General features: G+C 67.9%; 53 protein-coding genes, 1 tRNA gene and 2 pseudogenes (2 of these 56 cut by a window edge). 21 read left to right on the plus strand and 35 right to left on the minus strand.

Annotated elements, in window-relative coordinates; translation table 11 throughout:
- The 3 genes from ASD42_RS19105 to ASD42_RS19115 all read right to left on the minus strand — a co-directional run.
- Window positions 1-1,580 carry the beginning of an amino acid adenylation domain-containing protein gene (locus tag ASD42_RS19105; RefSeq protein WP_442938659.1) on the minus strand. Its footprint begins 4,216 nt before the window's first position, so only the first 1,580 of its 5,796 coding nucleotides appear in the window; the start codon lies at window positions 1,578-1,580; its stop codon lies beyond the left edge, outside the window.
- Window positions 1,581-1,712: 132 nt separating this feature from the next.
- On the minus strand, window positions 1,713-9,062 hold the full coding sequence (locus ASD42_RS19110; RefSeq protein ID WP_056818512.1) for a non-ribosomal peptide synthetase: 7,350 nt from the start codon (window positions 9,060-9,062) through the stop codon (window positions 1,713-1,715).
- Window positions 9,063-9,295: 233 nt separating this feature from the next.
- Complete coding sequence (locus tag ASD42_RS19115; RefSeq protein ID WP_063893672.1) at window positions 9,296-10,042, minus strand: M23 family metallopeptidase; 747 nt, start codon at window positions 10,040-10,042, stop codon at window positions 9,296-9,298.
- Window positions 10,043-10,425: 383 nt separating this feature from the next.
- On the opposite strand from ASD42_RS19115, the gene ASD42_RS19120 reads away from it, so the two are divergent.
- On the plus strand, window positions 10,426-11,472 hold the full coding sequence (locus ASD42_RS19120; protein ID WP_084787200.1) for an NAD(P)H-dependent flavin oxidoreductase: 1,047 nt from the start codon (window positions 10,426-10,428) through the stop codon (window positions 11,470-11,472).
- A gap of 72 nt (window positions 11,473-11,544) precedes the next feature.
- The gene (locus tag ASD42_RS19125) at window positions 11,545-11,937 is read left to right on the plus strand and encodes an SCO5389 family protein (protein ID WP_056818514.1); all 393 of its coding nucleotides are present in this window, start codon (window positions 11,545-11,547) and stop codon (window positions 11,935-11,937) included.
- 120 nt (window positions 11,938-12,057) lie between these two features.
- Here the strand turns inward: ASD42_RS19125 and ASD42_RS19130 are convergent, their stop codons facing one another.
- The 3 genes from ASD42_RS19130 to ASD42_RS19140 all read right to left on the minus strand — a co-directional run bounded on the left by ASD42_RS19130 (window position 12,058) and on the right by ASD42_RS19140 (window position 15,658).
- The gene (locus ASD42_RS19130; RefSeq protein WP_056818516.1) at window positions 12,058-13,692 is read right to left on the minus strand and encodes a long-chain fatty acid--CoA ligase; all 1,635 of its coding nucleotides are present in this window, start codon (window positions 13,690-13,692) and stop codon (window positions 12,058-12,060) included.
- A gap of 111 nt (window positions 13,693-13,803) precedes the next feature.
- Complete coding sequence (locus ASD42_RS19135) at window positions 13,804-14,184, minus strand: ArsR/SmtB family transcription factor (protein ID WP_056818518.1); 381 nt, start codon at window positions 14,182-14,184, stop codon at window positions 13,804-13,806.
- 55 nt (window positions 14,185-14,239) lie between these two features.
- Window positions 14,240-15,658: a lipase family protein gene (locus ASD42_RS19140; RefSeq protein ID WP_056818520.1), complete on the minus strand. Its 1,419-nt coding sequence runs from the start codon at window positions 15,656-15,658 to the stop codon at window positions 14,240-14,242.
- Between the two features lie 159 nt (window positions 15,659-15,817).
- Between ASD42_RS19140 and ASD42_RS19145 the strand changes: the two genes are divergently transcribed.
- Window positions 15,818-16,447: a TetR/AcrR family transcriptional regulator gene (locus ASD42_RS19145; protein ID WP_056818522.1), complete on the plus strand. Its 630-nt coding sequence runs from the start codon at window positions 15,818-15,820 to the stop codon at window positions 16,445-16,447.
- 36 nt (window positions 16,448-16,483) lie between these two features.
- Here the strand turns inward: ASD42_RS19145 and ASD42_RS19150 are convergent, their stop codons facing one another.
- Window positions 16,484-17,083 carry a TetR/AcrR family transcriptional regulator gene (locus tag ASD42_RS19150; RefSeq protein ID WP_056818525.1) on the minus strand — a complete coding sequence of 200 codons (600 nt, stop codon included), beginning with the start codon at window positions 17,081-17,083 and terminating at the stop codon, window positions 16,484-16,486.
- Window positions 17,084-17,155: 72 nt separating this feature from the next.
- Here ASD42_RS19150 and ASD42_RS19155 point away from each other — a divergent pair, with 72 nt between their 5' ends.
- From ASD42_RS19155 to ASD42_RS19165, 3 genes are all read left to right on the plus strand, one after another.
- A complete protein-coding gene (locus tag ASD42_RS19155) occupies window positions 17,156-18,295 on the plus strand; it encodes an acyl-CoA dehydrogenase family protein (RefSeq protein WP_056819274.1) in 1,140 nt (379 codons plus the stop codon).
- A 98-nt stretch (window positions 18,296-18,393) separates the two neighbouring features.
- A complete protein-coding gene (locus ASD42_RS19160; RefSeq protein ID WP_056819276.1) occupies window positions 18,394-19,149 on the plus strand; it encodes a hypothetical protein in 756 nt (251 codons plus the stop codon).
- 73 nt (window positions 19,150-19,222) lie between these two features.
- Window positions 19,223-19,298 (plus strand) — tRNA-Arg (locus ASD42_RS19165).
- Window positions 19,299-19,562: 264 nt separating this feature from the next.
- On the opposite strand, the gene ASD42_RS34450 is transcribed toward ASD42_RS19165, so the two are convergent.
- The 5 genes and pseudogenes from ASD42_RS34450 to ASD42_RS19185 form a co-directional block, all read right to left on the minus strand.
- Window positions 19,563-19,754, minus strand: coding sequence for a hypothetical protein (locus ASD42_RS34450; RefSeq protein WP_156677506.1), 192 nt, complete (start codon window positions 19,752-19,754; stop codon window positions 19,563-19,565).
- Window positions 19,755-19,989: 235 nt separating this feature from the next.
- Window positions 19,990-20,738, minus strand: a pseudogene (locus ASD42_RS19170) (nucleotidyl transferase AbiEii/AbiGii toxin family protein).
- Window positions 20,719-21,375 (minus strand): type IV toxin-antitoxin system AbiEi family antitoxin domain-containing protein, encoded by a 657-nt coding sequence (locus tag ASD42_RS19175; protein ID WP_056819278.1) that lies wholly within the window; start codon window positions 21,373-21,375, stop codon window positions 20,719-20,721. The pseudogene ASD42_RS19170 and the gene ASD42_RS19175 overlap by 20 nt, the downstream one beginning before the upstream one ends.
- Before the next feature lie 95 nt (window positions 21,376-21,470).
- Window positions 21,471-21,899, minus strand: coding sequence for a hypothetical protein (locus tag ASD42_RS19180; RefSeq protein WP_056818527.1), 429 nt, complete (start codon window positions 21,897-21,899; stop codon window positions 21,471-21,473).
- Between the two features lie 36 nt (window positions 21,900-21,935).
- A complete protein-coding gene (locus tag ASD42_RS19185) occupies window positions 21,936-23,102 on the minus strand; it encodes a serine hydrolase domain-containing protein (protein WP_056818529.1) in 1,167 nt (388 codons plus the stop codon).
- A 150-nt stretch (window positions 23,103-23,252) separates the two neighbouring features.
- Here ASD42_RS19185 and ASD42_RS19190 point away from each other — a divergent pair, with 150 nt between their 5' ends.
- The gene (locus ASD42_RS19190; protein WP_056819280.1) at window positions 23,253-23,963 is read left to right on the plus strand and encodes a helix-turn-helix domain-containing protein; all 711 of its coding nucleotides are present in this window, start codon (window positions 23,253-23,255) and stop codon (window positions 23,961-23,963) included.
- On the opposite strand, the gene ASD42_RS19195 is transcribed toward ASD42_RS19190, so the two are convergent.
- From ASD42_RS19195 to ASD42_RS19215, 6 genes are all read right to left on the minus strand, one after another.
- Window positions 23,945-24,520 carry a dihydrofolate reductase family protein gene (locus tag ASD42_RS19195; protein ID WP_056818531.1) on the minus strand — a complete coding sequence of 192 codons (576 nt, stop codon included), beginning with the start codon at window positions 24,518-24,520 and terminating at the stop codon, window positions 23,945-23,947. The genes ASD42_RS19190 and ASD42_RS19195 overlap by 19 nt on opposite strands.
- A 187-nt stretch (window positions 24,521-24,707) precedes the next feature.
- A complete protein-coding gene (locus ASD42_RS19200) occupies window positions 24,708-24,968 on the minus strand; it encodes a hypothetical protein (protein ID WP_056818533.1) in 261 nt (86 codons plus the stop codon).
- A 158-nt stretch (window positions 24,969-25,126) separates the two neighbouring features.
- Window positions 25,127-25,294: a DUF4236 domain-containing protein gene (locus ASD42_RS33905; RefSeq protein ID WP_082843603.1), complete on the minus strand. Its 168-nt coding sequence runs from the start codon at window positions 25,292-25,294 to the stop codon at window positions 25,127-25,129.
- Between the two features lie 39 nt (window positions 25,295-25,333).
- A complete protein-coding gene (locus ASD42_RS19205) occupies window positions 25,334-25,615 on the minus strand; it encodes a hypothetical protein (protein WP_162256216.1) in 282 nt (93 codons plus the stop codon).
- A 129-nt stretch (window positions 25,616-25,744) separates the two neighbouring features.
- The gene (locus ASD42_RS19210; protein WP_056818537.1) at window positions 25,745-26,182 is read right to left on the minus strand and encodes a DUF6194 family protein; all 438 of its coding nucleotides are present in this window, start codon (window positions 26,180-26,182) and stop codon (window positions 25,745-25,747) included.
- A gap of 43 nt (window positions 26,183-26,225) precedes the next feature.
- Complete coding sequence (locus ASD42_RS19215) at window positions 26,226-27,047, minus strand: helix-turn-helix transcriptional regulator (RefSeq protein ID WP_056818539.1); 822 nt, start codon at window positions 27,045-27,047, stop codon at window positions 26,226-26,228.
- 131 nt (window positions 27,048-27,178) lie between these two features.
- Between ASD42_RS19215 and ASD42_RS19220 the strand changes: the two genes are divergently transcribed.
- A complete protein-coding gene (locus ASD42_RS19220) occupies window positions 27,179-27,643 on the plus strand; it encodes a hypothetical protein (RefSeq protein ID WP_056818541.1) in 465 nt (154 codons plus the stop codon).
- On the opposite strand, the gene ASD42_RS35725 is transcribed toward ASD42_RS19220, so the two are convergent.
- A complete protein-coding gene (locus ASD42_RS35725; protein WP_327153155.1) occupies window positions 27,625-28,065 on the minus strand; it encodes an imine reductase family protein in 441 nt (146 codons plus the stop codon). The genes ASD42_RS19220 and ASD42_RS35725 overlap by 19 nt on opposite strands.
- A pseudogene (locus ASD42_RS35730) lies at window positions 28,054-28,521 on the minus strand (NAD(P)-binding domain-containing protein); the annotation flags it as partial. The pseudogene ASD42_RS35730 and the gene ASD42_RS35725, both read right to left, overlap by 12 nt.
- Window positions 28,522-28,759: 238 nt before the next feature.
- Here ASD42_RS35730 and ASD42_RS19230 point away from each other — a divergent pair.
- Window positions 28,760-29,746 carry an adenylate/guanylate cyclase domain-containing protein gene (locus tag ASD42_RS19230; RefSeq protein WP_056818545.1) on the plus strand — a complete coding sequence of 329 codons (987 nt, stop codon included), beginning with the start codon at window positions 28,760-28,762 and terminating at the stop codon, window positions 29,744-29,746.
- A 79-nt stretch (window positions 29,747-29,825) separates the two neighbouring features.
- Window positions 29,826-30,593 carry an RluA family pseudouridine synthase gene (locus tag ASD42_RS19235; RefSeq protein WP_056818547.1) on the plus strand — a complete coding sequence of 256 codons (768 nt, stop codon included), beginning with the start codon at window positions 29,826-29,828 and terminating at the stop codon, window positions 30,591-30,593.
- Window positions 30,594-30,616: 23 nt separating this feature from the next.
- On the opposite strand, the gene ASD42_RS19240 is transcribed toward ASD42_RS19235, so the two are convergent.
- A complete protein-coding gene (locus ASD42_RS19240) occupies window positions 30,617-31,165 on the minus strand; it encodes a DUF4333 domain-containing protein (protein ID WP_235569696.1) in 549 nt (182 codons plus the stop codon).
- A 264-nt stretch (window positions 31,166-31,429) separates the two neighbouring features.
- On the opposite strand from ASD42_RS19240, the gene ASD42_RS19245 reads away from it, so the two are divergent.
- The gene (locus ASD42_RS19245; RefSeq protein ID WP_056818549.1) at window positions 31,430-32,212 is read left to right on the plus strand and encodes a phosphodiesterase; all 783 of its coding nucleotides are present in this window, start codon (window positions 31,430-31,432) and stop codon (window positions 32,210-32,212) included.
- Window positions 32,213-32,299: 87 nt separating this feature from the next.
- On the opposite strand, the gene ASD42_RS19250 is transcribed toward ASD42_RS19245, so the two are convergent.
- Window positions 32,300-33,031 (minus strand): PIG-L deacetylase family protein, encoded by a 732-nt coding sequence (locus tag ASD42_RS19250; protein ID WP_056818551.1) that lies wholly within the window; start codon window positions 33,029-33,031, stop codon window positions 32,300-32,302.
- A 105-nt stretch (window positions 33,032-33,136) separates the two neighbouring features.
- Here ASD42_RS19250 and ASD42_RS19255 point away from each other — a divergent pair, with 105 nt between their 5' ends.
- On the plus strand, window positions 33,137-34,315 hold the full coding sequence (locus ASD42_RS19255) for an acyl-CoA dehydrogenase family protein (protein WP_056818553.1): 1,179 nt from the start codon (window positions 33,137-33,139) through the stop codon (window positions 34,313-34,315).
- Window positions 34,316-34,337: 22 nt separating this feature from the next.
- Here the strand turns inward: ASD42_RS19255 and ASD42_RS19260 are convergent, their stop codons facing one another.
- Both ASD42_RS19260 and ASD42_RS19265 read right to left on the minus strand, forming a co-directional pair.
- Window positions 34,338-37,139 carry an ATP-binding protein gene (locus ASD42_RS19260; protein WP_056818554.1) on the minus strand — a complete coding sequence of 934 codons (2,802 nt, stop codon included), beginning with the start codon at window positions 37,137-37,139 and terminating at the stop codon, window positions 34,338-34,340.
- Between the two features lie 20 nt (window positions 37,140-37,159).
- A complete protein-coding gene (locus ASD42_RS19265) occupies window positions 37,160-38,110 on the minus strand; it encodes a LysR family transcriptional regulator (RefSeq protein ID WP_063893673.1) in 951 nt (316 codons plus the stop codon).
- Window positions 38,111-38,193: 83 nt separating this feature from the next.
- Between ASD42_RS19265 and ASD42_RS19270 the strand changes: the two genes are divergently transcribed.
- The 5 genes from ASD42_RS19270 (at window position 38,194) to ASD42_RS19290 (ending at window position 43,576) form a co-directional block, all read left to right on the plus strand.
- Window positions 38,194-39,114, plus strand: a complete 921-nt coding sequence (locus tag ASD42_RS19270; protein ID WP_056818556.1) for a DMT family transporter — start codon at window positions 38,194-38,196, stop codon at window positions 39,112-39,114.
- Window positions 39,115-39,267: 153 nt separating this feature from the next.
- A complete protein-coding gene (locus ASD42_RS19275) occupies window positions 39,268-41,328 on the plus strand; it encodes an ABC transporter ATP-binding protein (protein WP_084787201.1) in 2,061 nt (686 codons plus the stop codon).
- Window positions 41,325-42,065 carry an energy-coupling factor transporter transmembrane component T family protein gene (locus ASD42_RS19280; protein WP_056818560.1) on the plus strand — a complete coding sequence of 247 codons (741 nt, stop codon included), beginning with the start codon at window positions 41,325-41,327 and terminating at the stop codon, window positions 42,063-42,065. The genes ASD42_RS19275 and ASD42_RS19280 overlap by 4 nt, the downstream gene beginning before the upstream one ends.
- Window positions 42,066-42,226: 161 nt before the next feature.
- On the plus strand, window positions 42,227-42,883 hold the full coding sequence (locus ASD42_RS19285; protein WP_235569698.1) for an ammonium transporter: 657 nt from the start codon (window positions 42,227-42,229) through the stop codon (window positions 42,881-42,883).
- 51 nt (window positions 42,884-42,934) lie between these two features.
- Window positions 42,935-43,576: a cysteine hydrolase family protein gene (locus tag ASD42_RS19290; protein ID WP_063893674.1), complete on the plus strand. Its 642-nt coding sequence runs from the start codon at window positions 42,935-42,937 to the stop codon at window positions 43,574-43,576.
- 63 nt (window positions 43,577-43,639) lie between these two features.
- Here ASD42_RS19290 and ASD42_RS19295 read toward each other — a convergent pair whose 3' ends face one another.
- The 3 genes from ASD42_RS19295 to ASD42_RS19305 all read right to left on the minus strand — a co-directional run bounded on the left by ASD42_RS19295 (window position 43,640) and on the right by ASD42_RS19305 (window position 46,448).
- Complete coding sequence (locus ASD42_RS19295) at window positions 43,640-43,819, minus strand: antitoxin (protein ID WP_056818562.1); 180 nt, start codon at window positions 43,817-43,819, stop codon at window positions 43,640-43,642.
- A gap of 75 nt (window positions 43,820-43,894) precedes the next feature.
- Window positions 43,895-46,153, minus strand: coding sequence for an ATP-dependent DNA ligase (locus tag ASD42_RS19300; protein ID WP_056819289.1), 2,259 nt, complete (start codon window positions 46,151-46,153; stop codon window positions 43,895-43,897).
- Window positions 46,154-46,202: 49 nt separating this feature from the next.
- Window positions 46,203-46,448 (minus strand): antitoxin, encoded by a 246-nt coding sequence (locus ASD42_RS19305; RefSeq protein WP_056818564.1) that lies wholly within the window; start codon window positions 46,446-46,448, stop codon window positions 46,203-46,205.
- A 226-nt stretch (window positions 46,449-46,674) separates the two neighbouring features.
- Here ASD42_RS19305 and ASD42_RS33910 point away from each other — a divergent pair, with 226 nt between their 5' ends.
- Window positions 46,675-46,791 (plus strand): helix-turn-helix domain-containing protein, encoded by a 117-nt coding sequence (locus ASD42_RS33910; RefSeq protein ID WP_235569748.1) that lies wholly within the window; start codon window positions 46,675-46,677, stop codon window positions 46,789-46,791.
- A 177-nt stretch (window positions 46,792-46,968) separates the two neighbouring features.
- On the opposite strand, the gene ASD42_RS19310 is transcribed toward ASD42_RS33910, so the two are convergent.
- Window positions 46,969-48,102 (minus strand): MBL fold metallo-hydrolase, encoded by a 1,134-nt coding sequence (locus ASD42_RS19310; protein ID WP_056818565.1) that lies wholly within the window; start codon window positions 48,100-48,102, stop codon window positions 46,969-46,971.
- On the minus strand, window positions 48,102-48,830 hold the full coding sequence (locus tag ASD42_RS19315; protein ID WP_056818567.1) for an enoyl-CoA hydratase: 729 nt from the start codon (window positions 48,828-48,830) through the stop codon (window positions 48,102-48,104). Before ASD42_RS19315 ends, ASD42_RS19310 begins: the two co-directional genes overlap by 1 nt.
- 91 nt (window positions 48,831-48,921) lie before the next feature.
- On the opposite strand from ASD42_RS19315, the gene ASD42_RS19320 reads away from it, so the two are divergent.
- Complete coding sequence (locus ASD42_RS19320; RefSeq protein ID WP_056818568.1) at window positions 48,922-50,049, plus strand: NAD(P)-binding domain-containing protein; 1,128 nt, start codon at window positions 48,922-48,924, stop codon at window positions 50,047-50,049.
- Here ASD42_RS19320 and ASD42_RS19325 read toward each other — a convergent pair.
- Complete coding sequence (locus ASD42_RS19325; protein WP_056818570.1) at window positions 50,030-50,884, minus strand: aldo/keto reductase; 855 nt, start codon at window positions 50,882-50,884, stop codon at window positions 50,030-50,032. The genes ASD42_RS19320 and ASD42_RS19325 overlap by 20 nt on opposite strands.
- A 101-nt stretch (window positions 50,885-50,985) precedes the next feature.
- Entirely contained in the window at window positions 50,986-52,497 is a 1,512-nt protein-coding gene (locus ASD42_RS19330) for a carboxyl transferase domain-containing protein (RefSeq protein WP_084465534.1), read from the minus strand.
- 106 nt (window positions 52,498-52,603) lie between these two features.
- Here ASD42_RS19330 and ASD42_RS19335 point away from each other — a divergent pair, with 106 nt between their 5' ends.
- Window positions 52,604-52,882, plus strand: a complete 279-nt coding sequence (locus ASD42_RS19335) for a helix-turn-helix transcriptional regulator (RefSeq protein WP_056818574.1) — start codon at window positions 52,604-52,606, stop codon at window positions 52,880-52,882.
- A complete protein-coding gene (locus ASD42_RS19340; protein ID WP_056818576.1) occupies window positions 52,879-53,412 on the plus strand; it encodes a hypothetical protein in 534 nt (177 codons plus the stop codon). The genes ASD42_RS19335 and ASD42_RS19340 overlap by 4 nt, the downstream gene beginning before the upstream one ends.
- A 60-nt stretch (window positions 53,413-53,472) precedes the next feature.
- Here the strand turns inward: ASD42_RS19340 and ASD42_RS19345 are convergent, their stop codons facing one another.
- The 4 genes in view from ASD42_RS19345 to ASD42_RS19360 are tightly spaced (at most 7 nt apart) and all read right to left on the minus strand, a layout consistent with a single transcriptional unit that may run on beyond the window.
- Window positions 53,473-54,075 carry a GTP-binding protein gene (locus tag ASD42_RS19345; protein ID WP_174551063.1) on the minus strand — a complete coding sequence of 201 codons (603 nt, stop codon included), beginning with the start codon at window positions 54,073-54,075 and terminating at the stop codon, window positions 53,473-53,475.
- Entirely contained in the window at window positions 54,056-54,430 is a 375-nt protein-coding gene (locus ASD42_RS19350) for a DUF742 domain-containing protein (protein WP_056818578.1), read from the minus strand. The genes ASD42_RS19345 and ASD42_RS19350 overlap by 20 nt, the downstream gene beginning before the upstream one ends.
- A gap of 7 nt (window positions 54,431-54,437) precedes the next feature.
- Window positions 54,438-54,851 (minus strand): roadblock/LC7 domain-containing protein, encoded by a 414-nt coding sequence (locus tag ASD42_RS19355; RefSeq protein ID WP_011207200.1) that lies wholly within the window; start codon window positions 54,849-54,851, stop codon window positions 54,438-54,440.
- On the minus strand, window positions 54,848-56,942 hold the 3' portion of the coding sequence (locus ASD42_RS19360; protein WP_084787204.1) for a sensor histidine kinase. The gene runs 1,697 nt beyond the window's last position; only the last 2,095 of its 3,792 coding nucleotides appear in the window; its start codon lies beyond the right edge, outside the window; it ends in the stop codon at window positions 54,848-54,850. Before ASD42_RS19360 ends, ASD42_RS19355 begins: the two co-directional genes overlap by 4 nt.

Consider the following 56,942-nt stretch of genomic DNA (forward strand, 5'->3'; position numbering starts at 1 on the left):
ATCTGCTCCACCGGCGTAGTGGGAGCGCGGAATTCGGCGTGCTCGAGAATCGGTGCGGGGAGCGCCTTTCGGTCGAGTTTGCCGACCGGGGTGAGCGGGATGGCGTCGAGTTCCATCAGCACGGTCGGCACCATGTGCGCGGGCAGACTGCGCTCGGCGAAGGCGGTGAGGGCGGCGGTATCGACGGCAGCCCCCGGTGTGGCGTGCACGTAGGACACCAGAATGGTTGCGCCGCTGTCGAGTTCGTGGCCGATCGTGGCGGCGAAGTCGAGGCTCTCGTGCGCCGAGAGCACCGCGTCGATCTCGCCGAGTTCGATCCGGAAGCCGCGGATCTTCACCTGGAAGTCGTTGCGGCCCACATAGTCCAACGCACCGTCGGCCGTCCAGCGGACCAGGTCGCCGGTGCGGTAGAGGCGAGAACCGGCCGGGTCGAACGGATTCGCGACATAGCGCGAGGAGGTGAGTCCGGGGCGGGCGTGGTAGCCACGGGTCAGCTGGGCGCCGGTGATGTAGAGCTCGCCGGTGACGCCGGGCGGAACGGGACCGAGCCGGTCGTCGAGGACATATTCGGCCACGCCGTTGATCGGGCCGCCGATGGTCATCGGATCGCCCGGTTTCAGCGGCACACTGATATTGGTGACGATGGTCGTCTCGGTGGGCCCGTACACATTGTGGAACTCGCGCAGGGTGCCGTCGGCGAGCGGTATCGCCCAGCGCCGCAGCAGATCCGGCGGCACGGACTCACCACCGACCGCCACCACCCGGAAATCGTCGAGTCCGTCCGGATCGATCGAGGCCAGCGCGGCCGGGGTGATGAAAACGTGGCTCACCCGCTCGCGCCGCAGCAGGGCGGCCAGATCGTCGCCGCCGTAGACACTCGGGTCGACGATCACCATCGTGGCGCCTGCCCCGATCGCCAGCAGCAGTTCGAGCAGCGAGGCATCGAACGACGGTGAGGCGAAGTGCAAAGTGCGCGAGCCGGATTCGACACCGTAGTGGCGCGTCTGTTCCGCGCTGAATCCGGCGAGTCCGGCCTGGGTCACCGCGACGCCCTTGGGTAGGCCGGTGGAGCCGGAGGTGTAGATGAGGTAGGCGAGGTCCTCGGCCCGCACCGGACGCAGCCGGTCGGCGGTGGTGATCGCCGCACCGGAGATATCGTCGAAGAAGGGCTCGTCGCCGTCAGCTAGCCGACCCGGCTGGTGACCGTCGAGTGGCAGCCACCGCACCTCGGCGGGGAGGCGGTCGGCGACCGCGGCGACGGTCAAGCCGAAGACGGCGCCCGAGTCGGTGATCATGTGGGCCACGCGGTCCGGCGGGTAGTTCGGGTCGACCGGGACGAAGCCCGCGCCGGTTTTGGTGACGGCCCAGACGGCGAGCACGGACTCGACCGAGCGCGGGATTCCGATTGCCACCAGGTCGCCCGCGCCGATGCCGCGGTCGATCAGCAGGCGGGCGATGCGATTGGAGCGCTCGTCGAGTTCGGCGTAGGTGAGGCTGCCGATGGTGCGGGTGGCGTCGGCGAGGACGACCGCGAGACCGTCGGGATTGGTCTCGACCGCGGTGGCCAGCAGCTGCGCCAACGCGGTGACGCGCGGGCGACGCGTACGTACCGGTCGGGTTCTTGCCGGTCGTGTCATAGCTGTTCCACCTCACCCATCACCGAAACTTGTTGTCTCGCACCAGCTCCCACATGTCGGCGCGAAGTGCCGAGGTCATGCCACCTGAGCGCGCGAGTCCCCGAGTACCAGCACCACATCGGCCGAGCCCGGATTGCCCGGTGCGGCGTCGTCGGCGATCAGCGCCTGCAGATCGCCGAGTTCGGCGGTGTGGAGTGCCTCGATCCCGGCCCGATCACCGAACACGTGGGTTACCCACTCCTCGGCCAGCGCCGCCGACAAACCGTCCACCGCAGCCGGCACCAGCACCATCGATGCACCGGCCACACCCGCGGCGACCGGCTCCACCAGGGCGGTGAAGCTGTCCACAGCGCCGTACCCGAAGGTTCGCGCTTCGAAGGTCAGGTCGGTGTCGGCGCGCACCCGCGCACCCGCCGTGGCGAGTTCGTCGTAGCTGCGGGTGCCGTCGGCGCCCACGAACACCGGGTCGCCGCCGCGCAGGGCGCGGGTGCGGTCGGCGTAGGTGACCGGGCGGGCGGAATAGGTGGACAGCTCGGTCTTGATCGCCGGGTCGTCGAGTGAGATCCAGTCGACGCCACGGGATTCGCCGACCGTGATGCTCAGCTTCGCGATGGGTTCGGTGTGCGGCTGGGCGCCGGTCACCGGGACCACGGCCGCGCCTGCCTTGAGGATCGCCCAGACCGCGACGGCCCAGTCGACACCGCGCGCGAGATCGACGGCCACCCCGTCGCCGGGGCCGAAGCCCCTGGCGATCAACAGCCGGGCCAGGCGTGCGGAGCGGGCGTCGAGCTGCTCGTAGGTCAACGCGTCGTCGCCCCAGACGAGGGCGGGTCCGTCGGGATCATCCTCGGCGGCGGCGGTGAAGGCCTGCGCGAGCGTGGTGCCGCCCGACGGGGTGCTCGGCGCGGGCGCCTGTGCCGCGCCTGCGAGCAGCCGGGCCCGTTCGGACTCGTCGAGGATGTCGATATCGCCGATGCGGATCTGCGGGTCGGCGGCCACCGCGGTCAGGATGCGGGCGAAGCGGGCGCCGATGCCGCGCACGGTGGCCTCGTCGAACAGGTCGGTGGCGTAGTTGAACAGGGTGACCAGCTCGTCGGGATCACCGGCGGCGGTGAAGCGCGGTTCGACGTCCACCTGCAGGTCGAACTTGGCCGCGATCGCGGTGTCCAGGGCGTTCACGGTGAGGCCGGGCAGTTCGAGCGCGGCCGCCTCGTTGTTGCTGAAGGTGAGCGCCACCTGGAACAGCGGGCTCTGCGCACTGCCCCGACCCGGCGCGACGACCTCGGCGACCCGCTCGAACGGCAGGTCGGCATTGGCGAACGCGCCGAGATCGGTCTCACGGGCCACGTCGACGGCCTCGTCGAAGGAACCGGCCGGATCGAGGGTGGTGCGCAGCGTCAATGTGTTCACGAACATGCCGACCAGCTCATCGAGCGCCCGCTCACCGCGCCCGGCGACAGCGGTACCGATGGCGATGTCGGAGGTGCCCGACAACCGGCCGAGCAGCACGGCCAGCGCCGCGTGCACAACCATGAACAGCGACGACTTGTGCTCGCGCGCGAGGTGATTCAGCGCGGTGTGCACCTCGGCGGGCAGACGCAGCTCGGTGGTGGCCCCGCGCAGCGTCGGCACCGAGGGACGCGGGCGGTCCTGCGGCAACTCCAGCAGCGCAGGCACGTCGGCCAACTGCTCGCGCCAGTAGTCGAGCTGTGCGGCGGCCAGGGATTGCGGCTGTTCGTCGTCACCGACGACCGCCCGCTGCCACAGCGCGTAGTCCGCGTACTGGACTTCCAGCGGTGTCCACGCCGGGGCCTGGTGCGCGGCACGAGCCACATAAGCGGTCATCAGATCGCGAGCAAGCGGCGCCAACGACGCACCGTCGGCCGAAATATGGTGCACCACAACAACAAGCAGCCGGTCCGCGGAAGTTCCATCCGTGAGCAACCGCGCGCGCAGCGGAACCTCACGCGTCACATCGAAGCCCGTTCCGGCCAATTCGGCCGCACGAGTGAGGATGTCGGTGGTCGTCTCGACTTGGAGCCCGCCGGGCAGCGCTTCGGCCACGGAGAGAATTTCCTGGACGGGCATACCGTCGGCCACCACAGCGGCGTCACCACTGGTCTGTGCGCGACCGGAGCCGCCGGAGGCCTGGGTACCCGCGTCGCCGACCACTGGGAAGTAGGTGCGCAGCGACTCGTGCCTGCCGAGTACATCGGTGACCGCCGCGTCGAGGGCGGCGATGTCGAGTTCGCCGGTGAGGCGGATCGCGAAGGGGATGTTGTAGGAGCCGGAAGCGGGGTCGACCTGGTTGACCACCCACATGCGCTGCTGGGCCAGCGACAACGGAATGCGCTGCGGGCGTTCGGTGGCGACCAACGGCGGGCGCGCAGCTGCACCGCTCCCACCGCCGATCCGCGCGGCCAGGGCCGACACGGTGGGCGTCTCGAACAGGTCGCGGATGGCCAGCTGCGCGTCGAGCGCCTCGTTGATGCGGGCGATCGCGCGGGTGGCCAGCAGCGAGTTGCCGCCGAGGGCGAAGTAGTCGTCGTCGGCGCCGACGCGGGCCATGCCGAGCAGTTCCGCGAAGACCCCGGCGACGATCTCCTCGGCGGGGGTGGCGGGCGCGCGGAACTCGCCCGCGGTGAAGGCCGGGGCGGGAAGAGCCTTGCGGTCGAGCTTGCCGCTCGGGTTCAGCGGGAAGCTGTCGAGCACCGTGACAACGGTCGGAACCATGTAGGCGGGCAGCGATTCCGCCACCGCCGTCCGCAGCGCCGCGGCATCCGGCTGTTCGCCGGGGCGCGCCACCACGTACGCGACCAGATGCTGGCCCGATGCGGTGTCGAGCACCAGCGCCACGGACTGGCTGATCGCCTCCTGCGCGAGCAGAGCCGTCTCGATCTCGCCGAGCTCGATGCGCTGACCGCGGAACTTCACCTGGAAGTCGGTGCGGCCCAGGTATTCCAGCGCAGGCTCGGCCGACGCCCCACCCCAGCGCACGAGGTCACCGGAGCGATACATCCGCGCGCCGGGCTCGAAGGGGTTGGCGACGAACCGATCCGCGGTCAGACCGGGACGGGCGACATAACCGCGCGCCAGCTGGTCACCGGCCAGATACAACTCGCCGACCACACCGGCGGGCACGGCACGCAGCCGCGAATCCAGAACGTAGACACAGGTATTCCACTCCGGCACACCCATCGGCACCGAACCACGATCGGAATCGCTTGCGGGCCAACGCGTCACCGTGACGGCAGCTTCGGTAGGTCCGTACAGGTTGTGCACTCGCGCCGTGGAGACGCGGGCGACGTCGGCGACGGTCTCGGTGGGCAGCGCCTCACCGGCGGCGAACACCGCGCGCAGACTCGGGATCGAACCGGCGGTGGTGTGCGCGGCGAAGACCGAGAGCATCGACGGCACGAAGTCGGTGAGCGTGACACTCTGCGCCGCAATGGTTTCGGCGAGGTACACCGGGTCTCGGTGCCCGTCGTGGGTCGACACGACCAGCTTCGCGCCGGTCCGCAGCGGAAGGAAGTAACCCCACAGCGACACGTCGAACGTGGCGGGCGTCTTCTGCAGGTACACATCCGACGGACCGACCCCGTACTCGGCGCCCATGTACATCATCTGGTTGACGATCGCCGCGTGCGACACCGCCACACCCTTGGGCCGCCCGGTGGAACCGGAGGTGAAGATGACGTAGGCCGGATTCTCGGGCCGAACCGGCTCGGTCAACTCGACAGGCGCGGCCGAGAACTCGTCGAGCGGTACGGAATCCACCAGGATCACCGGCACACCCGCAGGCACCTCGATCGCATCCGCGGTGGTGCTCAGGACAGCGGCGGGCGCGGCGGTATCGAGAATGTGCGCGATGCGATCGGCCGGATGATCCGGGTCGATCGGCACATACGCGCCACCGGCGGTCACGATCGCGTACATCCCGACCACCAGGTCGAGCGAACGCCGCACCGCCAGTCCGACCAGGGATTCGGGACCGACACCCTGTGTGATCAGCAGCCGGGCGAGCCGGTTGACCCGCTCGTCGAACTCCCGATAGGTCAGCTCGGCACCCTCGTAGGCGACGGCGACGGCATCGGGATATTCGGCCACGGCACGCCGATAACCGTCGAGCAACAGCTCCGGCGCGAGGTCGCGGCGAGTGTCGTTCCACTGCACCAGGATGCGGTCCAGCTCGGCGGGTTCCAAGAGCTCGATCGCACCGAGCGGCTCGGCGGGTGCGGCGACGATGGCGGCCAGCAACCGCTGGAACCGGTCGGCGAACCCGGCGACGGTGTCGGCGTCGAACAGGTCGGTGGCATAGGTGAGCCCGACCCCGATGCCGTGCGGCGCACCGTGGCGATCGGTGTCCTCCACCATCTCGAACTGCAGGTCGAACTTGGCGAACGGAATGGTCAGCTCGACGCCCGCGACGGTCAGTCCGGGCAGCTCCAGGGCGGTGCGCGCCATGTTCTGGAAGGCGAGCATCACCTGGAACAGCGGATGGCGCGCGGTCGAACGGGCCGGGTCGAGCAGTTCGACCAGGCGCTCGAACGGCACATCGGCGTGACCGAAGGCCGCGACATCGACCGCACGGGTCCGGGTGAGCAGCTCTTCGAAGCTAGCCGCCGGATCGACCTCGGCGCGCAGCACCAGAGTGTTGACGAACATGCCGATCAGGTCGTCGAGCGCGGCGTCACCGCGACCGGCGACGGGCGTGCCGATGGCGATGTCGGTGCTGCCCGACAACCGGGCAAGCAGTGCCGACAGCGCGGCGTGCACCACCATGAACAGCGTCGAATTATGGGCGCGCGCAAGCTGATCGAGCCCGGCGTGTACCTCGGCCGGAATCCGGAAGTCCAGGCTCGCCCCACGGTAGGAGGCGGTCGCGGGCCGTGGCCGGTCGGTGGGCAGCTCGAGCTGATCGGGCACACCGGCGAGCTGGGTGCGCCAGAAGTCGATCTGCTGGGTCAGGATCGACTCCGGGTCGTCCTCGGTGCCGAGCACCGCGCGCTGCCAGAGCGTGAAATCGGCGTACTGGACGGCCAATTCGGGCCAGCCCGGCGCGTTGCCCGCACTGCGCTGGACATATGCCGTCATCAGGTCGCGCGTGAGCGGGCCCATCGACACACCGTCACCGGCGATGTGGTGCATCACGCAGACCAACACGTGTTCGGTCGCGCTCAGCCGCAGCAGCCGCAGCCGCAGCGGCGGGGCGACGGTGACATCGAAGCCCGCGCCGACGGTCTCGGCGACCAGGGCGGCGATCGCGTCCTCGGTGGCGTCGTCGGCCGCGAGGGTGGGCACGGCGCGCGGGTCCGACAGCGGCAGTACCAGCTGCGTGCCGACCCCGTCGACCGGCGGATACATCGTGCGCAGCACCTCGTGGCGCGCCACCAGATCGATGACCGCGACGCGCAACGCGTCGACATCGAGAGCACCCGACAGGCGCACCGCGATCGGCATGTTGTTCACGGCACTGGCCGGATCGAACTGGTTGAGGAACCACATCCGCTGCTGGGCGAACGACAGCGGGATCGCATCGGGGCGCTGCTGGGCGACCAGCTCCTGGCCCGAACCGGTGCCGATGTGGCGTTCGACGCGTTCGGCCAGCCCCGAGACCGTACTGACCTCGAACAGCACCTGCACCGGAATCCGGGTGTCGAGCGCGGCGCCGATGCGCGTGGCGGCCTGCGCGGCCAGCAGCGAGTTGCCGCCGAGCTCGAAGAAGTCGTCGTCGGCGCCGACCCGGATCTCTTCCGGCGCACCGGCAGTCAGCAGCTCGGCGAAGATACCGGCTACCACCTGCTGCACCGGAGTTGCGGGCGCGCGGAACTCGCGCACGGCGAAAACAGGTTCCGGCAACGCCTTTCGATCCAGCTTGCCGACCGGCGTCAGCGGGATCTGGTCCAGGACCATGATCGCGGCCGGAATCATGTAGCCGGGCAACGATTTCGCGAGGAACGCATCGAGCGCGGCCACGTCGACGGTGGCGCCGGACGACGGCATCACGTACGAAACCAGCGCTGTCACACCGGAAGGCAAGGTCTTGCCGAGGGTGGCCGCGAAGTCGATATCGGGATGGGAGGTGAGCGCGTTGTCGATCTCACCGAGCTCGATGCGGAAGCCACGGATCTTCACCTGGAAGTCCGAGCGCCCCATGTATTCGATGACGCCGTCACCGGATTCGGCGCGGCGCACCAGGTCTCCGGTGCGGTACAGCCGCGCGTTCGCGTCGCCGGATTCGGCGCCGAAGGGGCTGGCGACAAAACGTTCCGCGGTCAGCGCGGGCCGGTTCAGATAACCCTGTGCCAGCGCGGGACCCGACAGATACAGCTCGCCGATCACGCCCGCGGGCACCGGCCGCAGCCGGGAATCCAGCACGAACGCACCGACACCGGCGATCGCGGCGCCGATCGTCACCGGCGCGGCCGGGTCCATCGGCGGGGTGCTGGTGGCCAGGATGGTGGCCTCGGTGGGGCCGTAGCCGTTGTAGAACTCTCGCTCGCCGACGGCCCAGCGACCGACCAGTTCCGGGCCGAACTTGTCGCCCGCGACGACCACGACCCGCAGGTCGTCCAAGTCCGCCGGGTCGACCGATTCCAGCGCGCCCGGGGTGATGAGCATGTGCGAAACCTGTTCGCGGCGCAGCAGATCCGCGAGCTCGAAGCCACCGAACACTGCGGGCGGGGCGATCACCAGGGTGGCGCCCGCGGCGAAGGTGAGCAGCAATTCGAGCACCGACACGTCGAAGTTCGGCGAACACACGTGCAGCACACGCGAGTCGGTGGTGACGCGATAGTGCGCGCGCTCGGCGGCGACCAGACCGGCCAGACCGGTGTGGGTCACCACCACGCCCTTCGGCTTGCCCGTGGAGCCCGAGGTGTAGATGACGTAGGCCGGATGCCGCTCGTCGAGACCGCGGATCCGGTCGGTGTAGGAGATGGGGTGCGCGGGCTGGGCCGCGATGTGGGTGGCCGTCTCGGCGTCGTCGAGTTCGAGCCAGGTCAGCGCCGTGCCGAGCACCTCGCGGTACGCGCCGGTGGTGAGCCCGAGCACCGCGCCGGAGTCGGAGACGATGTGGGCGATGCGGTCGGCCGGGTAGTTCGGGTCGACCGGGACGTAGGCGGCGCCGGTCTTGGCGATCGCCCACACGGCCAGTACCGACTCGATGCCGCGGGCGATGCCGATGGCGACCACGTCGCCGGGCCCGATGCCGCGGCCGATGAGCGCGCGCGCCAGCTGCGAGGACTGCTGGTCGAACTCGGAATAGGTGAGCTGACGCTGGTCCGCGGGGTCGCCGGAGGGGTTGAACCGAACCGCGACCCGATCGGCGGCCGATTCGACGGCTCCCGTCAGCAACTGCCCGAAGGTCGGACTGCTCGATCGGCGACGGCGGTTACCGCGGGCAGAACGACGGGCAGTTTCCATTCGGGTTCATTCACCTCTCATCGAGCCTGAACGCGCGGCGATCCCGCACCGTGCAGATCGAGCCATCATATAGACCGGCAACCCAGCGGCCGAGTCAGCGTGCCCCCGGTACTCGGGGCCCAGAGGACTATCGGATCGGCCCGCGCACGTGTTGCCGCTTCAACAGCAAAGTGACGGGGCTCATAAGAACCACCGTCACTCGCTCTGCGGAGAAAGCTCCGCGCTCACACCGCTCAGTGCGCGGAAGGGCCCCACTCCAGCGGGACACCCTTGGCGGCGAGGTACGGCATCGGGTCCATCTTGCTGCCGCCCTGATCCCAGATCTCGAGGTGCAGGTGCGGGCCGGTGGACTGACCGCGGTTGCCGACGGTCGCGATGACATCGCCCGCGTTGACCCGCTGGCCCTCGCTGACGAGCATGTCGTTGACATGTCCGTAGACGCCGGTGGTGCCGTCGTCGTGCAGCACCCGCACCCACAGGCCGAAGCCCGACGCCGGGCCCGCCTCGATCACGGTGCCGCTGGACACGGACTTGATCGGGGCGCCGATCGAGTCGGCGAAGTCGAGGCCGTAGTGCATGGCGCCCCAGCGGGCGCCGAAGCCGGAGCTGATCGGGCCGGCGACCGGGCGTGCGGCCTGCGGCGGCGCGACCTGGTGCTGGATGCCCTGCAGGATGTCCTCGACCTGCGACAGCGGGCCGGAGATCTCGGGGGGCAGGTTGCCGATGCCGAAGGGCGCGGCCACGGGGGCGGCGATCGGCGCGGCGATCGCACTCACCGGGGCGGTCTCGACATGCGCGGCGACTTCCTGCGCGGCGACCAGGTCGACATCCTGGCGCGCCGACTCGGGGGCGACCGATTCCGCGACGCTGTCGTCGTGGGTCGGCAGCAGCGGCGCGGCGAAGGCCAGGGCCGGGGCGATCTGAGCGGTGACGCCGACCAGCGCGCCGGCGGCGACCGCGGCACTCGCGGCGACGCGCACACGATCCGAACGCGATGCCTCGGCGCGGTGCCTGCTCCTGCTCGGGCTCCGGCCATCCGCGTGTGCAAGCAGGGCCTGCACGGAGATGGATTCGGGACCCACACGGTGCTGCGACAAGATCTCGTCCTAGCGTCCGACAACAAGGAAACGAAGCCGGTCTGCGACCGGCCCGGAGACCACCTGGGCGTTCTCCACTGTCGAACTATGTGTAACGGTTCGGCATACGTTGTGACGGGAACTCTACCCGGCCGTGACCATTCCGCAACCTTCTGTCACGAAAACGCAGGTAGATGACGTGCCGCACAGTAACAATCACGGTGTCCGACCCATCACACGGGCTGTCACCGGGCCTGAACACGGCCCCGACGGACCAGACTCGACCCATGGTGATCGAGACCTTGACTGCCCCCATCGTTGCCGCGCCCATGGCCGGCGGCCCGTCCACACCCGAGTTGGTGGTCGCCGTGGCGGCCGCGGGCGGGTTCGGACAGTTAGCCGCCGGATACCTCGGCACCGAGGCGGTGGCCGCGCAGATCGAGGCGACGAGAGCTGCCACCGCGGCGCCGTTCGGCGTGAATCTGTTCGCGCCAGGGGCGGTGGCAGATCCGGCTGTCTATGCCACCTACCTCGCCGAACTCGGCGCCGAGTTCCCGCTCGGCACCCCCGAGCACGACACCGACGGATGGGCCGACAAGCTCGATCTGCTGGTGGCCGATCCGGTAGCGGTGGTCTCGACGACCTTCGGCTGCCCCACCGCGGTGGAGGTGGACCGGCTGCACGCGGTCGGCTCGGAGGTGTGGGTGACGGTCACCTCGCCCGCCGAGGCACTGATCGCCGTCGACGCGGGCGCCGATGTGTTGATCGCCCAGGGCGCCGAGGCGGGCGGCCATCGCGCGACCTTCCTCGACGACCCCGCCGACGACCCCATCGACCCGCCCGGTCTGCTGACCCTGATCCAGTTGCTCACCGCCGTCACCTCACGTCCGCTTGTCGCGGCGGGCGGGATCGCCACGGGCGCCGGGGTGGCCGGGGTGCTGGCGGCCGGTGCGTCGGCGGCGCAGATCGGCACCGCGCTGCTGCGCTGCCCCGAAGCGGGCACCAACGCCGTGCACCGCGGTGCGATCGGCACGCCGGAACCGACGATGCTGACGCGCGCGTTCACCGGACGTCGCGCCCGCGGCATCCGCAACCGTTTCCTCGTCGAACACACCGCCGACGCACCGGCGGCCTACCCCGAAATTCATTACGCCACTGCCCCGTTGCGGGCCGCCGCGCGAGCGGGCGGCAACACCGACGAAGTGAATCTGTGGGCGGGGCAAGCTCATTCGCTGAGCACCGGGCAACCGGCAAGCGAACTGGTCACCGACCTGGCCGCCGACGCGAAAAGCGCACTCCGAAAAGCACTTTCGGAACGAATTCAGGGTTATTGACAACGAATTTCGTTTAGACTCGGACCTGGCATCGCATCCCGCCGACCACCCCCCAAGCAGGAGGAGAGCGCCATGTCCCTCGATGTTCCCGCCGCACTACTCGAACGCGCCGAAAAGGGCGATATCGACGACGCCGAATTCGTCGAATGTGTCCGTACCTCACTGCCTTACGCATGGGAGGTGGTGAGCCGGGTCGCGGACGACCTGCGCACCGGCACCGATGAATACGCCGACAATCGGGTGCCGCCGCCGGACGAGGTGGCCCGCGGTCAGCTCCTGCGCGCCCTGGCCTCCGATGCCATTCGTGGTGGATTAGAGCGGCATTTCGGTGTGAAGCTGGCCTTCCAGAACTGCCACCGGGTCGCGGCGTTCCCGCTGTCGGCCGTCGGCGGGGAGACCTACACCCGCTACATCAGCCCGCGCGCCCAGCTCCTGAACCAGAGCCCCGAGCTGCGCAACTGCTGATTTTTCGGCGGCTGCTATTGCAGCACAAAGGCGGGCGTGGAAGCGATTCCACGCCCGCCTTTCTTGCTGCTACTTCATCGCGGCCCGAAGGGCCGCGATTCGAGCGCGCCAGCGCTCCGATTACACCGTGACGACGTCGAGCTCGCCTTCGGCGTACTGGGCGCGCAGGCGCTTCTTGTCGAACTTGCCGACGCTGGTCTTCGGGACCTCGGCGATGAAGGTCCAGCGCTCGGGCAGCTGCCACTTGGCGAACTTGTCGGCCAGGTAGTCACGCAGTTCGGCGGCCTCGGCGGCCGCGCCTTCGGCGAGCACGATGGCGACCAGCGGGCGCTCGTCCCACTTCTCGTCGGGCACACCGATGACGGCGGCCTCGGCGACGGCCGGGTGGCCCATCACCGAGTTCTCCAGGTCCACCGAGGAGATCCACTCGCCGCCGGACTTGATGACGTCCTTGGAGCGGTCGACCAGCGTGAGGTAGCCGTTGGGGCTGATCTTGCCGACATCGCCGGTGCGCAACCAGCCGTCGTCGAACTTGTCCGGGTCGATCTCCGCGCCGGTGGGCGAGTAGTAGGAGCCGGTGATCCACGCGCCGCGGACCTCGAGCTCGCCGAGGGACTCACCGTCGTTCGGCACGACCTTGCCGTCGTCGCCGACCAGACGGGCCTCGACGTTGGCCGGGAAGCGGCCCTGGGTGTAGCGGTATTCCCAGGCCTCGTCCTCACTGACACCGGAGGGCGCGTGCGCGACGCTGCCCAGCGGGGAGGTCTCGGTCATGCCCCACGCGTGCAGGATGCGCACGCCGTGCTTCTCCTCGAACGCGCGCATCATCGCGGGCGGCACCGCGGAACCGCCGACCACGGCGGTGCGAAGGTGCGAGATGTCCTGCGGCGCGGCGGCCAGCGCGGCCAGCACGCCGCCCCAGATGGTGGGCACCGCGGCGGCGAAGGTCGGCTTCTCGGCCGCCATCATCTCCAGCAGCGGGCCCGGCTGCAGGAAGCGGTCCGGCATCAGGACGTTCGCGCCCGACATCAGCGCCGCGTACGGCAGGCCCCACGCGTTGGCGTGGAACAGCGGCACGATCGCCAGCACGTAGTCCGAGCCCTGGAAACCCATGCCGTTGGGCGAGTTCACCTGCATGGCGTGCAGCCAGTTGGAGCGGTGCGAGTAGACGACGCCCTTCGGGTCGCCCGTGGTGCCGGAGGTGTAACACATTGCGGCAGCGGAGCGTTCGTCGACGACGGGGAAGTCGAAGTCGGCGGACTGGGCGTCGAGCAGCTCGCGATAGGAGTGCACCGTCACGCCGTCGGGCGCGGTGAGCGCGGCGGCATCGCCGTTGACGACGATCACGTGCTTCACGGTCTTCAGGTTCGGTAGGTACTGCGCGAACAGCGGCAGCAGCGTGCCGTCGACGAGCACCACCTTGTCCTCGGCGTGATTGGCGACGAAGACCAGCTGCTCGGGGAACAGCCGGATGTTGAGCGCGTGCAGCACCGAGCCCATCGCGGGCACCGCGATGTAAGCGACCATGTGCTCGTTGTTGTTCCACATGAAGGTGCCGACGCGGTCGCCCTCTTCGATGCCGAGCCCACGCAGCGCGTTGGCCAGCCGAGCCGAATCCGCACCCAGCTCGCGGTAGGTCATGGTGCGAACACCGTCACCGGTCCATGTGGACACAGTCGAATCGCCCTGGAAAGTTGCGGCATAGTTGAGCAGTTTGGCCAGCGAGAGCTGGTCGTCCTGCATGGTGCTCAGCATCGGTGCTCCTTCAAGTCCCTGCCGTGGCATGAGCCACGTCACACCGGATGTTACCGAAAGGTTTGAACCTCGCAATCGTTTCCTCCGACAACATTCCTGCAGGTCGGCTGGTCATCGCGAACCAGGAGGCGCTTCATGGGGCGGCTGACCATCGGGGCCACTATGGTGCGACGGCACGCCCGGGCCTGCGTGTTCGGCGTTGTGCACAGCGTCGACTACCAGCCTGCGGACGTGGTCGTTGTCGAGGCTGTAGAAGATGGTCGTGCCCTCTCGGCGGGTTCGCACGAGACGGGCCATGCGCAGTTTCGCCAGATGCTGGGACACCGAGGGCCCCGGCTTGCCGACCCGGTTCGCCAGTTCGTTCACCGAGAGTTCATTGTCGGCAAGCGCCCACAGGACCTGGACTCGCGTCGGGTCGGCCAGCATGCGGAACACCTCGACCACCAAGCCCACCTGATCTTCGGCCAGCGGCGAGCGGTCATCTGCATTCATGCGCAGATAATAGATCGCCGACCGCGGTCCCCCGTAACCACCGATCCGAGGTTCGTCAGACCGACATGCCCAGTGCCGACGCGAGCGTCTGGCCGAGGGCGCCGACGAACGCGTCGAAGGCACCGGGATCGAGAATCTGGCTGTATACATCGCGGTTATGGCAGCCCGCCGGTGCAGGCACGCCGTTGAGTCGGTCGTTCAGCCACATCGCGACCGAGCCCGCGCCCGAGACAGCCGCGATGCCGTGTTCGCTGAACAGGTCGCGGGTGTAGGAGACCGTCGCGGCCGGATCCTGGCAGTAGGTGTCGTAGAGCTTGTTGACGGCGTTGATCGGCATCGCCTCGTCCAGCGGCGCCTGGTAGATGTAGAGCGGGGCGGTCGGGGTACCACGGTTTCCGAGGGTCAGTTCGTCGAGCACCGTCTGCATTTCGGGAGCGCGCATCGGGTCGCCGGGATAGTCGAAGAGGCCCTTGATGTTCACGAACGGGAACGCCGCGAATTGCACCGCGACACATTGCTCTTCGTGCACCACTCGCAGACCCTTGCCGAGCGGGTTCATGTACTGGTCGATGAATCGGTCGACTTCGGGATATTCGCGAGCGACACCGAACAGCCCGCCGAGAACGGCGCCGCCGAAGGTCGACGTCGCGTTGTTGTAGTCCACGGCGGCCCGGATATCGGCGAGCAGGCCGCCGGTCGCCGAGCCGACCAGGTTCAGTTCGGGCGCGTACTCCTGCTGTAGTTCGGCGGCATGCGCGGTGGGAATCGCACCGCCGGAGTATCCCCACATCGCGGTGCGGGTCGCCGCGCCGGACAACCCGGCTCGATCGAAGTTCTGCGCGGCGCGAATTCCGTCGAGGGTGATCCGGCCGCCGAGCGGACCGACGGCGTAGGCCGCGTCGGGGCCCTGATGATCGGGCACCACGACCGCGTGCCCGAGTTGCAGCATCGACTGCACCTCGATGAATTCCAGCCCGATCACGCTGTTGAGCGGATTCGGCAGCGATCCCATCTGCAGGGCGTAGGACGGCGCGCAGTTCTGCGACAACGAATCCTCGGCGAACTGGAAGGAGACCAGACTGCGCTCCCCGCTCGGTGCGGGCCGATGCGGCACGATCACCGTCGCGACGGCGGGAATCGCTTCGCCGCGAGTATTGGTGCTGCGGTAGGACAACTGCCAGGCGCGCACGTCGATCGGTATCAACCAGAAGTTGGCCAGGTTCACCTGTCGCGCGGACAGAATCTCGCCGGGTGCGGCCGCGGCCACCCGGGCCGGGTCCGGGTTGTAGAAGGCGGGGTCGAGGAACGGCGGTGCGGGCGGCACCGGGAACGGCAGCGGCGGGGCCACCGGCACCGGATCCGCCACGGCCGGACTCGCCACGGCGGGGCAGGTCGCGACCGTGAGCCCGGCGATCAGCGCCAGGCATGCCCCCGCGAGCACCCTGCCGGTGCTGCCTGTGGTGGCGATCTTCATATTCGGCTCCTCGAATCCCCAGGTGGCGGCGTGTGCCAACCATAAAAGAGAGTGATTGTTTCCTAAGTGGGACGACTGTAGGACGAGGAGAGCCACTGTGTCAACGATCACGTCCCCCGGGGATCGCCGACGGCCGCCGGAACGGCAGGATGATCGGCCATGACCGCCGCTACCCCACGCCCACGCCGCACTCAGGAGCAACGCCGTGCCGCGACGGTGGCCAAACTCGTCGACGCGACGATCGCGGCGATCGGCGAGCTGGGGTACCAGCGCACTACCGTCCAAGAAATCTGCGGGCGCGCCGGACTGTCCGTCGGCGCGATGTTCCGCCAGTTCGACAGCAGGCTGGACCTGATCGTGCGGACCGCGGACGAAGTCTTCGCTCGCCAACTCGCCGCGTTCCGAGCGCTGATGGAACACCTGGGCGCACAAGAGGATTCGCTCGACACCGCCCTGCGATTCCTGCGCGAGGCCCAATCCTCCAACATCACCCACGCGCTGCGTGAGATCTACCTCGCCGCCCGCTCCGATGCCGAATTGCGCGCCCGCATCGAGCCGACGGTGGCGAGCTACTACGCCGCGATGGTCGACGGCGTCGAGCAGACCGGCGTACTGAGCCAGTTCCCCGACGAGCTTCGAGAATCCGTCTTCTTCCTGCTCCTACACCTGTTTTCGGGCGAGGCGATCGTCCGCCCCGTCTATGCCCGCCCGGACCTGGATGCCTCGATCCTCACCTTGATCGAAAACATGCTCAGGACCTACGCCGAGTCCCTGCCCACCGGCGATTAGTTACCTGCGTGATCGCCCCGTCGCGACCGGATTCGCTCAGCGCAAAGCGATCTCGGCGAGCGCGGTCCAGTCGGCCAGCACTTGTTTGCGACGAACGCGGTCACGTCCGACCATCTCGTCGAGAGTGGCGCCTCGGACCAGGTTGATGGTGAGCCAGAAGGTGCTCTCCAAGCGCTCACCGGTGATGGCCGGGTCGATCAACCCGGCACAGCGGTCGAGCAGCTCGACGGTGAGTTCGTGCTGCACCCGCAGCATTTCGCGGCGCAGCGCCGCGTCGTTGGCGATTCCCACATACAGCTCCACCGCGGCACGACCGAGCTTGCCCGAGAAGGTAGCGGTCACCAACTCCACCAGCACAGCGCCCGCCGACGTGCCGTCCGGCATCGCTTTCGCCTTGCGCAGCATCGCTTCTCGCTGACGATCGGTGAGATGGCCGATGGCCTGAGCGAAGAGTTCACCGCGCGTGTGGAACTGATGCAGCTGCGCACCACGTGTCACGCCGGCCCTGGCCGTGATGTCGGCGATGGAGGCGCCCGCGTAGCCGACCTCGGCCAGACTCTCGATGGCGGCATCGAGCAGCAGCGTCCGGGTCCGCAGACTCTTCTCCTGATGCTTGTTCGGTGGCAGCGCAGACATAACTCCAGTATAGGGCTACAAAATTACATGTCACGTTGCACGCAATTCAGTGCTCAGCGTACTGTCATGAGCATGGCTGTAGACCGGATGTTGCCCACCGACGAGGCACGCGAGCTGATCGAACTGACCCGCGACATCGCCGACAAGGTGCTCGAGCCGCGTGTCACCGACAGCGAGAAGACCGGAGTCTTCCCGGACGGCGTGTTCCCGGCGCTCGGCGCGGCCGGGTTGCTCAGCCTGCCGTACCCGGAGGACTTCGGCGGCGGCGCCCAGCCGTACGAGGTGTACCTCCAGGTGCTCGAGGAAATCGCGAGCCGCTGGGCCGCCGTCGCCGTGGCGGTGAGCGTGCACGGGCTGTCCTGCCATCCGCTGTTCACCTACGGCACCGACGAGCAGAAGCAGCAATGGCTCGACGGCATGCTCTCGGGTGAAACCATCGGCGCCTACAGCCTTTCCGAGGCCCACGCCGGTTCCGACGCGGCCGCGCTGCGCTGCCGCGCCACCCCCGTCGACGGCGGCTACAACCTCAACGGCACCAAGGCCTGGATCACCAACGGCGGCCGCGCCGACTTCTACACCCTGTTCGCCCGCACCGGCGAGGGTTCGCGCGGCATCTCCTGCTTCCTGGTCCCCGCCGACACCGCGGGTCTGAGCTTCGGCAAGCCCGAGGAGAAGATGGGCCTGCGTGGCATCCCCACCACCACCGCCGCCTACGACGACGCCTTCCTGCCCGCGCAACGTCGCATCGGCGAAGAGGGACAGGGACTTTCGATCGCCTTCAGCGCCCTCGACGCGGGCCGCCTCGGCATCGCCGCCGTCGCCACCGGTGTCGCCCAGCGCGCACTCGACGAAGCGGTGGCCTACGCCAAGGAACGAGAAGCCTTCGGCCGCAAGATCATCGACCATCAGGGCCTCGGCTTCGTCCTCGCCGACATGGCGGCCGCCGTCGACACCGCCCGCGCCACCTACCTCGACGCCGCCCGCCGCCGCGACGCCGGCCTGCCCTACTCCCGGCAGGCCTCGGTCGCCAAACTCGTCGCCACCGATGCGGCCATGAAGGTGACCACCGACGCGGTCCAGGTCTTCGGCGGCTACGGCTACACCCAGGACTTCCCGGTCGAGCGCTACATGCGTGAAGCCAAGGTCATGCAGATCTTCGAAGGGACCAATCAGATCCAGCGCCTGGTCATCGCTCGACATCTGGCAGGGTAGCTAATCTGTAATGCACTGATCATCGCCGGTTAGTGCGTTTGGGCAACTGTTCAGTAAACTGAACAGCATCTCGAGACCTCGACGAAATGAGGCACGCGATGCTGTGGTGGTTGATCGTGATCGTGATCGTGTCGGTGGGCGCTCTGCTGTACCTGCGTGCCGAACAGAACAAGCGCAACGCGCGCGAGCTCGAGGAGGCACAGGCCGACGCGAGGGCGACTATCGAGCGGCTCGGCGGGCAGGTCTACCAGCTGTCGCCGAGCAACGAAGCGGCCCGTCAGGCGTTGGCCGACGCGTCCGAGCGGTACAACGCCGCAGGCGGCCAGATCGACCGCGCGAGCTTGCCCGTGCAAGCCCAACTGGCCAAGCAGTCCGCCCTGGAGGGCCTCTACTACATTCGCGCCGCCCGCACCGCGATGGACATGGACCCCGGTCCGCCGATCCCGGCCATCGCAGGCCAGGACATCGCAGGCCAGGTCGACGAGAAGCGCACCGTCGCCCACAACGGCCGCACGGTCACCGCGTCGCCCTCCCCCTCGGCAGGCACCCCGAACTACTTCCCCGGCGGCCGCGTGGCGGGTCGCCCCGTCCCGGCCGGGTGGTACTCCGAGCCGTGGTGGAAGCCCGCGCTGATCGCGGGAGCCTGGGGTGCGGGGTCGGCCCTGCTGTTCACGACGATGTTCGCCGGAATGGGCGGGGTCGGCTACGACGCGCAGGCGTTCGAGGACGGCACCGGCGACGTCGCCGCCGATCCCGGATACGACCAGGGCGGATACGACCCCGGCAACTCCGATACCGGTTTCGACAGCGGAAGCGGCTTCGACAGCGGCGGCGGCGGTTTCGACGCCTTCTGATCTCCACCCAACGGGCCTACTCCACCGACCTCGGCCCCACGCTATACTCAGCTCGGCCAGCCGAGGCTGCCACGCCTTCGTAGCTCAGGGGATAGAGCAACCCTCTCCTAAAGGGTAGGTCGCAGGTTCGAATCCTGCCGAGGGCACCACAGACCATCGAGGCCCCACCCCATGTCCTAAAGGGCAGGTCGCAGGTTCGAATCCCGCCGAGGGCACCACAGTCTGCACAGGTCAGACTGAGTTCTTTCGCAGGTCGAAGCCCTTCCAAGCAATCCGGTACGCAGAGAGTACGCAGCAGCAATTCCGTCCGAGCAGTGTCGAGCTTTGACGCGACGTCCGCTACCAGCAGTTCCGCGCTCTGGGGGCCACTACGGGCCATGGGCGTACGTGAAACGGGTGCACGCCGGCGTCGATCACTGGCGACTCCCGACCTCGTCGGCGAGGGTGAATACTGCGGTGGGCTGGTGGCGGGTGAGCCAGCCTTCTCCCGCGAGGCGCATACGCAATGCCTCAGTTCCCGGCCGATCCCCGAGCATTCCGAGTTCGGCAGCAACCTGCGCGGTGCGCAACCCGCCGTCGGCGCGGGCAAAACACCGCCATGACACCGACGACATCGTTTGTGCTGGTGCGGATCTCAGTGATCGTCTCGCGCGTGATCTGCCATCCCGCAGACGAACCGTAAATGAGCACAGGCGGGTAATGATCCGCCGCAATGTCGAGCCGCTCGGCTACCACTCATCGGCTAGTCGAGTGCGGTCCGCCCCTGAGGAGGCGGGGTGGCGCGAAACAAACTTGATGGCCATGCCGAATTCCGGACGGGGTGAACGCGACGCTTCACAATCACTCCGTAACACGTGCCCAGGCATCTCGAACCGCGGACAGCGCGGTCTCGGCGCTGATCGCCAGTCGAGTCTGCCCGGCCAATTGCGCGTTCCAGTCGTCCTCGTCCGGTGCCCGATCGAACAATTGCGGGGTGGGGAGCCGGTTGGTCGGGCCGTACCTCCGGTACAACGCTCCCGCAGCGCCGTCGATCGCGCCGATGTCGTTCAGCGCCCAAAGATCCCACAGGTCGCGTGATGCGCGCCTGTCGTGCCATGTTGCGGTCTTCCCGGCAACAAACGCGGGCAATGTGGGCACGAGAGTTCGGCCGGTGGCACATCGCTGTAGCGCTGCTCGAGGTCGCGGAGTTCAGTCGGCCACACCGGTCTGCCACGTGCCGACAGCAGCTGGATCTTGACAGACACACCGGATGCGGAGCGAAGGTGGGCGGCGCCGGTATCCGGGACATTGCTCAACGACGGTGCCCATTCCAGCCGACCGTAGGTCCGCGCGACCGATCGCGGCAAAGCAGCGTCGAGTTCGGCTGCCAGCGCCGTTCGGTTGTCCAGCGCAACCAGATCGATGTCCTCGCTGAGCCTGCCACTCGCCAGATATGTACGGGCAAGAGCAGTTCCATCGATGAAATACAGTCGGTCGCCGAACCCGCGGCTGATTGCCGCTAGCAGATGGGAGATCAGATGGTCGCGCTCGACCTGCTCCGGCGGAACTCCGAATTGAACCGCGACACCGTCACGTTCGTCGATGCTCATATCCCACCCAACTTTCCGCACGTCGAAGCGCCGCACCCCGCCGCTGGTCCGTAGCGAGCTGTGCAAGTCTCGCCGAATCACTACGACGGTAGAGCGACTCGATCGCCGGACGAACCTCTGCCTCAGCGTTGCCCAGTTCCGGGCGCCGGGCAAGATCGAGCACGGTCTGCTCCGGCGTCGTGACCAGCACCGGTCCCAGCTGCGTTTCGACCCGCTCCGCGTCGAGTGCTTCGGTATCGCGGCGGACGAACCGGACCTGTGCCGAGCGGTCGGTCAGTGCAATCGGCCGGTGCTGGCCCGGAACCGCGACAACCGCGGTCGCCAGTGCACGAGGCACAGCTCCCAGCACGCGGGCCGCGCTGATTCCCATGACAATGGCCTGATCCGGCCCGTAAATCGAAGATGCAATACCCGCGGCGGCTGCCTCGAGGCCAGGCAGCCAGGTCCGGCCGACATAGTCCGGCGGGACGATGATGTAGTAGCCGTAAGCAACGCGGTGCAGCACGCCCCGATCGACGAGCCGTGCGATCTCGGGCCGCGGTTGGGCGTAGATGCCTGCCAAGTCCTGCGGCCGCAGGGTTCGAAGCGGTGCCCGCCAGAGCTCACTGGGCAGCACGGTGCTGCGATGCTCAGCCATCAGCACCACCTCCCGAAGAGTGTGCATTCAGTTGGCTATTACCCAACGAAATGCATACTACCGGATCGCTGTGGCCCTTGTTTCGAGTGTCCTGCCTACGGGAGCGGTAGGCAGGAGCTTCCGGTGTTCACACCTCGCCCGACGACCTCGACCGTCACGTACCCCGTAGAGGTGACCTGCCCGGGTTTGAACTGCTGGGCGAAGACGTTTTGGCTACCGGAGTACACCGGGGTCCACTCGAAGGTCGCGGTGCCGTTCTCCGGGTGGTAGACGGCGACCCCGAGCCGCTCACCGTTGCCGGGGACCGAACCACCGCTGATGCCGACAGTCACCTCGCCTGCCTCGGAAACCGGTGCGTCGACCCCGACGGTCACCGTATAGGCGCACCCGGTACGTAGTCCTTCGGCCGGCTGCTCCACGCTCACTCCGGTGACCGCGGCGGTCGCGTGCGGCGCGGCCATGATCATGGTCGGCACGGCACCGAACACCACGGCGAGGCCGAATCTGCGAGTACGGACGTTCATTGGCGATCCTCTCGTTTGCACCCACTGTGCTCCCGATCACCGCCCGGCGCCAGACCCGCCTCGGTTTTCGCAGAGCGCGTGGTCCACCGATTCTTCCGCCGCGCGCAGTTGCGCGAACCCCTTGCTGTGCGTGACATCTTCACCGACCGCGAGGGTGGCCGACAGCGAGACGACAGCGCTGCGGTTACCGTCCTCGGTCACTCCTACGTTGGTGAGAAAGCCCGTCTGGCCGCCGTTGTGCATCCAATAGGTCCCGCCACACGACAGCGGCACCGAGAACAGGCCGAGACCGTAGCCCGCACCCGGCCAGACCTGCCCGATCACGCCGTCGACCGGCACCGTTCTCCTCATCTGCGCCAGTTCCTCGGGTCGTAACAGCTTGCCGCCGAGGAGGCTTCGATAGAACGTGCCCACATCGGCGGTGGTGGAGAGATAGCCAGCGGAGGCGTCAGCGTCCACCAACTCGGTGACGTCGATCAGCGGCCCGTCGACCTCGAATTGCTGGTAGCCCCTCGCGTGCGGGGTGGGCAGCACGGCCGTGTCACCGGGCCAGTGGGTATCTCGCAGCCCGAGCGGTTCGAGGATTCGCGCACGGACCTCGTCGTACCAGGGACGGTCGACCGCCCGCTCGATGATCATGCCCAACAGGACGTAGCCGACGTTGGAGTAGGACCACCCCGTGCCCGGTGCGAAATCGGGTGCGTTCCGCATGGCCGATGCCACGGTCTCGCGCGGGTCGCGCACCTGATAGCGAAGCCGGTAATAGTCGTCGACGGTCGCCATTTCGGGCGCGCTTTCATGAATACCGCTGGTGTGCTGAAGAAGTTGACGGACCGTGATCCCGTCTCCGTCGTTCCCGTTGCCGTGCACCGTATCCGGGACCCACTGCTGAACGGTGTCATCGAGCGTGAGACGCCCCTCGCCGACCAGCATGAGGACCACGGTCGCGACCATCGTCTTGGTCAGACTGCCGATCCGGAAATGGCCAACTGGTGACACCTGTTCCGAAGTAACGGCATCCGACTGCCCCGCCACCCGGGACCGATCGGTACCAGCCGCGACATCCACAACCCTGGCCTGTACTCCAGTGGTGCCGAGCGCCGCGATCGCATCGACGTCGCGTTGCAGGATGTCGGGCTCGACCCCACAGCCACTGACTACCGAGACCAGAGCAAGCACTACGGCCGTCATCACAGATCGCATCGGGCGCCCCTTTCGCACAAGCGGCAACCTATCGACGGCCCACGCTGCGCGACATCACCCCGCGGTACTGCATCACAGTCCCCTCGGTACCGATCTCGACCGCCCCTGGTATCAGCTCGAATGGTCGTAGCAGCGATTAGGATCGTGGCGGTGGGATTGGTGTTCGAGACCCGACGGTCGGACTCGCCGTGGGTGGAGTCGGTCTGGACCTGCCGGAGTGAGCAGGTCGCGGAGATGACCTCCGTGGCGACCGAGACCTGGGGATTGGTGTTCTGGGAGCAGCAGGGCGTGCCCTGTGCGGCGGTCACCGGACCCGAAGTCGCCACCGGCACCGCGCCCGTTCCCGAGGAGGCGGACTTCGTCGGCATCCAGTTCGCGGTCGGTACCTCGCTGCGCGCGGTGACCGCCACGACGCTGGTCGACAGCGGGATCGTCCTGCCCGACGTCACCGACCGGGGTTTCTGGCTGGACGGCGCCCACTGGGAGACTCCGCACGTCGATGACGCGGAGGCCCTGGTTCAGCGGCTCGTCGACCACGAGGTCGTGGTCCGCGATCCCCTGGTCGCCGACACACTGCGCGGCATGGCGCCGGCGATCACCGAACGCACGCTCGAACGTCGATTCCGGGCGGCGACGGGCCTCACCCAGGGCGCGGTGCGTCAGATCGAGCGGGCGCGCACCGCGGCGCTACTGCTGAGCGCGGGTGAGATGCCGGGCGATGTCGTCGACAAGCTCGGCTACTACGACGAGCCCCACCTCGCCCGCGCGCTGCGCCGATTCGTCGGCCGGACGGCGCGGCAGCTGCGCGAGGGCGGCAGTGGTGTGATCGCGCTGGATCTCACTCAGCGCACGACGTCGTAGACGAGCTTGGCGACGCCGTTGGAGTAGGTCGCCGAGTCGCGCAGGCGCAGTTGCTGTTTGGGTCGATCCGCCCGGCCGAACAGGCTCTTGCCCGCGCCGAGCAGCACCGGGAACACGAGCAGGTTGTATCGATCGATCAGGTCGGCGTCCGAAAGACTTTCTGCCAGTGCGGCGCTGCCGTGGATGTAGATCGGCCCGCCCTCGGTCTGCTTGAGCTTTTCGATGTCCTCGGTCGAGCGCAGGAGGGTGATCTCGCCCCAGCCGTCGATCAGCGCGTCGTCGGTCAGCGACGAGGAGACAACATATTTGGGCAAATCCTTGTAGGCTGCGTGATCCTCGGAATCGCGCCAGATCGGGGCGAACGCCTCGTAGCTGCGACGGCCGAACATCAGCGCGGTGGTATCGGCGAGCTCCTCCCCCTTGAGCGAAAACGCCTCCGGCACGAACTCGGTCTCCATCACCCACCCGCCACTGCGATGCCCCTCGACCTTCCCGCCGGGCGAGTCGACCACACCATCGAGCGACATGAACCCTGTGTAAACCAGTTCGCGTGCCATCACAATCCTCCTGAATACGAGCGTCGGAAACTGCCTGCGGTCAGCCTAGGGAACCCTCCCCTACCCTGTCTTGGACGAAACCGACACGGTTGTTCCTCGCCCGAGGTAGCACGAGCCGAGCGTTCGATCGCCTGCGCGCCGGGCTGGAGCCTTGAACCGTGGCCGGTTCGCCCCACCCCGCACGTCGCTAGCCGTCGACGTCCACAGCCGGTGCCTGCTTTGCGTGGATAGCGATGCGGCGTGCGGCAATACGAGCTGACCGACGGTCGCGGCTTTCAGCGGTGCGACGGGTGCTGGTCGATTCGTGTTCGCGGATCGGCTCGGCGGCCTCCGCTCGATCGCCTCCCCCGAAACGATCACGAACCCGGTGCACCGCAGCGGCGACCACGTCCCACAGATAGGCCGCGACAACGAGCAGGATCAGACCCGCGCCCGCGATCGCGAACACGGGCCCGAATGCGCTCTCTATCAAAAACTTCCACACAGAACCAGTTCCCCCATGCATGTGCGGCGGTGCCGCGCTGATGACAACTGGCGAATGTTACAGCCGACGGGACATAACCGCGACCGTGCGGGTCGCGGTGGGTGTCAACCGATCGGGCTGGGTCAGCGTTGGCGCCAGCTCAGCGGGCCGGGGAGGTCGACGCTGTTCTTTCGGGTGCGGGAGTTCCAGGACCATGGGCCGATTTTGATGCCCCAGGACGACAGGCCCGCTTGGGTGAAGTTGAACTTCAGCGGACCGAAGGATTTGCGTTGACGGAACTTGATGGGCATGAGTGGCCTCCCTGATCGCCACCAGGATAGCCGATCTGGTTACGCCCCATCGGTTTCCGAACCTCTACGACGACGAGCGACGGCGAACATGGTGAAGCCGGCGGCGAGGGCCACGGTTACGGCGAGGGCCAGCAGGATCAGGGGGAGGGTGGCCATGGCGTCGGTTCGGCTCGCGCCGCTGCGGCGGATCAGCAGAGCGGCGACCAGGGGTCCGATCATTGCCAGCGCCGCGGCTATCGACAGCAATCCACCGGTGACCAATTCGACGGAGTCGAGTCTGACATCGACTAATGACCGCATCGGCCGGATAGGTACTGACATGACCTCCCCTTTCGTTGGTATCTGAAAGGTACCGCGCCGAATGGAATAACCGCCGCCATAAGACCAGCCGTCGCGTAAATCGATATCAGCAAATTAATAGCGACTGAAAAGTGTCAGCGGTCGACGGGGCTATTCGGCCGCGCGACGCTCGGATCGCGCCCGGGCCCGGTCGTGGGCTTCACGCAACATCTCACGGATTGACGCGTCGGTAGCGGCCCCCGGATTCACCACCGCGAGCCAGTTCGCGGCAGCGTAGAGGGGGTGGGCGACGACGGTGTCTTCGAGACTCGCGTCGGTCGGGGCGGCCGCATCGGTGAAGGTCGTCTTGCTCACGGCGATGTTGACGCGGAAGCTGCCGGGGCGGTTCAGGTCGGAGGTCTCGTCGCCGGGGTAGTCCTTGGTCACGATGGTGGCGAAGGGCTGACCGGCGGGGACGACACCGTCGGGGGCGTAGTAGAAGAAGGTGTCGCCCCAGGCGATCTCGGGGGCCTCACTCCCCTCGGTCGGCTGCATGGCCAGCACTCCACCGAGGCCGGTCACGTACTCGATGATTTCCTCGATTGTCATGCCTCGAGCGTCTCATCCAGACGCGGCTTGCTCCAAGAACCGGTCAGCTGACGCCGACCAGTTCCCGCGCGGACAGCGCGTCGACGGCGTCGCGGGCGGCCGATCCGGGATCCACCGTGTACACCACCAGCATCTGATCCGCATCGCCTGGCAGGTTCAATGTCTCGTATCCGAATTCGATCCGGCCGACCACTGGATGGTGAATAAGTCTGTTGCCGTGCGAATTACCCGCCGGGGGTTGGATCGACCAGATGCGGTGGAACACCGGATTGCCCGCGGTGAGTTCGTCGATGAGCGAGGTCAATCGGCGATCGCGCGGGCAGCGGGTCACCTGGCGACGCAGGTAGGCGGCGGTCTCCGCGGCGACCGGCTCCCAGTCGGGATAGAAGATGCCCGCGTCGGGGTGCAGGACCGTGAAGCGAGCCAGATTACGTTCGGATTCGGCGGCCGCGAAACCGAATACCTTGTCGCCCATGGCATTCCAGGCCAGTGCTTCCATGTGGCGGCCGAGCACGAACGCGGGCGTCGTGATCGAGTCGAGCAGCAGTCGGGTGCCGGAGCGGATCGTCGGGGCGTAGTTGTAGTCGGGGTCGGCGGGGCGGACCAGCGTGTAGAGGTGGTCGCGCTCGGCAGCGTCGAGACGCAGGGCGCGGGCGACGGAGTCGAGCACCGAATCGGGGAAGTCCTCGCCGCGACCCCGCTCCAGCCGGGTGTAGTAATCCACGCTCATTCCGGCCAGCTGGGCGACTTCCTCGCGTCGTAGTCCGACCATCCTGCGGCGACCGTATTCGCTCAGTCCGACGGCGGCGGGTTGGATGCGGGCTCGCCGGGTCCGAAGGAACTCGCCGAGAGCGGGTGACGACATGGCAGCCAGCGTAGAAGGTAGATGCGCGCTCGCGTGCATCGCGTCTTGCGAAGGGATTTGTTCGACCGGTTAACGAGGTGCGGCGTGGCGGCGAAATACCAGGTAACACCACGTCGAGGGAGGACGCCGAAGTGTTGATTCGATCCGCACTCACCATCATCTCCGGGGCCGCGCTGGCAGTCGGATTCCTGACAGGCGGGCAAGCCGCCGCCCAATCGGGACTCGGCGATTACACACCGGTCGACCCCGTCGAGTACCAGGTCAGCGAACCCGAATACGCGGGCAGCGTCTTCTTCACCACGCCCGACGGCCGGCACTGCGCCATCTACTGGAACAACGGCCCGGCCGGGTGTGACGCCGTCCCGATCGACGCGCCCGCGGGCACCGACCAGCTCCGGGTGGGAATCCTCGAAGCGGCGCACTTCGTCGACGCCGACAGCCCGATCTTCACCCACCCGGCCGCGAAGGTGCTCCCCGAAGGTCACCGGATCACCCGGGAGAACACCACCTGCGGCGTCGGGTACCAGGGGACGGTGAGCTGCGAGGTCGGCGAGCACGGCTTCACCCTGTCGGCCACCTACAGCGTGCTGCGCTGACCCGTTTTCAACTGCTCGATCACCGCGGTGATGCTCTGCGCACCGTGCCCGGCAGCGACCGCACGGCTCAGCAGCTCGTGCATCGGGGCGTGCCAGGACAGGTCGACGCCCGTTTCGGCGCCGAGCCGCGCATCGTCGGCGGCGGCGGTGTGGAACAGCTCGACCGACGAGCCGAGACGGGTGTAGTCCTCGTCGTCGATTTCGCCCGCCAGGACCGGCAGCAGCGACTCGATCATCTGCAACCACTTCACCGAATAGGGCACCATCGTCGAGGCGGGAAGCCCGCGGGAAGCCAGCACCGCCGCGCCCTCGAAGAAGCCGAGTAGCGCCGGGAGCAGGGTCGCGCCGACTGCGGATTCGTAGAGCGCGGCCAGATCCGGTTCAGCGCCGAGGAATTCGAGTTCGCCACCGAGAACGCGCAAGGTGGCGGCGTGGGTGTCGAACACGTCGCGATCACCGCCGAAATACAGCAGCGTGTTCGGATCGCCCACGGCCGCGGGCACATTCTTGATCGCACCACCGAGAAAGCGGGCGCCCTCGCACCGTGCGAACCGGGCGAATCCCCGTGCTCGGTCGGGTGTTCCGCTGTTCAGGGTGATGAGATCGCGACCGGCCAGCCCGTCGACACCGAGCAGGCTGTCGCGCGTGGCGGCGAAGGTGGTGAGGCAGGAGATGATCACCGGGCTCGCGGCGACGGCATCGGCGATGTCGGGGTGCGCGGTCGCGCCCGCGGCCGCCAAGGCCGCCGTTCGTTCGTGGCTGCGGTTCCAGACCTGGGTGCGGTAGCCCGCGGCGAGGAAGGCGCCGGCCAGCGCGCTGCCCATCGATCCGGTGCCGAGCACCGTCACCGATTCCTTGATCATCTCGACTCCTGTCCTGGCGGGGCGATCGGACGATCTCCCCGGACCGAGTGTCGATTCGGGCCCTCACGCGGACAAGTACGCACTTTCGCCATCAGTTGCGCACCGGCAGGTAAGCGACCAGGTGACAGGTATCGGGGTCAGCGGCACTGTGCCTGGTGTCACCGGCGGGGAAGCGGGGTCCGGATTTATGAACGTTGCCAATGCGAAGACGAGGATGCCTGTCGCTCGCGCCACACAGTCGTAGAGTCTGGGTATGTCGGACCCCGAGATGACCGAGTTGGTGCAGCGCAGCGTCGAAGAGGCGCTGCTCGGTGGACCGCGGCGGTATACGCGCACGCAGGTGGCCGAGCAGTCGGGGGTGCCGGAGGCGGAGTCGCGGCGGCTGTGGACGGCGCTGGGATTTCCGGCCAATGAGGACGATCAGGTCGACTTCACGCAGATCGACATCACGGCGGTCACCAACTTTCGGAGCATGAAAGTTGTTCCCGCGTCGAATATTCGGCAGCAGGCCGCAGCTGCTCGGACCATCGGTCAGGGCATGGCGCGGTTGGCGGAGTGGCAGGCCGACCTGGTGCTGGCCGAGATCAAGGCGCGCGTCGTCGCGGGCGATCCTGCGATTCCACTGGCGGAACGGGTCAGTGCCGCAACGGAATCCACCATGGCGAGCATCGATCAGTTGCAGTCGTATGTGTGGCGCAGGCACCTGGCGGCAGCGGTCGCCAGGTCGAGCGAGACGCAGGGCGAAGGCTCGTTGCGGACGCTGGCGGTGGGATTCGCCGACATGGTCGGCTACACCAGGCTTACCAGACACCTGCACCACGACGAATTGTCCACGCTCCTCGAAGCTTTCGAGTCGACCACCACCTCGGCGATCACCGACAACGGCGGCTGGGTGATCAAGAACGTCGGCGACGAGGTGATGTTCGCCGCCGAGACCGCGACCGCCGCCGGCCACATCGCGCTGGCCATCCAGGAATCGACCATGCTCGTCGGCGGCACCCCGGAACTGCGCGTCGCCTTCGCCTACGGCGAGGTGCTGCAGCGCTTCGGTGACCTCTACGGCTCGGTGGTCAATATCGCCGCCCGCCTCACCGGCGTCGCCCGACCGGGCAACATCCTCATCGACGACGCCGCCGCGGATGCCCTCGACGGCCACCCCGATTTCGCCATCCGCCACCTGCGCAGCGTGCGCGTGCGCGGCTTCAACCGTCTACGCCCCCACCGCCTGCGGCAGGCATGATCGGCCCGTGCGACGTTGCGCCGCGGCTCGCTGACCAGCCGTCGAGCAGAGCGGGAACACCATTGCCTAGGGTGTCGTAGTGGACTTGGATTGGCGCAGCGTGCGCGAGGAATACACCGTGTTCGCCGATGACGCGGTGCTCGCGTTGAACAAGCCGTCGGGGATCTCGGTGACCGGCGAGCGCCACGACACCGATCTGGTGGAGTTGGCGCAGGCGGCGGGGACGCAGCTGTATCCGGTGCACCGGATCGACAAGGTGACCTCCGGACTGGTGCTGCTGGCTACCGATCTGGCCGCACACGGACCGCTGACCAGGCAGTTCAACAATCAGACCGCGCGTAAGGCGTATCTGGCGATCGTGTCGGGCGCCGAGCTGCCCGATCGCGGCGAGATCGATCTGCCATTGAGCGTGGGGCGCAAGAATCGGGTGCGTATCGCGGCGCCGAGGGAAGCGATCAAGCGCGAGGGTGATCGGTGGTTCATCGAAGAGGCAGACCTGCTGCCTGCGAAGAACTATCCGTCGCGGACCTTGTTCAGCACCGTCGCCCGGCACGGCGATCACGCGCTGCTCGCCGTGCGGCCGGTGACCGGGCGACGCCATCAGATTCGCGTGCAGCTGGCCTGGATCGGTCATCCGATCCTGGGTGACCCGCTGTTCGACCGCACCGCCGCGCTCCCCCGCACCCACCTGCATTCCTGGCGACTCGGCCTCGACGCCGCCTGGCTGACCCCACCGGTCCTCGACCTCGAGGCCACCCCCGGACCCGACTTCTGGGCGCCGGTGACGCGCGACCCCGACGAGGCCGCGCGGCTACTCGACACCGCGCGGCAGCTCATCGGCGGCTGACCTCGACCGGCGGCCACCGGGGGCTATTCCACGAGTCGCCAGTCGCTGTCACCCGCGTTGCGGGCAGTCACCTCGATCGTGCCCGAGTCGCCCTGCGCATCGAGTGCTGTGCAGGTGAAGGTGCTGCCGACCTCGACGATCTTCAGTCCCTGCCCGCAGTCCACCGTCACCGGAAAGCCCACCTGGCTCGCGACATCGGTGGTGAGTCCGTTCGCGGTCGCGGCGAGGTCGAACACGACGTCACGGGTCGTGAACTTCACCGCGCCCTCGTCGTTTTCGACCGTCACATCGACGCGTACGTCGTTGCCGCCGAGGTCGGCGACGCAGACGAAGGTGTCGCCGGCCTTCGGATCGTCGGCCAGTCGTGGACATTTCACCGAGGAGACCTTGCGCGACATCGACGCGTAGGCGTTGTCGAGCTCCGTCGTGATGTTCTTCTCCAGCGCCCCGTAATCCGGGCCGCCGATCGAGACCGACGCATTGCACCCGAACAGGGCGAGCGTCAACGGAATCGACAAGGCACTCAGTACGACTCGGGTACCGGGATGACGCACAGCATCAGTGTTGGACACATAGACAAAGTTACGCAACGTCGAGCCTCGAACGTACGAGAATGCTCGCGCAGGTTTCCCGCTAGTGCATCGGCGCGCGACGCACGCCGGAACGGCCCGATCCGCGGGCGTGAAAGGTGACACAGACCACTGAACAGGTTTTCGGCCGTGGTACGGCTCATGAAGACGAAAAATCGCAGGTCATCTAGCCTGGAGAGGTGTCGATGAGTCATACCGGCGCACTCTGACGCAACGGAGCGATCCCAGAGAAGAAAGCGACTGCCGATGATCCTGGCGGCTCAGCTCAGCGATACCCACTTCGACCTCAGCGCGCGCAACACCGAACGGGTGGAGGCGGTGATGGGGTACCTGGCGGACCTGCCACGCAGGCCCGACGTCATCCTGGTGACCGGCGATATCACCGATTCCGGCACGCCGGAGCAGTACGCGCAAGCACGCCTGGCGCTGCAGGGCGGTGACATCCCCGTGTACCTGCTGCCCGGCAACCACGACGACCGCGTGAACTTCCGCACCGTCCTGCTGGGCGAGCCCGCCTCGACCACCCCTGTCAACAGCGTCCACCGCGTCGGCCCGCTCACCGTCATCATGCTCGACTCGAGCATCCCGGGCAAACCGGCCGGCCTGCTGGGCGAGGACACCTTCGACTGGCTGCGCGCGACGCTCGCCGAGGCGCCCGACGGCCCCATCCTGGTGGCCCTGCACCACCCGCCCAAGCGGGTGTTCAGTCCCGTGGTCGATGTCATCGCGCTCGCCGATCCCGGCCGACTGGCCGCTGTCGTGGCAGGCGATCCACGCGTTGTCGGCATCCTCACCGGCCACGCCCACTCCCCCATCGCGACGACCTTCGCGGGCAAACCCATGATCACCGGCCCCAGCACCGCCTCGGTCCTCGGCGGCGAATGGGAACTGACGCTGCCCCACCGCGTCATGGACTATGCCCCGGACCCGGCCATCGCCCTGCACGTCATCGATGAGAACTTCGGCCTCACAACGCATTTCCGCACAGTGGCGATGGGCGGCTGGCTAGCCGAGCCCCCGCCCGCCTGAGCATCGGCTGTCTCGGGCACACGGCAGCGACGACGACGCGGTGCTCGCCGGCGACGAGTCGGTGGCCCAACCGAGGTCGGTGAAGGTTCACACCGCCACGGATTCACGCACTTCGGCGGCGACAACGAAGGTCTCCTCGGCGACCAGCTCGTGTAGCAACGCTTCGTCGACCGAGGCGGTGAGCGCGCCGGTCTGGGTGGACATCGCACGCAAGGCGGCGATCTTGCGGTCGAGCGCGGCGCCGCTCAGCGTGTGGTTCAGCGGGATCTCGGCCCGGGGCACGCCGAGGGGGCGAAGCGGGCTCATGTACATGTTCCACTCCTCGTAGAGCGGCATGAAGCGCGCGAGTTTCTCGGCGGACGGCACCGCGTACAGCAGCCGTCCGGGGCGCCCCGCGGATCGCCAGGCGTGGGTCACCCAGCGATGGACGGCGATGTGGTCTAGATGGAAGGTCATGCCCTCCGGTCCGAATGTGAGAACAGTGTCGGGCCTGACTTCGGCGAGCAGATCAGCGGCCCAAGCATTTCCGGCCAGATCGTGCATCGGGAACTCGCCGTCGGGAAAGTCGTCGACGCGGTGTTCGGTTATGCCGAGAACCGCCATCGCGGCAGCGGCTTCCCAGCGACGAACCCGGCCGAGGCGTTCTGGCGGCCAGTTCACCGAGTCTTCGGTGCCCATCTCGCCGGCCGACGCGGTGGCGCACACCACTCGTTGACCGTTGTCGCGCGCGGCCGCCATGATTCCGGCGGCCAGGTAGGTTTCGTCGTCGGGGTGGGCCCAGATCGACAGGATCGTGCCCAAATCTTCGATTGCGATCATGGGTTCAGCGTGCGAGGACGCCCTGTCAGCGGGCTGTCAGGCGCCGCGCGGTCGGTGACAGCGCACGACAGCGGCGTAACAGCACGCCACCGAACAGTAACTCCCATGACTCAGACGATCATCGAATCCCGCACCATCCCGACCGACATGCTGGAACGGTTCCGGTCTCGCGCGGCCGCACACGACCGTGACAACACCTACTTCGCCGAAGACCTCGCGGAGCTGCGCGGCATCGGCTATCCGGCCGCCGCTGTCCCCGCTGAACGTGGCGGCTGGGGTCTGGACCTGGCCCAGCTCGCGGCGAGTCAGCGCCGCCTGGCCGCCTACGCCCCCGCCACCGCGCTGGCGATGTCGATGCATTCGTACTGGATCGGCATCGCCAACGAAATGGCACGGGCCGGTGACGACTCGCTCGACTGGATCTACGACGAGGCGCTGGCGGGCGAAATCTTCGCGGCTGGCCATGCCGAGCCGGGCAACGACATTCCGGTGCTGCTCTCGACCTGCCGGGCCCGTCGTGTCGACGGCGGGTACCGGCTCACCGGGCACAAGCAGTTCGGGTCCAACGGGCCCGCGTGGAAGTGGTTGGGCGCGCACGCTCTCGATGCCGACGCCGAAGGCGGACCGAAGGTGGTGCACGCCTTCGTGAAACGCGGATCCGACGGTGCGACAGTAGTCGAGAACTGGGACACGCTCGGCATGCGTCCGACCCAGAGTCACGACACCCACCTCACCGACGTCTTCGTGCCCGATGTCCGAATCGGCTGCGTGATGCCTGCCGGTGATGCCGAGCATCCGTTCCTGATTGGGATGACGATGTGGCCGCTGTCGCTGATCGGGGCCGTGTACCTCGGAATCGGCGACCGGGCACTGGAATTGGCGGTTGAGAACGCGCGACGCAAGAAGTCGATGGCGATCGAACGTGGCGCGTACGCCTACAACCCCTTCGTGCAGCACCAGATCGCGTCGATGTTTCTGGAGCTCGACGCCGCCGACGCGGTGCTGACCAAGTTCACCACGGACTGGGTGACCGGTGCCGATCACGGGGCCGACTGGGCGCCGAAGGTGTACTCGATGAAGTGGCGGGCCGTGGAAGCCGCCAAGCGGGTGGTCGATACCGCACTCGATGTGGCGGGCGGGGCGGCGATGCTCTCCGGCAACGAGCTCGAGCGGCTCTACCGCGATGTGCGGTGCGGCGGTTTCCATCCCGGCAACGACGCGCTGACCCATGAGATGGTCGGCAAGGCGGTGCTCGGGATTCTGGGCGAGCAGCCGCGCTGGTGATGCCGTTGGCCCGCAGGAGGATTCACGCCTGCGGGCCGAGGGCCGTGAAGGTGTAGTCGAGGATCTCGTCGTTGTCGAGTTCGGCTCCGAGGCGGCGAGCGCGGTCGAAATCGTTGGCGCCCAGAGCTGTTCGCAAGCGGTGTGACAACTGGTCGAGAACCTCGCGATCGGATCCGAGGGGCTGATCGGCGGTGGCGGCGCGGATGGCACCGTCCAGGACCGCCGCCTGTTCCGCCCGGCCCAGCTGGTCGAGCAGCAGTGCGATCGAGCGCAGCATCACCCACTGGGTGGACCACATTCCGGCGCGCTGCCAGCCGCGGATCAGCGCGGGATAGGCCGCCGCGGCCTCGGCCGTTCGACCCGAACGCACATCCAGGGAAGCGCGCGAGGCCCCGGCCACACCGGTCACGAATGTGGTGCCGGTGGCTTCCGCCATCCGTAGCGCCCGGTCGAGCAGGTCGCGCGCCCGGTCCTGGTCGATGTCCAATACGGCTTCGCCTGCGCAATAGAGCACGTAAGCCGCGTAAGGGGAAGTGACGGAGCCGATTTCGTCGACCAGCGCGGCAGAGCGTCGTTCTGCGGTCGGATCGCCTGCGTAGCCGAGCAGCATGATCCAGGTCGCCATATCCATGTTCGGCGACGGCCGATCCGGGATGACCCCGGCGCGGCGATACCACTCGGCGGATTCGTCGAAGCGGCCCGAGAACAGGTCACAGACGCCATAGGCGCCGTAGGCGTTATAGGGCGGGTCGTCGCAGACCGCGAGCGCGCGACCGGCTCGTTCGTAGGCACCCGACAGGTCGCCTGTCATCCAGCGCGCGTACGACGCCGCCGCCGAGACCTCGGCGGCGAGGCGGCCGGTGGCGTCGGGATCGGCCGCGATCACGAGTTCGGCCCAGCCGAGGACATCCGGACGCAGCCTGAGCAGGCCGTAGTCCATCAGGGCCGCGACGAGACGGGCGGCGTTCGCGGTGTCGCCGTGGTCGAGCAGCCAGTGCAGGGCGCGCTGGAGCTCGGTGATCGCGTCGTCGATCCGGGAGATGACGGTGGCCGAACGGGCGAGTTCGCGACCGGCACGCTCGACCCAGTCGACGAAATAGTGAGCGTGCCGGGCACCGGTGTGGTCATCGGCGGTCGCGCGTTCGGTTCGGCCGAACGTGCGCAGAGTTTCGAGCAGGGCGTAGCGGCGGCCGGGCGCGCGCGAGACCAGTGATCGTTCGGTGAGTTCGGTCAGGCTGTCGGCGGTCGGACCCAGGTCGGTGCCGCAGACCGCTGCCGCGGCGGCGACATCGAAAGGTCCGGAAAATACCGACAGGCTCGTAAAGGCTTCCCGCAGAGCCGGGTCGAGCAGATCCACCGACCAGGCCACCGCGGCGGCGAGCGAACCGTGTCGGGTCGCGGTGCGGTATCCCGCCGACAGAAAGTCGAATTGACGGTCCAGCCCGGCCGCGATCTCGTCGACTTCGTGCGAATACATCCGTGCCGCAGCCAATTCGATAGCGAGCGGCAGCCCGTCCAGGCGGGAGACGATCGCGCAGATCTGGTCGACGGCAGCGGGGTCGAGGACGAGCTCGCCGGTCGCCGATGCGGCGCGTTCCAGGAAGAGTTCGACCGCGGGGGACCTATGGCCTCCGACCTGGAGCGGGGGCACGCGGCGCACATGTTCGCCGGCTACACGCAGGCGTTCGCGGCTGGTGGCGGCAACCCGCACACGTGGGCAGCGGCGCAGCAGCAGGTCGACGAGTGCGGCGACAGGTTCGATAACATGCTCGCAATTGTCAAGGAGAACAAGCATTTCCGTGGTTCCGATGACGCCTACGATGCGCTCCGCGAGTGGGATTCCAGGCCGTACGTCGATGGCCAGTGCGGCGGCGACCGCTGCGACGGCTCCGTCGGCATCGGTCCCGGCCAGTTCACACCACACCACCGAGGTATCGGTGTGCCGATGTCCCAGTTCGAGCAGCATCCGGGTCTTGCCGACGCCGCCGGGACCGACGAGAGCCACCAGGCGGGTGTCGGCGAGCAAGGCCTCGGTCTCGGCCAGCAGGTCGTCGCGCCCGACCAGGGAGGTCACCGACATCGGAAGTCGCTGGGACGCTTCGGTCCCCCGGTCATCGGCGAGCAGCTGCTGGTAGCGCCGCTGCAGTAGTTCCGAGGGCTCGGTACCGAGTTCGTCGGCGAGGAGTCGGCGGAACTCGTCGTAGACCCGGAGCGCGTCGGCCGTTCGGCCGGTCGCGACCAACGCCTCGATCAGCAAGGCGCGCGGGTGTTCTCGCAACGGATACTCGTCGACCATCGCACGCAGCTCAGCGGCCAACCCGTCGGTCCGACCGTCGGCGAGCCGCTGAGCCGCATCGACCTGCCCCGCTCTGACCCGGAGTTCTTCCAGCCGCGCCGATTCTGCCCGTGCCTCGTCCACCATGTCGAGTTCCGGATACGCAGGTCCGACCCAACGCCGCAGGATCGCCGCGGGCGATCCGTCACCATCGAGAATCTTGCCCAACTCGTCGACGTCGACCACGATCCGCTCCGGATCCAGCCGGTACCCGTTCCCCACCGACCCGATCACCTCCGGCATCACCCGACGCAGACGCGACATATGACTGTGCAACGCGGCCGACGGATTGTTCGGCCTGCCTTCCGGCCACAACAACTCGATCGCCGCGTCCACCGACACCACCGCCCCACGGCGCAACACCAACAACGAGAGCAACCGCCGAGGCAGCACCCCGCTGGGCGTCACCTCGCCGCCGTCGGGCCCCCACACCCGCAACGGCCCGAGCACAGCGCACCGATACCGCTCGGACCGAACGCCACCGGACACTGTTCCGCCTTTCCGCGCCTTCAGCGCGTCGTCCGGGAGCTCGACTGTGCGCCCTCGGCCGACGGTGTCACGAGGCGGCCGCGAGGTCGAACAGCCAGTTCATCGAGCAACTCCATCGTTCGGAGGACGACTGGATTGTAAGACTCGGAGTCCTTGATGTGCGCGCAGATCGTGCGACGTGGAGTCGGGTTGGTCAGCTCCAGCGCACAGGCGCCGGACGGCAGATCCGTGGCGCCGAGGCGAGGGACAACGGTGAGGCCGACACCGCGCGCCACGAATCGCAGCGCGGACGGGTAGTCGGTGGTCTCCACGACGAATCGGGGGGTGAAACCCGCTGCGGCGCAGGCATTCAGCATCGCCTGCCGGCAGGGTCCGTGGCTGGTGTCGTTGTCGATCCAGCGGTACTGCTCGAGTTCGGCGACGTCGACGGTGGTGCGCGCCGCGAGCTCGTGGTCGCCGGGGACCACCACCACGTACGGCTCGGTGATCAGGTCGCGGTGGGAGTAGCCGGAGACCTGGGTGGGTTTGTCGAGGCGCACCGTAAGGGCGATGTCGGGGCGGTTGTCCGCTATCGCGGCCAGTTCGTCGACGATCCGGAGCCGGACCCTGGTGTCGGGGAATTCGTGGGTGAGGGTGGCGACCACGTCGGGCATCCAGTTGGTGCCCGACGAACTGAACGAGTTGATCGTGATCCGGGCGGCCTTGCCCGCCCGTAGGTCCGACACCGTCGACCCGAGCGCGGTCAACTCGTCGAGCACCTTGGCGGCCTCGCCCGCGATCACCCGCCCCGCCGGGGTCGGCTCCACACCGCGACCCACTCGTTCCAGCAATCGCAAACCGGTTTCCCGCTGGAGCGCGGTGAGGTGCTGGGAGATCGCCGACGGGGAATAGCCCAGCGTGGCCGCCGCCGCGGCCACCGAGCCGGTCGCGACCACCGAGCGGAAGATCATCAAGCGGTGCGTGTCGATCATGGGACTCCTCGATTCAGTTCTACTGAATATTAGATGGCGAATACCCGCTTGTGCTTACCTCTCCATGGGTCCACCGTAGAGGCATGAAGTCACACCTGCCCGCGCTCGCCCTGGTCGCTGTGATGCTGGCCTGGGCATCGTCGTTCGTGATCATCCGCGGCATCGCGCCCTACGTCTCGCCCGCGGCGATGGCGTCCGGGCGACTGCTGGTCGGTGCGATCGTGCTGGTGCTCGTGCTGGTGTTTCGCGGCGGCCGGATGCCGCGCGGCCTGGCGCTGTGGCTCACGATGGCTTACGGCGCACTGTGGTTCGGGCTGTACACGGTGCTGGTGAACGCCGCCGAACAGCATCTCGACGCGGGCACCACCGCACTCCTGGTGAATATCGCGCCCATCGTGGTCGCGGTGCTGGCGGGCTTGTTCTTGAACGAAGGCTTCCCGCCGCTGCTCGTGGTGGGAATCGCCGTCAGCTTCAGCGGCGCCGCGATCATCGCGTTCACCGGACCGGGGCAGCGCGACCGCGTCGGCGTGCTGCTCGCGGTGGCCGCCGCCCTGCTCTACGGGATCAGCGTGGTGGCGCAGAAACTCGTCCTGCGCTCCACCGACCCGTTGACCGCGACGGCCCTCGGCGCGGTGGCCGGTGCTGTCGTCTTGCTGCCGTGGGCACCGAAAATGGCACACGAACTGGCCGAAGCACCCCTCTCCGCCACGGTCGGCGTGGTCTATTTGGGCCTGGTCTCGACCGCCCTCGCCTTCCTGCTGTGGGCCTACGCCCTGGCCCACACCCCTGCGGGAGTGACTGCCTCATCGAGCTACGCCGTCCCCGCGCTCGCCATCGTGATGTCATGGATCTTCCTCGCCGAGGTCCCCACCCCCACCGCACTGCTCGGCGGCGCACTGTGCCTGACCGGCGTCGCGATCGCCCGTTTGCGGCCGAGTATGTTCCACCGACGCCCACAGACCGCACCGGTACAGCAGGACGGCGCGGCCCCGGCGTATCGGTAGCCACCGCTGCCATCTACGGCAAACCCACACAACCTCCACATCAGCCCCACACCCGCAACCGCAGCCCCCTGGCAGACTGGACACGTGAGAGACAAGCCCGTGGGTCTGCCCAGCGGTCCCCTGCGCCCGATCGAACTGGCAAGCGGCGCGGTGATGGCCGGACTCACCGTCGGCCTCATCACCGTCGGCTCACTGGTTCCCATGGCCGCCGCCCTCCAACTCGTCGCGGCAGTGCCCTTGGGCCTGCTCGCCCAGCGGTATCGATTGCGAGCGCTGGTCACCGCCACTATCGCGGCGACGCTGGTCACGTTCGTGGCCGCAGGCGTGATGCCTGCGCTCGGCGTCATGGGCGCGGCCACCATGGCCGGAATCATCGGAACGGTGAAACGCCGTGGCGGCGGATTCCCCGCGGTGCTGGCTCTCGGAGTCGTCGCGGGCGTGGGCTGGGGAGTGTTCTCCGTCGGCAGCCTGCTGGTCTTCTCGCGAACCAGGGACCTGTTCTTCGAAGCGTTCCGCAACACTGCCAAGGGCATCGAGAATTTGGCGGGCCGGACGCCTGCGCTGGAGCCGCTCGGCCGCATGGCCGCCGAGGCCGTCGACGTGGTGCTGCGCTGGTGGTGGATCTACATCGGGACCACGGTGGCGCTCGGCGTGCTGGTCAGCACGGTGATCTCCTGGTTCGTTCTCGGGGCGGTACTCGATCGACTGGCCTGGCTGCCGGGCAGCGATCGGCTCGACGCGCCGCCCGACGATCGGCCGGTGGGACCGCTGCCGGTGTCTCTGCACGGGGTCGGCTATCGGTACGAAGGCACCGATATCGATGCGTTGGCCGATATCGATCTCACCATCCGGCCGGGCGAGTTCGTCGCCGTCGTCGGGCACAACGGATCCGGCAAGTCGACGCTGACCAGAGTTCTGGCAGGCAGGCCGCCGACATCGGGCGCGGTGGACCGCCCTGGTTCGGCGGGCCTTGGCGCGCTCGGTGGGACCGCGCTGGTCCTGCAACGTCCCGAGAGCCAAACTCTCGGCGTCTCGGTCGCCGACGATGTCGTGTGGGGACTGTCGGCGGAATCGGCCGCCGAGGTCGACGTCGACGCGCTGCTCGCCGAGGTCGGCCTCGCCGACATGGGCGCCCGCGAAACCGCCACCCTCTCCGGCGGCCAGCAACAGCGTCTGGCCGTGGCCGCCGCGCTCGCCCGCCGCCCGGCTCTGCTCATCGCCGACGAAGCCACCTCGATGATCGACCCCGACGGCCGCCGCGAACTCGTCGCGTTGCTGGCCGAACTCCCGCGCCGACACGGCACCGCCGTGGTCCTGGTGACCCACCACGAAGCCGACGCGACCGCCGCCGACCGGGTGATCCACCTCGCCGACGGACGCATGGTCGACCATCTCGCGAGCTGGCCACACCCCGCCCGCGACCAGCGCCGCAGGCCGATGGGCGCCCCCGTGCTCGAACTCGCCGACGTGCACCACACCTACAACCGCGGCACGCCGTGGGAGGCACCGGCCCTGCACGGCGTCGACCTGTCGGTCCACAAGGGCGAGGCCCTCCTGATCGTCGGCGGCAACGGGTCGGGCAAGTCGACGCTGGCCTGGATCATCGCGGGGCTGATCGCGCCGAGCTCGGGACGTTGTGAACTGCGCGGCACCGCGGTCGACAAGCAGGTCGGCGGGGTCGCGCTGGCCTTCCAGCACTCCCGGCTGCAACTACAGAAGCAGACCGTCGGCGCCGAGATCGCCGACTGGGGTGGACGGGCGACCGGGTCGGGCGCGGTCGGGCAGGCACTGGACGCGGTGGGCCTGGATCGCCGCCTCGCCGCTCGTTCCGTCGAGGAACTCAGCGGCGGGCAGGCCAAGCGGGTGGTCTTGGCCGCCATGGTGGCGAGTCGTCCGCAGGTGGTCGTCCTCGACGAACCACTGGCGGGCCTGGATCCACAGGGTCGCGCCGAGATCGTGGAACTGCTTGCCCGGCTGCGGGATTCGGGTCTGACGTTGGTCATCATCTCCCACGATGTCGCCGAGATGTCCATGGTCTGCGACCGCACGGTGCACCTGGACGGCGGCGTGGTGGTCTCGGCGGACGGCCACGCGATCCCGAGAACCGAACGCGCACTGGAGAAATCGGCTTTTGTAGCCGGTCTGCCCCTAGGCCGTCGCGGCGACGAAGGCGCGACGGCACACACCAGCGCACCGAAAGGCACCACCCCATGAGCACAGTGCTGCTGCGTGAAGTACCGGTCGACAGCGTCGTGCACCGCCTGTGGGCAGGCACGAAGATGATCGCGGCGTTCCTGATCAGCCTGCTGCTGATGTTCCTGCCGTCCTGGCCGGTACTCGGCGTGATCACGGCTTTCCTGGTCCTCATCTGGGTGCTCGCGCGGCTGCCGCTCGGCGCGATTCCTCGACTGCCGTGGTGGTTCTGGGGCCTTGTCGTGCTCGGCGGTCTGATCAACGCGCCGATCGGGATGAAGGCGGTGCTCGGCTACATCCAGATCTTCGTGTTCGGACTGGTCCTGGTGGCCGCCTCGTTCCTGATCGCCTTTACCACCCCGATGGGCGAGATCGCCCCCGCACTCGCCAAACTCGGTGCGCCGCTGCGTAGATTGCGGCTGCCCATCGACGAGTGGGCCGTCGTGGTGGCGCTGACGCTGCGCGGATTGCCGCTGCTGTTGGACGAGATCCGGGTACTGCGCGCCGCTCGCAAGCTGCGGCCCAAGGACAACCTGCTGCACCGCGCCGCCGACAACCCGCTCATCGACATCCTCACCGCGTGCATGGCGGTGTCGTCGCGGCGGGCGGGCGAACTCGGCGAGGCGATCACCGCACGTGGCGGCACGGGGATGCTGACAGCGCACCCGAGCGCACCGCACCGTCGGGACGCGATCGCCCTCACCCTCGTGGTCGCGGTCTGCGCGGGCGCGGTGCTGCTCAGCAACGTCATCGGCTGAGGCACGCCGCAATACCCCGAATTCACTGCCCCGAAACCCTATGGCGAGATATGGTTCGTCACGAAAATCGAGCTAGGCAGCTTCACGCGCCGGTCACGAGCTTTCTCGGGGGAAATCACGCCACGGCGCTTGTTCGAACACTCACGCCTGATGAACTCCAGATGGGAAATGTTCATATGATCATCCGCAAGATCGCCGCGGCCGCCATCCCGATGCTCGCTGCCGCCCTGGTGGGCACCGGAGTAGCCGGCGCCGACCCGGTGACGCCGAACGTCGAGTACCGCACCGAGGTCGTCGGCAACACCCTCATCACGACCCTGACGCACGGCACCTTCACCGTCACCGGCGGTGCGGTCGACATCCGCGACGAAGCGGGCGCCACCCTGGTCTCGATGCCGCTGTCGGTCCGCGACGGCAAGTTCGAATACCCGCTGCCGCATACGGTTCGCGACGAGGGCCACGTACTCGAGCTGACCGCGGTGAAGGACGTCGCCGCGGCGAAGCCCAACCTCACGCCGGTCGCCTCGCCCGCCGAGAACTACGCGGCACAGGCGAATTTCGCGTCGACCTTCGGCCTGGCCACGGCCGTCGGCAGCTTCGTCGGCATGGGCCTCGGCGCGGTGATCGGCCTGGTCGTCGGCGGTGTTCTCATCCCCGGCATCGGCGCGATTCCGGGCTTCGTCACCGGCGCCAGCGTCGGCGGCATCATCGGCACGCTCATTGTCGGTGGACCCGCGCTGGTCATCGCCGGTATGGATCTGATCAACACCCTGCAGGCACCGGCAGGCTCCACACAGTGGGCCACGCAGACCAAATAGTCTGCGCCACAGTGTGATTCCCCCGCCGCACCGACGCCTACACTGGCGTCGGTGCGACAAGGAAACGGACTCGACATTCCCGAAACCCTCGGCGATCTGTGCGCGCCCGACCGGATGGCGCTGATCGTCTACGACATGCAGGTCGGTGTCCTCGGCCAGCTGCCCGACGGGCAGGAGATCACCGATCGTGTCGTGCGAGTGGTCGAAGCCGCCCGGCGCGGCGGCTATCCGGTGATCTTCCTGCGGCACTTCTTCCCGCCGCGGCGACTGACCGGCGTGTACGGGATGCGGCTGCTGATGAGCTGGCAGAACGCCGAATCCGTCGACGACGTGGCCTTCATTCTGCAACGCGATACGCCCGCGTTCGAGCTGGTGCCGGAGCTGGTGCCGCGCGAGGACGAGCTGGTCTTCGACAAGATGTCGATGTCGGCGTTCGAGGGCACACCGCTCGCCACACTGCTGCGCGATCTGAAGATCGGCTCCTACGCCATCGCCGGGGTCGCGCTCGAAATCGGGATCGCGCCCACCGTCACCCACTCCACCGATCTGGGTTTCGTGCCCGTGGTGATCGCTGACGCCTGCGGCGGTCGCGACAAGGAAGCGATAGCGCGGGCCTATGACGACTTCGCGTTCCAGGGCAATGCGCTGGTCACCGATATCGAGACGATCTCCGGCCTGATGGCCGGGAACTGACAGCGCGGCAAACAGTCAGCGTGCGGATTCGGCGGGCCGGTGATCATCGGCCCGCCGAGACGATCAGGCCTTCTCGCGCAGGGCGTTCTTGGCCGCGTCCTGGGCGGAATCCACCTGGCCGCTGAACTTGCCGCCGGTCTTCTCGTCCACCACGTCACCGGCCTTGTCGATGACGCCGTCGACCTTGTCCGCATGCTGGGCGGCCAGGTCCATCGCCTTGCCGGCCAGGTTCTTGAAATCCACCGCGCACTCCTCGTTGATTCGACACCGGGTACAACGCGATTACCGTAGCAACATCGCGGATTTCACGGGTGAGCATCATCGTGGCGAACTCGTCACACCGTCCCACACGGGGTGCCACAGGCGTCCGGTGTCGGTCCACGCCTGGAAGCGGACCGTGCCGGTGAGCTCGGGGGTGACCCATTGCGCGTCATGGCGTTCGTCGGCGGTCATCTCGTTGGTGAACGGTGAAGTCGCGCGCCGCAGCCCGGCCAGCTCGGCAGCGATCCGCCGCGCCTGTTCGTCACCGAATCCGGTACCCACCCGGCCGACGTAGATGAGACCGTCCTCGTGCGGCATCCCGAGCAGCAGAGACTTGAACGGTCGTTTGTCGCTGCGCCGCCACCCGCCGACCACCACCTCGCGCGAGCGCCAGTTGCGCTGCTTGAGCCAGGTCTGGCTGCGCTTGCCCGGCTGATACACCGATTCCAGCCGCTTGGCGACGACCCCCTCCTGCCCCTGCTCGCGGCTGGCCTTCATCGCCTCGGCCCCCGAACCATCCAGCAACGCAGTGACATTCATCGATGGCGACAGTTTGCCCAGCGCCTCGAGCACGGCGCGGCGGTCGGTGTACTTCTTGCGCAGCAGGGAGGTGCCGTCGAGGTAGAGCACGTCGAACGCGACGAACACCGCACGGGCCGAATCCGCTTGCAGCGCCGAGATATCCGAGAGTCCGTCATCATCGAGCACCACCGCTTCGCCGTCCAGCACCACCTGGTGCCCGGCCAGTTCCTCGCCGAGAACAGCCAGGCGCGGATACCGAGCGGTCACCGTGTTGCCCGCGCGACTGCGGACGGTGACCGCGCCGTCGTCGATCTCGACGATCACCCGGAAGCCGTCCCACTTGGTTTCGAAGGCCCAATCCGTGGGAGTCAGCGATTCGACATCGCCCGCGGTGGCCAGCATCGGCGACAATCCTCGCGGGAAAACTTTGTCCACCAGGGGTTCCCGACGTGCTTGATCGCGCATCAGGTGCATGAGCCACTGGTCGCCCTTGGTCTGGATGAACGCGTAGCGGCCGGACACACGCTCTCCGTCGAGTTCGACGATCACCTCGTCGGAGCGCCACTTCTCGGTGACATAGGTGCCCGAATCCCAGATCGTCATCTCTCCCGCGCCGTATTCACCCTGGGGAATCGCGCCGTGGAAGTGAAGGTATTCGAGCGGATGGTCCTCGGTGCGCACGGCCAGGCGATTGTGTTTCGGTTCCGTCGGCGGGCCCTTCGGCACCGCCCAGGAGGCGAGGACGCCGTCGTGCTCGAGGCGCACATCCCAGTGCAGGCGACGGGCGTGATGTTCCTGGATGACGAAGCGATTGCCGGGGCCCGGTTCCGGCGTGGCCTCGGGGACCGGCTCGGGCGTGCGCTTCGGGTCGCGCATGCTGCGGTACTTTGTCAGCGAGTCGGGGCGGGCGGGCAGTGGCGGATCGAGATCGGCCAGCAGGTCGCCGTCGGCTTTCCAGCGGGCGAGTACCTCGTCGAAACGTAACTGACGCAACGTATCCGCGTCTTCGATCTCGGCCCAGGCGCGCGGGGCGGCGACATCGGGTTCGGCGCGACCGCGCAGCGAATAGGGGGCGATGGTGGTCTTGGCGGCGTTGTTCTGGCTCCAGTCCAGGAACACCTTGCCTTTTCGGGCCACCTTCGCCATGGTCGCCGTCACCAGATCCGGGTGCAGCGCTTCGAGATTGGCGGCCACCTGCTTGGCGACGGTCGACGCGCCACGCGAACTCAGCGGCCGATCCAGCGGCACGTAGACGTGGATGCCCTTGCTGCCGCTGGTCACCGGGAACGCCCGCATGCCGATATCGGCGACCATCTCCCGCACGGCCAGCGCGACCCGCGCGCAGTCGGCCAGCCCGGCACCGGAACCGGGGTCGAGATCGAACACGATCCGGGTGGCCGGGCCGCGGTTGTTCGCGTCGAAACGCCATTGCGGCACATGGATTTCCAGCGCCGCCTGCTGTGCGAGCCAGGCCATGCCCGCCTCGGAATCGATCAGCGGGTACACCACCCGGCGGCTGGAATGCTCGATCGCGGCGCGGTGGATCCACGCGGGCGCGTGCTCGGGCAGGTTCTTCTCGAAGAAATCGGAGTGGTCGACGCCGTTGGGCCACCGTTTCCTGGTGACCGGGCGACCGACGAGATGCGGCAGCGCCGCCTCGGTGATCGCCGAATAGTAGGCGATCACTTCGCCTTTCGTGGTACCGGTCTCCGGGTACAGCACCTTGTCGAGGTTGCTGAGCTCAACCTCGATGTCCGGTTCACCCGGTGCACCCCGAAATTCGCGGCGGACCATCGACGTCATCGCCAGTGGCGGGGACCGCTAGCGGTCCCCGCGCACCGAATCAGGCCTTGGGTCCGGGATCTGTCGGAGCGGGGCCGCCGTTGGTAGTGCCGGGGCCTGCCTGCGGGGGCACGACCTTCTTGGCCGCGTCCTTGCCCTTCTCGATCTTGTCGCTGTACTTGCCCTTGGTTTTGTCATCGATGAAGGTGCCGGCCTTGTCGACCGCCTCATTGATCTTGTCGGCGTTCTGTTCGACCGCTACCTTGCCCTTACCGAGCAAGCCCTTCAGCGTATCCACGAGACTCATCTGACCGTGTTCCTTTCAAGAGGAGATTCTGTGCCGCTCGGTGTTTCATCAGCAAATCTGATCGAACGTAAGCACACATCAGCACTGTCGCGGCCCGACCGCCGACATGGATCGAAATATGTCTCACCGCTATGACATCGTAACCGCTATAGGTGAGCAGCAACGAGACCCAGCGGGAAGGAGTTGATCGCTGATGTCGAGGTTCGACATCCCTGACGGATGGACGATGCAGGCCTACCGATTCGCGCTCGACCCCACCCCGCGACAACAACGGGTACTCCGATCGCATTGCGGTGCATCCAGGTTCGCGTTCACCACATGCTCGCCCTCGTCAAAGCGGTGATCGATCACCGCACCGCTGGGGCCATCCGCAAGTCCGAGCCTGCGCAAGCGGGCGAGGCAGGAGGCTGTGAAAGGTCTACCCCGACGCAGCGTGAGCTGGATTCGGCGGGGACCGCTTCACCGCAAGGCGAGGCTGCCTGATGGAGCATCACTCACGTTCGCTCACCACAGGCAACACTCACTCCACATCTTCCCACCACGAATCCCGTGGTGGGAGGTCATTCGGAACCACCCTCTGGCCCGGCTTGGGCACTACTACCGGAGTACCCGCGTCGGCGGCGGCCGACACAAAGCGTCGGACCGGTTCGGACCAACCGTGGAAAGCCAGATTGAACGTGGCCCAGTGGATCGGGACCAGCAGTCCATAGGAAGCGTCGCCCAGGCACAGGTCGGCGTGCGCGCGCACCGCCTCTTCGGGGTTCATGTGCACATCGGTCCAGCGCTCGTCGTAGGCGCCGATGGGCAGCAGCGTGAGATCGAAGGGGCCGAGTACAGCACCCGCCTGGGAAAACGCCTTCGTGTAGCCGGTGTCGCCGCCGAAGTAGACCCGCTTGGTCGGGCCCGACAGCGCCCACGACGCCCACAGCGTGGTGTTGCGGACCAGGCCGCGGCCGGAGAAATGCCTGGCCTCGGCACAGGTGATGGTGAGCCCGCGGTCGTCGGCGTCATGGCCGAGCGAGACCGAGCCACCCCAGTCGAGCTCGATGATCCGGTATTCGGGCACGCCCCACTGGCGCAGGTGCGCGCCGATGCCGGTGGGCACGACGAACGGCGCGAGCTGGGTGCGGACGAGCTCGTCGACGGTGGCTTTGTCGAGGTGGTCGTAGTGATCGTGGGAGATGATCACCGCGTCGACCTGCGGCACCTGCGACAGCTCGCCGGGGACCGGGTGCAGACGGGCCGGGCCGACCACCGGGGACGGGGAGACCCGTTCGCTCCACACCGGGTCGGCCAGCACGCGGTAGCCGTCGAGTTCGACCAGCGCGCTCGCATGCCCGTACCAGGTGACCGCGAGGTCGGCGGCCTGCTCCGGAACGGCGGGGGTGACCAGCGGGACAGGGTTCGCCGGGCGACCGATACTGCCCTTGGTGAGCCCCGACCAGATCAGCGACGGTGCGGCGCCGGCGGCGAGCATGGAGCTCGGCTCGGTGTTGTGGAAACGGCCGTCGCGGTAGGAGGATTTGCCGATCGCAGTCGGCGCGATCGCCGACGGACTCGCGCCGATCGAGGTGGGCAGACCCCAGACCGCGCGTGCCACCCAGGCAAGACCGAAGGTGCTCGCCACCGAACCCGCCAGGCGTGTGATGCGCATCAGCGGCCCACGAACTTCGCCGGGCGCTTCTCCTGTCGGGCCAGGCGGCCCTCTTTGGCATCGTCGCTGCTCCACGCGGCTTCCAACGCGGCCCGCTGCTGATCGCTCGCCGGATCGCCGGTGCCGTCGTCGTTGAGCATCAGTTTCATGGCTTGCAGCGACAGCGGCGCGAGTGCCGCGATGGACTTGGCCCAGTCCTTGGCATCGGCGAGCGTGCCGAGCTTGTTGGCGAAGCCGTAGGCGTAAGCGTCTGCGGCGGAAACGGATTCGGCGCCGAGCAGGATCGTGCGGGCGGGGCCGCCACCGATCAGGGCCGCCAGCCGCGATACCGTCCAGCGATCCACCGAGATGCCGAGCTTGGCCGCGGGCACCGCGATGTAGGCGTCGGGCTCGATCACCCGGAGGTCCGAGGCCAGCGCCAGCTGCACACCCGCGCCGAGCGCGCCGCCGTTGATCGCTGAGATCACCGGAACCGGAACGGATTCGATGGTGTGCAGCATGTCGAGCAGACCGCCGAGGAACGACTCCGAGTACACCCCCGACAGATCGGCGCCCGCGCTGAAGATCGGCCCGCGGCCGGTGAGCACGATGGCGCGCGCACCTTGCGCCACCGCGTCGAGTACCGCGGCGCGCAACTGGCCGACCAGGTCGTCGTTGAGCGCGTTGCGCCGTTCCTCGCGCTGCAGTTCGATGGTGACCACATCACCATCGCGAGTCACGCCGAGCATGCATCCTCCCCAGAATCAGCGGATTTCGTGGATGTTCACACTCTGCCACAGCCCGCCGACAACGCCCCGCAAGGCGATAGCATCGACCGCTGTGGTCGATGACTATTCTGCCCCAGACATCCTGGTGATCGGTGCGGGTCAGGCGGGACTGTCCGCCGGTTACCACCTGCGCAAGCTGGGGCTGGCGCCCGAACGCGATTTCCGCATCGTCGACCACGCACCGGGGCCAGGGGGCGCCTGGCAGTTCCGATGGCCGTCGCTGACCCTGACGACGGTGAACCGAGTGCACGATCTGCCGGGGATGTCGTTCGCCGAGACACTGCCCGCCGGATCGGCGTCGGCGCGAGCGGCCACCGCGGTGCCGCACTACTACGAGCTCTACGAAAAGCGCTTCGACCTGCGGGTTCAACGACAGGTGACGGTGAAAGTAGTGTGCGATCGGACCGCTGACGGCAAGAGCTGCGCGGGCCGCGGCGAGGTACTCCAGGTCGAAACCGAGGGGGCGGGCACCCTGCGTGTGCGGGGGCTGATCAACGGCACCGGCACCTGGGAGCACCCGTTCATCCCCCGCTATCCGGGCGCCGATACCTTCGCGGGCCGCCAACTGCACACCCGCGACTACCGCACGGCCGACGAGTTCGCGGGCAAACATGTGGTCGTCGTCGGTGGGGGAATCTCGGCGGTGCAGTTGCTCGACGAAATCTCGCTCGTGAGTTCCACCACATGGGTTACCAGGTCGGAGCCACGGTGGCGGGAGACGCCGTTCGCCGAGCAGGACGGGCGCGACGCGGTGGCCTTGGTGGAGGACCGCGTACGCGCGGGACTGCCGCCCGGCTCGGTCGTGTCGGTGACCGGACTGCCACTCGACGAGCGATTGCGGGCCGCGCGCGAGCGGGGTGCGCTGCGGCGGTTGCCGATGTTCGAGCGGATCGAGCCCACCGGCGTGCGATGGGCCGACGGCAGTTTCCAGGCCGCCGACGTCATCCTGTGGGCGACCGGTTTCCGCAGCGCACTGGATCACTTGGCGCCGCTGCGGCTGCGCGGACCCGGCGGCGGGATCACCATGACCGGGCGATTGGCGACCCAGGTGGCCGTCGACCCGCGCATCCATCTCATCGGCTACGGACCGTCGGCCAGCACGATCGGCGCCAACCGGGCGGGCCGGGCAGCGGCGCGCGAACTGACCGACTACCTCGGGATCAGTCCAGACCGACGCTGAACGTCGCCGGGTCGCCGCCGACCCGCTTGCCCGCGTCGAGGCGGCTGATCGACTCCATCGCCTCGGCATCGAGCTCGAAGGTGAACACGTCGAAGTTCTCGGCGATCCGCGACGGCGTGACCGACTTCGGGATGACGATATTGCCCAGTTGCAGGTGCCACCGGATGATGACCTGCGCGGGCGTGCGCTCGAGTTCCTTCGCGATGCCGACGATGGTCGGGTTGTCGAGCAACGCGCCCTGCCCGAGCGGGCTCCACGCCTCGGTGGCGATCGCGTGATTGGCGCCGTACTGGCGCAGGTCACGCTGGGCAAGCGTGGGGTGCAATTCGATCTGGTTCACCGTGGGGACCTCGCCCGCGTCGGCGATCAGGGTCTCCAGGTCGATCACCCGGAAGTTGGAGACACCGATCGAGCCGATCCGACCCTGCGCCTTCAGCGCCTGGAACGCGCGGAACGTGTCGACGTAGCGTCCGGCGGACGGGACCGGCCAGTGGATCAGATACAGGTCGAGATAGTCCAGGCCGAGGCGCTGCATGCTGGTATCGAAGGCGCGCAGGGTGCTGTCGTAGCCCTGGTCGGCGTTCCACAGCTTGGTGGTGATGAAGAGTTCGTCGCGGGGAATCCCCGATTCACCGACGGCGCGGCCTACGCCTTCCTCGTTTCCGTAGACCGCGGCCGTATCGATGCTGCGGTAGCCGACCTTCAACGCCTCGGCCACCACCCCGGTGACGTCTTCCGCGGGCACCTGGAACACACCGAAGCCGAGCTGTGGGATCACGTTCCCGTCATTGAGCACGATGGTGGGGACAGGGCTGCTCTCGCTGCGGAAGGTCACCCTCTCGAAGGTAGAAGTGGTTCGGTGTGGCGTCAACGACGGCGCGTCGCGTGTTTCCCCCTCGCTCGTAGCGGGGCGCTGGTCAGGGGATCGCCCTCGGTTCAGTACCCGGCTCCGGCAAGTCCGATTCGCCGGTACCGGGCCTGCCGCATCGTGCGCAGTTCGGCGGGCTCGTGGGTGCGCAGCGCTGCCAGTTCCGCGGCGATCGCGAGAACCGTGCGGCGAGCGAAGGCGACGGGTTCGTCGGCGGCGTCGGGATACTCCTCGACGATCTGGTCCACCACACCGTCTTCGAGCAGGTCCGCCGATCTGATGCCCTGCGCCGCGGCCATTTCCGGCGCGTGCGTGGTGTCGCGGAACACGATGGCGCTCGCACCTTCCGGCGGCAGCGGGGCGAGCCAGCCGTGCCTGGCGGCGAGCACCCGGTCGGCGGGCAACAGCGCGAGCGCGCCGCCGCCGGTGCCCTGACCGAGCAGCACCGAGACCGTCGGGGTGTCGAGGGTGACGAGATCGGCAAGGCAGCGGGCGATTTCGGGAGCGAGGCCGCGTTCCTCGGCTTCTTTGGACAGAGCAGCGCCGACGGTGTCGATGACGAGCACCAGCGGCAACCGCAATTCACGCGCCAGGACCATCGCGCGCCGCGCCTCGCGCAGGGCCGCCGGGCCCATGGTGTGCTCGCCCTCCTGGCCGGACCGGTCGTGTCCGAAGACGACGCACGGTTGTCCGGCGAAGCGGGCGAGGGCGAGCAGCACCGTGCGATCGGACTCGCCACGGCCGGTGCCGCTGAGCGGAACCCGTTGCGTCGTATGGCGAAGCAGGTCCCGAATGCCCGGTCTGCCCGGCCTGCGCGAGCTGAGCACCGAATCCCAGGCGCTCGCAGTCGGATTCGCCGGTGTCGCCGGACTACGCACCGGCGCAGCCCAACCCGGCTCGGTCGTCACCGGAACAACGGCTCCGCCCGCGACGCTCATCGCCCGGTGCGCGATGCGGCGAAAGATCTCCACCGTCACCACTCCGTCGATCACACCGTTGCGATAGAGGTTCTCCGCGGTCTGCACGCCGGGCGGAAAAGCCCTGCCGTACAACGCCTCGTACACGCGCGGTCCGAGGAATCCGATGAGCGCGCCGGGCGCGGCGAAGGTGATGTGTCCCAACGAACCCCACGAGGCGAACACTCCACCCATCGTCGGATCGCGTAGGTACACCAGATACGGATGGCCCGCCGCCTTGTGCACAGCCACCGCGCCCGCGATCTTCACCATCTGCACGAAAGCGACTGTCCCCTCCTGCATCCGAGTGCCGCCGGAGGTCGGCGAGGCGATCAGCGGCAGGCCGAGTTCGGTAGCGCGCTCGACCGCGCGCACGATTCGCTCCGACGCGGCCACCCCGATCGACCCGGCCAGAAACGCGAACTCACAAGCGATCACCGCGACCCGGCGCCCCCGCAACAACCCCTCCCCCGTCAACACCGCCTCATCGGTACCCGCCCGTTCCGCCGCGGCGACGAGCTCCTGCCGATAACGCGGCGACATCACCGGCTCGATCGGCGCACGATCCCAGCTCACGAAAGAGTCCGCGTCGAGCAACTGTTCGAGCAGGTCATCGGCCGACATATGCACGCTGTGAGCGTAGCCGGAGCGAGTTCGAGTGGTTCACACAATCATGACGTTACGTTGCAACACCTTGACTTTCTATTGTGTTTTTACAACACTTTGTTAGGTGAGCCCAGTCAGACGAGGGGAAACCCTGCCGATCTTCAATCGCATCGCCGTGTTGCGCGCGGAGCATCGGATGAGCAGGGCGGCGCTTGCCGAGGCCGTCAACGTCAATGTCCAGACGATCGGCGCGCTCGAGCGTGGCGATCACTATCCGAGCCTCGATCTGGCGATGCGCATCTGCGATGTGTTCGCGCTGCCGGTCGAAGTCGTGTTCTCCCGCAAGGAATTCGGGCCGTTGTCGGCCGAGCTCTACCCACGCACGAAAGGCGAGATGCCATGACCAGCACGCTCATCGACCGCTACCAGAATTACCGCGTCCGGCGCTGGCTGGCCCAGGAGCAGCAGACCTCGGGGATGTTGAGAAGCTGGCGACCGCTGCGTCGGCGGCGGATTCTCGTCGTCGTCGTGACGATCGCCCTGCTCGGGCTCGCGGGCGCGGGGGTGATCCGCGCGCTGGACCTGTCCGGCGCGCCCGTGGTCGCGCTCGTCTCGGCGCTGCTGTTCCTGCCCAGCTGGACGATGTTGCGGATCGCGTCGGGCGGGCAGGACCACGCACCCGACCAGATGCTCGACGAACTGGAGATCACCGAACGCAACAAGGCGCGTTCGGTGGGGCTCGCGCTCACTCAGTCGCTGACCATGCCGCCGCTGGCGTACCTGATTTTCGGCAGCACGTTCTCACCGGAGACCGACGCCTACAACATCGCCTACGCGGGCGGACTGATGATGCTGGCCACGATCATGGCAGGCGGCTGTGCGCCGGCGATGATCCTCGGCTGGACCCGGCCCGATCCCGAACCAGAGTCCTGACCGAGCACGGCCCGAACGAGGGCGGGGCTGCGGCCTTCATCGCGGCAGCCCCGTCTCACGTCAGTAGCCCTGCATGACCTTGCGCAACGCGTACTCGGTCAAGGCGACCAGGGCCTGCTTGGCCGGTTCCCGGCGACGGGCGTCGATCGACATGATCGGCACGTCGGCGGGAACCGCGAGGGCCTGGCGGATGTCCTCGAGCGGGTACTTCGGCGCGTCGTCGAACTCGTTGAGCGCCACCAGGAACGGCAGCCCGCGGGCCTCGAAGTAGTCGACAGCGGCGAAGCTGTCTTCGAGCCTGCGGGTGTCGACCAACACCACGGCGCCGATGGCGCCGCGGATCAGGTCGTCCCACATGAACCAGAACCGATACTGGCCCGGCGTACCGAACAGGTACAGGACCAGGTCGTCGGCGAGGCTGATGCGACCGAAGTCCATCGCCACCGTGGTGGTCGATTTCTGCGGAATACCGGTCAGGTTGTCGATTCCGGTACTGGCGTTGGTGACCAACGCCTCGGTGCGCAGCGGAACGATCTCCGACACCGCGCCGACCATCGTGGTCTTACCCACGCCGAAGCCGCCGGCGACCACAATCTTCGCCGAAGTCGGCTTGGCCGTGCGGGTGTCGACCTGCGCCGTCGAATCAAATACGCCGGAGTCCACTGAGAACCCTTTCGATCAGCTCGCGACGTTCATCGTCGCTGGAATCGTCTTTCAAAGTTGCCGAAACCCGGACATGACCGGCCTCGATCAGGTCGGCTACGAGTACCCGGGCCACCCCGATCGGGATGTACAGCTGGGCAGCTATCTCGGCAACGGACGGCGATTGCCTGCACAACTCCACGATGGACGTTTCGAGGTTGTTCAGTTCGTACTGCCGCTCCATGGCGACCGGATGCGATGCGACGAGTGCCTCCAGCGCCAACTCGACCGCCGGCCTGGTGCGGCCGGCAGTCAAGGAGTACGGGCGAACGAGGCTGGGCTCGGCGCTCCCCATGCGGTGATCGTCTATGTCCATCCCACCATCAGGAACCCATCGTGACGCGAGGCGTGGCCTGGACCGTCTGGCCAACGCGCTCGACCAGAAGTGCCATTTCGTAGCCGACCTGACCGATGTCACACGAGGTGTTGGTCAGGACCGCTAGATATGAGCCGTCGCCGACTGCCATGAGCAGCAGGTATCCGTGCTCCATCTCGACGACGGACTGGAGTACCGTACCGCCTTCGAACAGATTCGACACGCCGACGGACAGGCTGGCAAGTCCGGCGGTCACAGCGGAGAGCTGCTCGGCGCGGTCGACCGGGAGCTGAGCGCTCGCGGCCATCAACAGTCCGTCAGCCGAGACCAGGACGGCATGGGCTACGCCAGGAACCTCGTTGGCGAAGTTCGAAACCAGCCAATCCAGCTGACGGTTCGTACCACCTAGATCGGGGTTCATCGGTCTCCTTTATCTCCGGTTAGGTTCATTGCCTTCATTGCGCGGCCATCCCGGACGCCCTGCTGGTGACGACTCAGGCTGTTGCGGATCGTGGCGGGATCGCGTTGCTGCGGAGTGCGATCGGCGGTGCCGCTCACACCACCCGGCACAAGCCTCCCGCCCGGACTGCGCTGAGGCAAGCCGGCGGCGGTACGCACCTCGGACTGGGCTTCGCTCGCCGCGCGAGCAGCCTCCCAGCCGTCATCACCGGGTGATTCGAAGGACGCGGCCATCTGGTTCCGGTCGGAATTCTCGTCCGTGAGCCACGACGACATCATCTCCGCGAAGATCGGTGTTCCGCCCATCACGGAATCACCTTCCGGTGCCGGCTGCAACCTGGTCTGGAAGAACGACGCAGCCTTGACCGGATTGGACCGGAAGCTGTGCCGACCCGGATCACGCCCTGCCGACGCAGCGTTATCCGGCCCCGCAGGGTCCCGATCCCGTTGCGGCAGAGCCACTCCTGGCCCGGCGGTCGCCTGCGGTACAACACTAGCCCCGGGATCGCGCTGCGGCAGCCCATTCGGCGCAGCCGCACGTTGAGGCAGTCCGTTGGGTGCGTCCCGCTGCGGTTGACCCGCGGCCGGGGCGCGCTGCGGCAGACCGTTGTCGGCCGGATCCTGCTGCGGCGCAGGGGTTGCGCGCTGCGGCAGGCCGTTGGCCGGACGGGCGGGCTGGGCCCGCTGCGGCAGTCCGTTGGCCGGATCACGTTGGGGCAGACCGCCGGTCTGCTCACGCTGCGGCAGGCCATTGGCCGGATCACGCGATGGCAGACCACCGGTCGGCTCACGCTGCGGGAGGCCGGTCGACGGGTCACGTTGGGGCAGACCGCCGGTCGGCTCACGCTGCGGCAGACCGCCGGTCTGATCGAGCCTGGGCAACCCACCGGACTGATCCCGACTCGGCAGACGCGGCGCGGGATCGCGTTGCGGCAGACCGCCTGCGGGATTGCCACGCTGCGGAAGACCGGTCGACGGATCACGCTGCGGCGGCGTGGAATCACGCTGCGGTGCGGCGCTTGCCTGACCACGCTGCGGCAATCCGGTCGACTGCGATGGATCACGCTGCGCACTCGCGGGGTCACGCTGCGGCAGACCCGTTGCCGGATCACGCTGCGGAAGACCACCGGTCGGCTCACGCTGCGGGAGGCCGGTCGACGGGTCACGCTGCGGCAGACCACCGGTCTGCTCACGCTGCGGCGGCCGCGGTGCCTGGTCGCGCTGCGGCAGCCCGACCGAAGGATCACGCTGCGGGGCGCCGTTGGCGCCCGGCGAACGCTGCGGCAGACCACCGGGGGTACTCCCCCGCTGCGTCTGTGCCGGATCGCGCTGAGGCGGTGCCGAATCACGCGGCGACTGAGCCTGCGGCTGCGCGGAGTCGCGCGACGGCGCACCGTTGGCACCCGGCTGACGCTGCGGCAACCCACCACCGGCCTGCGGCGATCCACCCAGCTTCTGCTCGGTCGGACCCTGCTGACCCGGCCCGGCGGGCGGACGCGGCGGGCCACCCGGTGCCAGATTGCGCTTGGGCAGATTCGCCGCGGCGAGCTTGCCGCGCTGCGGCACGTTCGTCTGTCCCGGCGCGGGCGGGCGCAGCGACGGCGACGACTGCTCGGTCGCGTCCTGGGCAGCGCCCGCAGCCATCGAGTTACCCGGCTGACGCTGCGGCAACCCACCACCGGCACCCGCCGGGGTCGGCCCGCTGACGCCGGGATCCACGGTGACCATCACGTTGCCACCCGGGGTGCGGGTGATCGCGCGGGTCTGCATGGTGCTCGGCTGCTGCTGCGGGTTCGGCTGCTGCTGCTGGGGCGGTGTCTGCGGACTCGGCTGTTGCTTCTGCAACTGCTGCGGCGGGATCACGGTGCCGCCGGCCACCGCGACGATCAGGCCGACCGGCACGTGCACGGTGACGGTGACGCCGGGATCGCGGGCGGTATCGAAGGTCGGGCGAAGTCGCACGGTGAGACCGTGGCGCTCGGCTAGTCGGCCCACCACGAACAGACCCATGTGGCGAGCGGTGTCGGGACCGGGCTCGGCGGTCTGGCCGAGC

The sequence above is a fragment of the Nocardia sp. Root136 genome, assembly GCF_001427185.1.
GTDB lineage: Bacteria > Actinomycetota > Actinomycetes > Mycobacteriales > Mycobacteriaceae > Nocardia > Nocardia salmonicida.

Bases quoted from the DNA above. Each gene is read 5' to 3' on its own strand.
- ASD42_RS19215 (WP_056818539.1), bottom strand. From the start codon at position 27,047: ATGTCGTCACCCGCTCTCGGCGAGTTCCTTCGGACCCGGCGAGCCCGC.
- ASD42_RS19270 (WP_056818556.1), top strand. From the start codon at position 38,194: ATGAAGTCACACCTGCCCGCGCTCGCCCTGGTCGCTGTGATGCTGGCC.
- ASD42_RS19285 (WP_235569698.1), top strand. From the start codon at position 42,227: ATGGGAAATGTTCATATGATCATCCGCAAGATCGCCGCGGCCGCCATC.
- ASD42_RS19160 (WP_056819276.1), top strand. From the start codon at position 18,394: ATGCTGTGGTGGTTGATCGTGATCGTGATCGTGTCGGTGGGCGCTCTG.
- ASD42_RS19150 (WP_056818525.1), bottom strand. From the start codon at position 17,083: ATGTCTGCGCTGCCACCGAACAAGCATCAGGAGAAGAGTCTGCGGACC.
- ASD42_RS19265 (WP_063893673.1), bottom strand. From the start codon at position 38,110: ATGATCGACACGCACCGCTTGATGATCTTCCGCTCGGTGGTCGCGACC.
- ASD42_RS19130 (WP_056818516.1), bottom strand. From the start codon at position 13,692: ATGCTGAGCACCATGCAGGACGACCAGCTCTCGCTGGCCAAACTGCTC.
- ASD42_RS19135 (WP_056818518.1), bottom strand. From the start codon at position 14,184: ATGAATGCAGATGACCGCTCGCCGCTGGCCGAAGATCAGGTGGGCTTG.
- ASD42_RS19175 (WP_056819278.1), bottom strand. From the start codon at position 21,375: ATGGCTGAGCATCGCAGCACCGTGCTGCCCAGTGAGCTCTGGCGGGCA.
- ASD42_RS19125 (WP_056818514.1), top strand. From the start codon at position 11,545: ATGTCCCTCGATGTTCCCGCCGCACTACTCGAACGCGCCGAAAAGGGC.
- ASD42_RS19185 (WP_056818529.1), bottom strand. From the start codon at position 23,102: ATGCGATCTGTGATGACGGCCGTAGTGCTTGCTCTGGTCTCGGTAGTC.
- ASD42_RS19340 (WP_056818576.1), top strand. From the start codon at position 52,879: ATGACCAGCACGCTCATCGACCGCTACCAGAATTACCGCGTCCGGCGC.
- ASD42_RS19315 (WP_056818567.1), bottom strand. From the start codon at position 48,830: ATGCTCGGCGTGACTCGCGATGGTGATGTGGTCACCATCGAACTGCAG.
- ASD42_RS19120 (WP_084787200.1), top strand. From the start codon at position 10,426: ATGGTGATCGAGACCTTGACTGCCCCCATCGTTGCCGCGCCCATGGCC.
- ASD42_RS19110 (WP_056818512.1), bottom strand. From the start codon at position 9,062: ATGGAAACTGCCCGTCGTTCTGCCCGCGGTAACCGCCGTCGCCGATCG.
- ASD42_RS19180 (WP_056818527.1), bottom strand. From the start codon at position 21,899: ATGAACGTCCGTACTCGCAGATTCGGCCTCGCCGTGGTGTTCGGTGCC.
- ASD42_RS19275 (WP_084787201.1), top strand. From the start codon at position 39,268: ATGGCCGGACTCACCGTCGGCCTCATCACCGTCGGCTCACTGGTTCCC.
- ASD42_RS19155 (WP_056819274.1), top strand. From the start codon at position 17,156: ATGGCTGTAGACCGGATGTTGCCCACCGACGAGGCACGCGAGCTGATC.
- ASD42_RS19205 (WP_162256216.1), bottom strand. From the start codon at position 25,615: ATGTCAGTACCTATCCGGCCGATGCGGTCATTAGTCGATGTCAGACTC.
- ASD42_RS19250 (WP_056818551.1), bottom strand. From the start codon at position 33,031: ATGATCGCAATCGAAGATTTGGGCACGATCCTGTCGATCTGGGCCCAC.
- ASD42_RS19300 (WP_056819289.1), bottom strand. From the start codon at position 46,153: ATGGTCCGCCGCGAATTTCGGGGTGCACCGGGTGAACCGGACATCGAG.
- ASD42_RS19280 (WP_056818560.1), top strand. From the start codon at position 41,325: ATGAGCACAGTGCTGCTGCGTGAAGTACCGGTCGACAGCGTCGTGCAC.
- ASD42_RS19355 (WP_011207200.1), bottom strand. From the start codon at position 54,851: ATGAACCCCGATCTAGGTGGTACGAACCGTCAGCTGGATTGGCTGGTT.
- ASD42_RS19145 (WP_056818522.1), top strand. From the start codon at position 15,818: ATGACCGCCGCTACCCCACGCCCACGCCGCACTCAGGAGCAACGCCGT.
- ASD42_RS19230 (WP_056818545.1), top strand. From the start codon at position 28,760: ATGTCGGACCCCGAGATGACCGAGTTGGTGCAGCGCAGCGTCGAAGAG.
- ASD42_RS33905 (WP_082843603.1), bottom strand. From the start codon at position 25,294: ATGCCCATCAAGTTCCGTCAACGCAAATCCTTCGGTCCGCTGAAGTTC.
- ASD42_RS19195 (WP_056818531.1), bottom strand. From the start codon at position 24,520: ATGGCACGCGAACTGGTTTACACAGGGTTCATGTCGCTCGATGGTGTG.
- ASD42_RS19210 (WP_056818537.1), bottom strand. From the start codon at position 26,182: ATGACAATCGAGGAAATCATCGAGTACGTGACCGGCCTCGGTGGAGTG.
- ASD42_RS19330 (WP_084465534.1), bottom strand. From the start codon at position 52,497: ATGTCGGCCGATGACCTGCTCGAACAGTTGCTCGACGCGGACTCTTTC.
- ASD42_RS19245 (WP_056818549.1), top strand. From the start codon at position 31,430: ATGATCCTGGCGGCTCAGCTCAGCGATACCCACTTCGACCTCAGCGCG.
- ASD42_RS19350 (WP_056818578.1), bottom strand. From the start codon at position 54,430: ATGGACATAGACGATCACCGCATGGGGAGCGCCGAGCCCAGCCTCGTT.
- ASD42_RS19305 (WP_056818564.1), bottom strand. From the start codon at position 46,448: ATGAGTCTCGTGGATACGCTGAAGGGCTTGCTCGGTAAGGGCAAGGTA.
- ASD42_RS19255 (WP_056818553.1), top strand. From the start codon at position 33,137: ATGACTCAGACGATCATCGAATCCCGCACCATCCCGACCGACATGCTG.
- ASD42_RS19310 (WP_056818565.1), bottom strand. From the start codon at position 48,102: ATGCGCATCACACGCCTGGCGGGTTCGGTGGCGAGCACCTTCGGTCTT.
- ASD42_RS19140 (WP_056818520.1), bottom strand. From the start codon at position 15,658: ATGAAGATCGCCACCACAGGCAGCACCGGCAGGGTGCTCGCGGGGGCA.
- ASD42_RS33910 (WP_235569748.1), top strand. From the start codon at position 46,675: ATGCAGGCCTACCGATTCGCGCTCGACCCCACCCCGCGACAACAACGG.